The 57671-nt window shown below is 48.3% G+C and carries 58 protein-coding genes (1 of these 58 only partly in view); 36 read left to right on the forward strand and 22 right to left on the reverse strand.

Going from position 1 to position 57671, the window contains the following annotated elements; genetic code table 11:
• Positions 1–22: 22 nt before the first annotated feature.
• Positions 23–397 (forward strand): nuclear transport factor 2 family protein, encoded by a 375-nt coding sequence (locus H7B67_RS08435; protein WP_185119368.1) that lies wholly within the window; start codon positions 23–25, stop codon positions 395–397.
• Positions 398–425: 28 nt separating this feature from the next.
• Positions 426–716, forward strand: a complete 291-nt coding sequence (locus H7B67_RS08440; protein ID WP_185119369.1) for a Dabb family protein — start codon at positions 426–428, stop codon at positions 714–716.
• 276 nt (positions 717–992) lie between these two features.
• On the opposite strand, the gene H7B67_RS08445 is transcribed toward H7B67_RS08440, so the two are convergent.
• The gene (locus tag H7B67_RS08445) at positions 993–2465 is read right to left on the reverse strand and encodes an MFS transporter (protein WP_185119370.1); all 1473 of its coding nucleotides are present in this window, start codon (positions 2463–2465) and stop codon (positions 993–995) included.
• Positions 2466–2623: 158 nt separating this feature from the next.
• On the opposite strand from H7B67_RS08445, the gene H7B67_RS08450 reads away from it, so the two are divergent.
• The 5 genes from H7B67_RS08450 (at position 2624) to H7B67_RS30795 (ending at position 8762) form a co-directional block, all read left to right on the forward strand.
• Positions 2624–3208, forward strand: a complete 585-nt coding sequence (locus tag H7B67_RS08450; RefSeq protein ID WP_185119371.1) for a TetR/AcrR family transcriptional regulator — start codon at positions 2624–2626, stop codon at positions 3206–3208.
• A gap of 1606 nt (positions 3209–4814) precedes the next feature.
• Complete coding sequence (locus tag H7B67_RS08455) at positions 4815–5684, forward strand: sce7726 family protein (protein ID WP_185119372.1); 870 nt, start codon at positions 4815–4817, stop codon at positions 5682–5684.
• Positions 5666–6601, forward strand: a complete 936-nt coding sequence (locus tag H7B67_RS08460; RefSeq protein WP_185119373.1) for a sce7725 family protein — start codon at positions 5666–5668, stop codon at positions 6599–6601. Before H7B67_RS08455 ends, H7B67_RS08460 begins: the two co-directional genes overlap by 19 nt.
• Positions 6602–7696, forward strand: a complete 1095-nt coding sequence (locus H7B67_RS08465; protein ID WP_185119374.1) for an RES family NAD+ phosphorylase — start codon at positions 6602–6604, stop codon at positions 7694–7696.
• Positions 7697–8414: 718 nt separating this feature from the next.
• Positions 8415–8762 carry a restriction endonuclease gene (locus H7B67_RS30795; RefSeq protein ID WP_246476036.1) on the forward strand — a complete coding sequence of 116 codons (348 nt, stop codon included), beginning with the start codon at positions 8415–8417 and terminating at the stop codon, positions 8760–8762.
• Positions 8763–9127: 365 nt separating this feature from the next.
• On the opposite strand, the gene H7B67_RS08475 is transcribed toward H7B67_RS30795, so the two are convergent.
• A complete protein-coding gene (locus H7B67_RS08475; RefSeq protein WP_185119376.1) occupies positions 9128–10471 on the reverse strand; it encodes an MFS transporter in 1344 nt (447 codons plus the stop codon).
• Positions 10472–10611: 140 nt separating this feature from the next.
• Here H7B67_RS08475 and H7B67_RS08480 point away from each other — a divergent pair, with 140 nt between their 5' ends.
• Positions 10612–11223 carry a TetR/AcrR family transcriptional regulator gene (locus H7B67_RS08480; RefSeq protein ID WP_209649155.1) on the forward strand — a complete coding sequence of 204 codons (612 nt, stop codon included), beginning with the start codon at positions 10612–10614 and terminating at the stop codon, positions 11221–11223.
• A 79-nt stretch (positions 11224–11302) separates the two neighbouring features.
• Here H7B67_RS08480 and H7B67_RS08485 read toward each other — a convergent pair whose 3' ends face one another.
• Entirely contained in the window at positions 11303–12595 is a 1293-nt protein-coding gene (locus H7B67_RS08485; RefSeq protein ID WP_185119378.1) for an FAD-dependent oxidoreductase, read from the reverse strand.
• 150 nt (positions 12596–12745) lie between these two features.
• Here H7B67_RS08485 and H7B67_RS08490 point away from each other — a divergent pair, with 150 nt between their 5' ends.
• Positions 12746–13357, forward strand: coding sequence for a TetR/AcrR family transcriptional regulator (locus H7B67_RS08490; RefSeq protein ID WP_185119379.1), 612 nt, complete (start codon positions 12746–12748; stop codon positions 13355–13357).
• A 241-nt stretch (positions 13358–13598) separates the two neighbouring features.
• On the opposite strand, the gene H7B67_RS08495 is transcribed toward H7B67_RS08490, so the two are convergent.
• Positions 13599–15095, reverse strand: coding sequence for a monooxygenase (locus H7B67_RS08495; protein ID WP_185119380.1), 1497 nt, complete (start codon positions 15093–15095; stop codon positions 13599–13601).
• A gap of 496 nt (positions 15096–15591) precedes the next feature.
• Between H7B67_RS08495 and H7B67_RS08500 the strand changes: the two genes are divergently transcribed.
• Complete coding sequence (locus tag H7B67_RS08500) at positions 15592–16068, forward strand: MarR family transcriptional regulator (RefSeq protein WP_185119381.1); 477 nt, start codon at positions 15592–15594, stop codon at positions 16066–16068.
• Positions 16069–16173: 105 nt separating this feature from the next.
• Here the strand turns inward: H7B67_RS08500 and H7B67_RS30640 are convergent, their stop codons facing one another.
• Positions 16174–16683 carry an MmyB family transcriptional regulator gene (locus H7B67_RS30640; protein WP_209649161.1) on the reverse strand — a complete coding sequence of 170 codons (510 nt, stop codon included), beginning with the start codon at positions 16681–16683 and terminating at the stop codon, positions 16174–16176.
• Between the two features lie 3 nt (positions 16684–16686).
• Positions 16687–17001, reverse strand: a complete 315-nt coding sequence (locus tag H7B67_RS30645) for a helix-turn-helix domain-containing protein (protein WP_209649154.1) — start codon at positions 16999–17001, stop codon at positions 16687–16689.
• Between the two features lie 150 nt (positions 17002–17151).
• Between H7B67_RS30645 and H7B67_RS08510 the strand changes: the two genes are divergently transcribed.
• On the forward strand, positions 17152–17946 hold the full coding sequence (locus tag H7B67_RS08510; protein WP_185119382.1) for an SDR family NAD(P)-dependent oxidoreductase: 795 nt from the start codon (positions 17152–17154) through the stop codon (positions 17944–17946).
• Positions 17947–18021: 75 nt separating this feature from the next.
• Here the strand turns inward: H7B67_RS08510 and H7B67_RS08515 are convergent, their stop codons facing one another.
• A complete protein-coding gene (locus H7B67_RS08515) occupies positions 18022–19392 on the reverse strand; it encodes an MATE family efflux transporter (RefSeq protein WP_245363196.1) in 1371 nt (456 codons plus the stop codon).
• 172 nt (positions 19393–19564) lie between these two features.
• Between H7B67_RS08515 and H7B67_RS08520 the strand changes: the two genes are divergently transcribed.
• The 3 genes from H7B67_RS08520 to H7B67_RS08530 all read left to right on the forward strand — a co-directional run bounded on the left by H7B67_RS08520 (position 19565) and on the right by H7B67_RS08530 (position 22006).
• Complete coding sequence (locus tag H7B67_RS08520; protein WP_185119383.1) at positions 19565–20032, forward strand: MarR family winged helix-turn-helix transcriptional regulator; 468 nt, start codon at positions 19565–19567, stop codon at positions 20030–20032.
• A 204-nt stretch (positions 20033–20236) separates the two neighbouring features.
• Positions 20237–21028, forward strand: coding sequence for a helix-turn-helix transcriptional regulator (locus H7B67_RS08525; protein ID WP_185119384.1), 792 nt, complete (start codon positions 20237–20239; stop codon positions 21026–21028).
• An 87-nt stretch (positions 21029–21115) separates the two neighbouring features.
• Complete coding sequence (locus tag H7B67_RS08530) at positions 21116–22006, forward strand: DMT family transporter (protein WP_185119385.1); 891 nt, start codon at positions 21116–21118, stop codon at positions 22004–22006.
• 61 nt (positions 22007–22067) lie between these two features.
• Here H7B67_RS08530 and H7B67_RS08535 read toward each other — a convergent pair whose 3' ends face one another.
• The 3 genes from H7B67_RS08535 to H7B67_RS08545 all read right to left on the reverse strand — a co-directional run bounded on the left by H7B67_RS08535 (position 22068) and on the right by H7B67_RS08545 (position 24836).
• Positions 22068–23018, reverse strand: a complete 951-nt coding sequence (locus H7B67_RS08535) for an aldo/keto reductase (RefSeq protein WP_185119386.1) — start codon at positions 23016–23018, stop codon at positions 22068–22070.
• 109 nt (positions 23019–23127) lie between these two features.
• Positions 23128–24120 carry a helix-turn-helix domain-containing protein gene (locus tag H7B67_RS08540; protein WP_343069201.1) on the reverse strand — a complete coding sequence of 331 codons (993 nt, stop codon included), beginning with the start codon at positions 24118–24120 and terminating at the stop codon, positions 23128–23130.
• A 167-nt stretch (positions 24121–24287) separates the two neighbouring features.
• Positions 24288–24836 (reverse strand): TetR/AcrR family transcriptional regulator, encoded by a 549-nt coding sequence (locus H7B67_RS08545; RefSeq protein WP_245363192.1) that lies wholly within the window; start codon positions 24834–24836, stop codon positions 24288–24290.
• 233 nt (positions 24837–25069) lie between these two features.
• Between H7B67_RS08545 and H7B67_RS08550 the strand changes: the two genes are divergently transcribed.
• The 5 genes from H7B67_RS08550 (at position 25070) to H7B67_RS08570 (ending at position 29105) form a co-directional block, all read left to right on the forward strand.
• Complete coding sequence (locus H7B67_RS08550) at positions 25070–25927, forward strand: SDR family oxidoreductase (RefSeq protein ID WP_185119388.1); 858 nt, start codon at positions 25070–25072, stop codon at positions 25925–25927.
• Positions 25928–26097: 170 nt separating this feature from the next.
• Entirely contained in the window at positions 26098–26763 is a 666-nt protein-coding gene (locus tag H7B67_RS08555) for a TetR/AcrR family transcriptional regulator (protein WP_185119389.1), read from the forward strand.
• Between the two features lie 113 nt (positions 26764–26876).
• Positions 26877–27548 carry a pentapeptide repeat-containing protein gene (locus tag H7B67_RS08560; RefSeq protein WP_185119390.1) on the forward strand — a complete coding sequence of 224 codons (672 nt, stop codon included), beginning with the start codon at positions 26877–26879 and terminating at the stop codon, positions 27546–27548.
• A gap of 18 nt (positions 27549–27566) precedes the next feature.
• Positions 27567–28337: an ABC transporter ATP-binding protein gene (locus H7B67_RS08565; protein ID WP_185119391.1), complete on the forward strand. Its 771-nt coding sequence runs from the start codon at positions 27567–27569 to the stop codon at positions 28335–28337.
• Positions 28338–29105 carry an ABC transporter permease gene (locus tag H7B67_RS08570; RefSeq protein ID WP_185119392.1) on the forward strand — a complete coding sequence of 256 codons (768 nt, stop codon included), beginning with the start codon at positions 28338–28340 and terminating at the stop codon, positions 29103–29105.
• A gap of 201 nt (positions 29106–29306) precedes the next feature.
• On the opposite strand, the gene H7B67_RS08575 is transcribed toward H7B67_RS08570, so the two are convergent.
• The gene (locus tag H7B67_RS08575; RefSeq protein ID WP_185119393.1) at positions 29307–29924 is read right to left on the reverse strand and encodes a TetR/AcrR family transcriptional regulator; all 618 of its coding nucleotides are present in this window, start codon (positions 29922–29924) and stop codon (positions 29307–29309) included.
• Between the two features lie 443 nt (positions 29925–30367).
• Between H7B67_RS08575 and H7B67_RS08580 the strand changes: the two genes are divergently transcribed.
• The gene (locus H7B67_RS08580) at positions 30368–31150 is read left to right on the forward strand and encodes an SDR family NAD(P)-dependent oxidoreductase (protein WP_185119394.1); all 783 of its coding nucleotides are present in this window, start codon (positions 30368–30370) and stop codon (positions 31148–31150) included.
• Between the two features lie 150 nt (positions 31151–31300).
• On the opposite strand, the gene H7B67_RS08585 is transcribed toward H7B67_RS08580, so the two are convergent.
• Together H7B67_RS08585 and H7B67_RS08590 are read right to left on the reverse strand one after the other, a co-directional pair.
• Positions 31301–32491, reverse strand: a complete 1191-nt coding sequence (locus H7B67_RS08585; protein ID WP_185119395.1) for an MFS transporter — start codon at positions 32489–32491, stop codon at positions 31301–31303.
• A gap of 102 nt (positions 32492–32593) precedes the next feature.
• Positions 32594–32896, reverse strand: coding sequence for an ArsR/SmtB family transcription factor (locus tag H7B67_RS08590; protein WP_185119396.1), 303 nt, complete (start codon positions 32894–32896; stop codon positions 32594–32596).
• 391 nt (positions 32897–33287) lie between these two features.
• On the opposite strand from H7B67_RS08590, the gene H7B67_RS08595 reads away from it, so the two are divergent.
• Entirely contained in the window at positions 33288–34070 is a 783-nt protein-coding gene (locus tag H7B67_RS08595; RefSeq protein WP_185119397.1) for a GNAT family N-acetyltransferase, read from the forward strand.
• A 47-nt stretch (positions 34071–34117) separates the two neighbouring features.
• Here the strand turns inward: H7B67_RS08595 and H7B67_RS08600 are convergent, their stop codons facing one another.
• On the reverse strand, positions 34118–34594 hold the full coding sequence (locus H7B67_RS08600) for a GyrI-like domain-containing protein (RefSeq protein WP_185119398.1): 477 nt from the start codon (positions 34592–34594) through the stop codon (positions 34118–34120).
• Between the two features lie 22 nt (positions 34595–34616).
• The gene (locus H7B67_RS08605; protein ID WP_185119399.1) at positions 34617–35096 is read right to left on the reverse strand and encodes a hypothetical protein; all 480 of its coding nucleotides are present in this window, start codon (positions 35094–35096) and stop codon (positions 34617–34619) included.
• Between the two features lie 132 nt (positions 35097–35228).
• On the opposite strand from H7B67_RS08605, the gene H7B67_RS08610 reads away from it, so the two are divergent.
• The 3 genes from H7B67_RS08610 (at position 35229) to H7B67_RS08620 (ending at position 38426) form a co-directional block, all read left to right on the forward strand.
• A complete protein-coding gene (locus tag H7B67_RS08610; protein ID WP_343069202.1) occupies positions 35229–36200 on the forward strand; it encodes a helix-turn-helix transcriptional regulator in 972 nt (323 codons plus the stop codon).
• 83 nt (positions 36201–36283) lie between these two features.
• The gene (locus H7B67_RS08615) at positions 36284–37585 is read left to right on the forward strand and encodes a protoporphyrinogen/coproporphyrinogen oxidase (protein ID WP_185119400.1); all 1302 of its coding nucleotides are present in this window, start codon (positions 36284–36286) and stop codon (positions 37583–37585) included.
• On the forward strand, positions 37563–38426 hold the full coding sequence (locus tag H7B67_RS08620; protein WP_185119401.1) for an RNA polymerase sigma-70 factor: 864 nt from the start codon (positions 37563–37565) through the stop codon (positions 38424–38426). The genes H7B67_RS08615 and H7B67_RS08620 overlap by 23 nt, the downstream gene beginning before the upstream one ends.
• A gap of 92 nt (positions 38427–38518) precedes the next feature.
• Here the strand turns inward: H7B67_RS08620 and H7B67_RS08625 are convergent, their stop codons facing one another.
• From H7B67_RS08625 to H7B67_RS08635, 3 genes are read right to left on the reverse strand one after another with little or no spacing between them, the layout of a single operon-like run.
• Positions 38519–39262 (reverse strand): SDR family oxidoreductase, encoded by a 744-nt coding sequence (locus H7B67_RS08625; protein ID WP_185119402.1) that lies wholly within the window; start codon positions 39260–39262, stop codon positions 38519–38521.
• 22 nt (positions 39263–39284) lie between these two features.
• Positions 39285–39587: a Dabb family protein gene (locus H7B67_RS08630; RefSeq protein ID WP_185119403.1), complete on the reverse strand. Its 303-nt coding sequence runs from the start codon at positions 39585–39587 to the stop codon at positions 39285–39287.
• A 30-nt stretch (positions 39588–39617) separates the two neighbouring features.
• Entirely contained in the window at positions 39618–40181 is a 564-nt protein-coding gene (locus H7B67_RS08635; protein ID WP_185119404.1) for an NADPH-dependent FMN reductase, read from the reverse strand.
• Between the two features lie 159 nt (positions 40182–40340).
• Between H7B67_RS08635 and H7B67_RS08640 the strand changes: the two genes are divergently transcribed.
• Positions 40341–41219 carry a helix-turn-helix transcriptional regulator gene (locus H7B67_RS08640; protein ID WP_185119405.1) on the forward strand — a complete coding sequence of 293 codons (879 nt, stop codon included), beginning with the start codon at positions 40341–40343 and terminating at the stop codon, positions 41217–41219.
• A gap of 120 nt (positions 41220–41339) precedes the next feature.
• Positions 41340–41762, forward strand: a complete 423-nt coding sequence (locus H7B67_RS08645; protein ID WP_185119406.1) for a VOC family protein — start codon at positions 41340–41342, stop codon at positions 41760–41762.
• Between the two features lie 47 nt (positions 41763–41809).
• On the opposite strand, the gene H7B67_RS08650 is transcribed toward H7B67_RS08645, so the two are convergent.
• On the reverse strand, positions 41810–42181 hold the full coding sequence (locus H7B67_RS08650; protein WP_185119407.1) for a winged helix-turn-helix transcriptional regulator: 372 nt from the start codon (positions 42179–42181) through the stop codon (positions 41810–41812).
• A gap of 180 nt (positions 42182–42361) precedes the next feature.
• Here H7B67_RS08650 and H7B67_RS08655 point away from each other — a divergent pair, with 180 nt between their 5' ends.
• Positions 42362–42946: an NAD(P)H oxidoreductase gene (locus H7B67_RS08655; protein ID WP_185119408.1), complete on the forward strand. Its 585-nt coding sequence runs from the start codon at positions 42362–42364 to the stop codon at positions 42944–42946.
• 97 nt (positions 42947–43043) lie between these two features.
• Here the strand turns inward: H7B67_RS08655 and H7B67_RS08660 are convergent, their stop codons facing one another.
• Together H7B67_RS08660 and H7B67_RS08665 are read right to left on the reverse strand one after the other, a co-directional pair.
• Positions 43044–43982, reverse strand: coding sequence for an NADP-dependent oxidoreductase (locus H7B67_RS08660; RefSeq protein WP_185119409.1), 939 nt, complete (start codon positions 43980–43982; stop codon positions 43044–43046).
• A gap of 45 nt (positions 43983–44027) precedes the next feature.
• A complete protein-coding gene (locus tag H7B67_RS08665; RefSeq protein ID WP_185119410.1) occupies positions 44028–44495 on the reverse strand; it encodes a MarR family winged helix-turn-helix transcriptional regulator in 468 nt (155 codons plus the stop codon).
• 259 nt (positions 44496–44754) lie between these two features.
• Between H7B67_RS08665 and H7B67_RS08670 the strand changes: the two genes are divergently transcribed.
• From H7B67_RS08670 to H7B67_RS08705, 8 genes are all read left to right on the forward strand, one after another.
• Entirely contained in the window at positions 44755–45432 is a 678-nt protein-coding gene (locus H7B67_RS08670) for a response regulator transcription factor (protein WP_185119411.1), read from the forward strand.
• A complete protein-coding gene (locus tag H7B67_RS08675) occupies positions 45429–46796 on the forward strand; it encodes a HAMP domain-containing sensor histidine kinase (RefSeq protein WP_185119412.1) in 1368 nt (455 codons plus the stop codon). Before H7B67_RS08670 ends, H7B67_RS08675 begins: the two co-directional genes overlap by 4 nt.
• Before the next feature lie 424 nt (positions 46797–47220).
• A complete protein-coding gene (locus H7B67_RS31265) occupies positions 47221–48585 on the forward strand; it encodes a S41 family peptidase (protein WP_185119413.1) in 1365 nt (454 codons plus the stop codon).
• Positions 48586–48628: 43 nt separating this feature from the next.
• Positions 48629–49399, forward strand: a complete 771-nt coding sequence (locus tag H7B67_RS08685; protein WP_185119414.1) for a formylglycine-generating enzyme family protein — start codon at positions 48629–48631, stop codon at positions 49397–49399.
• Between the two features lie 119 nt (positions 49400–49518).
• Complete coding sequence (locus H7B67_RS08690; protein ID WP_185119415.1) at positions 49519–51477, forward strand: elongation factor G; 1959 nt, start codon at positions 49519–49521, stop codon at positions 51475–51477.
• Positions 51478–51763: 286 nt separating this feature from the next.
• Positions 51764–55345, forward strand: a complete 3582-nt coding sequence (locus H7B67_RS08695) for an AAA family ATPase (protein ID WP_245363187.1) — start codon at positions 51764–51766, stop codon at positions 55343–55345.
• A 17-nt stretch (positions 55346–55362) separates the two neighbouring features.
• Positions 55363–55794: a hypothetical protein gene (locus H7B67_RS08700; protein ID WP_185119417.1), complete on the forward strand. Its 432-nt coding sequence runs from the start codon at positions 55363–55365 to the stop codon at positions 55792–55794.
• A gap of 22 nt (positions 55795–55816) precedes the next feature.
• On the forward strand, positions 55817–56449 hold the full coding sequence (locus tag H7B67_RS08705) for a hypothetical protein (protein WP_185119418.1): 633 nt from the start codon (positions 55817–55819) through the stop codon (positions 56447–56449).
• A gap of 75 nt (positions 56450–56524) precedes the next feature.
• On the opposite strand, the gene H7B67_RS08710 is transcribed toward H7B67_RS08705, so the two are convergent.
• Positions 56525–57280, reverse strand: coding sequence for an SDR family oxidoreductase (locus H7B67_RS08710; RefSeq protein WP_185119419.1), 756 nt, complete (start codon positions 57278–57280; stop codon positions 56525–56527).
• A 141-nt stretch (positions 57281–57421) separates the two neighbouring features.
• Here H7B67_RS08710 and H7B67_RS08715 point away from each other — a divergent pair, with 141 nt between their 5' ends.
• Positions 57422–57671, forward strand: the 5' portion of a protein-coding gene (locus tag H7B67_RS08715; protein ID WP_246476034.1) for a TetR/AcrR family transcriptional regulator. The gene runs 272 nt beyond the window's last position; only the first 250 of its 522 coding nucleotides appear in the window; it begins with the start codon at positions 57422–57424; its stop codon lies off the right edge, out of view.

The following is a 57671-nucleotide window of genomic DNA, read 5'->3' on the forward strand; positions in this document are numbered from 1 at the left end:
AAATTACAAAGGAGTTGATTTTATGGAGCCTAGTCTGCTTCCGCAAGTTATACAAGATTTTATAGCCGCTGCCAATAAACCCGATCGGGAGGCTTATGTCGATTGCTTTTCGGAAGATGCTCTTGTCCATGACGAAGGCAAAGAATGGGCAGGCAAAGCTGCTATAAAAAAGTGGAGTGAAGAACATCACTTTGGTGCTAACATAACGCTTGAACTCAAACAGCATAAACAGCATGAGGAAGAAATCGTGGTGGTTTTTAAGGTTGACGGGGATTTCGATAAAACCGGCCTCCCGGATCCTCTTTATTTGGATTTTTATTTTCAGATCCGCAACCTTAAGATTAAGCGGCTGACGATACGGCTGTCCAAAGGATCGGAACAAGTAGAAGAACGCTAATCAGATAAGGGACGAGGCGAACCTAAAAATGATAGTAAATCATTTGCTATTAAAGCTGAAGGACCAAAGTCCGAAGCATATCGAGCAAGTTCAAACCGCTCTGCTGAGCATGAAAGGGAAAATAGACGTTCTTCTCGATGTCCAGGCTGAAGTTAACATTCGTCCTGGCCCTTCCGCATATGATTTGATTCTGATTACCAAGTTTGCATCCTTTGATGACATGGATGAATACCTTATCCATCCGGCCCATCAGGATGTCGCCAAGTTGATTGGTACGGTTCTGGAGACGCAGGCATATGTCTGCTGCTCTATCGGATGAAGTAAGCTTTAATAAGACCATAAGAGATTAGTCTACGACAAGTTGCAAAAGATGAGCAATGGCGGCCACATGGCCGCCATTTGTTTTCGCCGATGATCCGTTAAGGTGAACCTTATCACAAATGACGCTATTTTTTGGAAATAGTCTAGGTGGATCCTTGAGTCACAAGGGTTCTCCCCATTTTGCGTGGTTTCCTCTACTTGCGCCCTCATCCCTGAACGTTTGCATTTGTCCAAATACTAATGTTACGCCGATGCGCAGTGGACGTCTTTTCTTTCACGGTCGACGGGCTCCTTTTCGCCCCGCCAGCATCAATGCCAGCGGCAAGATGAGCGCACTGGCGGCAGCCAACACATATAGGCAAATGTTAAACGCGTCGGGATAGGCGGAGGCCGAGCCGGTATGAGCTTCAAGAGCGCTAAGCCAAACCATGCCTATCAGAGCGATTCCGATCGTAGAGGCGATCTGTATGCTGGTTGTCATGACACCGGATGCGGAGCCGATGTCCGTTGTGCGGATTTTCGCCAAAACGATATTAGTCAGTGGCGCGGCGACGAAGCCTTGACCGATGCCGAGCACAGCTAGAGCCGGAATCCAAACGCCGATATCGGATGAAACCCCGGTCGTTTCGACCGCCCAGCTAAGCAGCAGGTAACCAGCTGTCGTTAAGATGGAACCGACGGTCAGCACATGGGCTCCAAGCTTCGAAGCGACTTTGGAAGAAAACAGCGATGCGAGGAAATAGCCCATTCCCATCGACCCGATTACAAGACCTGCTTGCAGAGCTGAGAAATGAAGTCCAAGCTGAAGCATGTAGGCAGCGACAAGGAAGAAAGCGCCCTGCGACGACATCAACAGCAGCACGACGAGAATGCCGAACGTGAACACCTTATGTCTAAAGAGATCCACATTCATAAATGGGAGCCGGGCGCGGTACAACAGTCGCCGTTGGTACCAGGCGAACAAAACCAACACAGGGGCTGACAAGATCAAACTGACGACGAGACCGGCGGGCCATCCTTCACGCTGTCCCTGCACGAGCGGATAGACGAGCATCAGCAAGCCGACTGCGGCGAGTGCGGCCCCGATCCAATCCAATCCGGTGCGATCCGGCGAGCCGGATTCAGGAATAAACGGAATCAGGGCCAATATCAGAGCCCCGAGCAGGACGCTGATCAGGAACACTGCTCTCCAATCCAGATCCCACAAATCCATGCGGAGAAGCAGCCCGCCGATTATCTGCCCGACCGCTGCCGCGATTCCCTGGGTCGCTCCATACATGCCGAAGATCGCCCCTCGGCGTTCCGGAGCATAATTGGCTTGAATGAGGGATAAAATCTGCGGCATAAACAAAGCGGCGCCGACGCCTTGCAAGACGCGCGACGCAATGAGCATAGTGACTTGGACAGATAAGCCGCATAATAGAGAAGCAATCGTGAATAGGGCCACCCCGATGAACAGCATTCTCCGGCGTCCAAACCGATCGCCCAGCCGTGCACCAATAATCAGCAGAACGGCAAACGTAAGAGTATACCCGGTAAGCATGAATTGTACATCGGCGAAGCTGGCCCCAAGCCCTTTTTGGATCGAAGGCATGGCTACGTTCACGATGAACGCGTTCGACACGGCCATAAATACGGACAAAAGCAGAGCCGGCAGCATCAGACGCGATCTGCGTCCGTCTCCTTTGGAGACGAGGTCGCGATTCCGCACCAGCTGTGCGGAATCGTCCGAAAATGTCTTGGGCATAGAAAGATCCCCTTTCCCACTACTCGCTCAATTGACAGAAGGCGAGAGGGTTTCCTATAATGGAGGAGACAGGTCTGTCTCATCAAGCTGAAATGATACAGACAGATCTGTCTCATGTCAATGCCCTTTTTCCAAACCTATGCAAACGGGGGTCGAAGATGAATAAAGAGTCGGCTAGAGATCGTATACTGCGGGTCGCCTCCGAATTGTTTTACATGGAGGGAATACGGGCGGTCGGTATCGATCGGATTATCAAGCAATCCGGCGTTGCCAAGGCAAGCTTCTATCGAAGTTTCGCGACGAAAGATGATCTGACGGTTGCTTATCTCGAATCTAGGGATGAACTGAAAGTAGAAAAACTGGAAAAACTGAGGCGGTTGTATCCGGGCTCTCCTAAGGAACAGCTAAGCGCTCTTATTCGCGATGTGACCGAACAGATGGGGACGCCGAATTACCGGGGGTGTCCGTTCTTGAACGCGGCGGTCGAATTCCCGGATCCGGATCACCCCGCCCACGTCAAATTGCTGGACATTCAGAGGAGCTTCTGGTCTCGGGTTCTAGAACTTGCAAGGGAAGGGGGGGCGCGACAGCCTGAGGAGCTGACTGCGCAGTTGAGGATGTTGTATGACGGATTCGTCATGAAGCGCTACTTGGATAAGTCCGATCTTGATCCGGAGTATTTCCGGAAGGCTGCGGAATTGCTCTTGGAGAAGCAGCTCGTTCCGGACAACCATCAGGGGTAACGGACGATATTCATTTCGCTTCGGTACCGCTAAAGTTTTCGTGTGAAACATGCTGAGGAGAAAAATACCCCAAGTAATATTAAGGGGTACTGGGCACGGAGTACAAGATTTCGGATATACGTATAACCTAAAGAGGACCGGAGGAAGCGCCTCCGGTTTTTCTTAATTAAAATGATTTCGCCGATAGACCCGTTACGGTGAACCTTATAATAAATAGTGGTAAAGCGGAAAATCGAACTAAACGTTGATGCTATAACTGTACACTCGAGAGGATGCTAAGGGCATAGATATTTAGAAATCACCTTTACGGAAGCCGATAACTCGTCCGTTTTGGCCGACGCAGACAAATGACCGATCTGAACGGTTGAGACAGGCTATGGTTTCGATTTATCCTTTAGAATTGTTCTCTGTATAAGCTATCTAATATCCATACCGAAACGTATATCCAAAGGATCATGAGGATACTTATTGGTATGAACCAACCTTCTCGAAAGATTAACAAATGACATACATACCCTAAATATATAATAGCACCTACAACGGTAAAGACTGCTGCTTTCCATATCCAATGTTGCCGGAAGTAACCCCATACCATAATTGGATATGAGATGGTAAAAAAGACTAGATATAGACCGTACCGGCTTATTTTGGGGTTAGAAAGCAAAGTTGCCTTAAATCGCATAAGGCCGGACAAGTCGAGTACACCCCATAAAAAGAGTACAGTACAGACTGGGAACATTCCAAATATGATATAGCCATAGCAGTATATCGTTCGAAGCCCCTGGACTAAGCGGGAGTACATCCATTTCGTAATGACAAACATCAGGAGCAGTCCAATGAATGTCATCCAGGTTTTCCACCAATGTTGACTGTATATACCCAACGCCTTAAAGAATTCTTCCACTACACAGTAAAGGAAGGCAGCAACCACATTCCAAGAAAACGGCTTTTGGCGAACCGCCAATAACAACGCAGATGCTGCCACAGCGGTCTGCGAGAACAGGTTGCCCACTAACACATCATTAAAGGGATCAAGGCTTGGACTGCGGATAATCATTGGGTAATATACATATGCATCTAGGAAAATAAGGATAAATGTTTCGAAATATAGAGGAAGGCCGACAAGAGTCAAATAGAAAGCAAAGGTTCTGCAGCGGTTTTCCGAAAGGTACAAAGTATAGACTACTTGAATGACGGTTGTGACACCTAATAACAAATACCAGATGGTATTGAACCAGAAGTGACTCATAACAAGACTCTTTTCAATAATGGGAATGTTGTAACGTAAAATTATTATTACCATTTTTTATATATAAAACCGTACTGAAAGACGAAGGAAAAATAAATAGTCGAACTAACGAGGATATCCGGACAATGAGTACGCATCATATCCCCGCCAATTATCCCATGATTAAAACACTTCAATCGCCTTTTCGCCGATATGACCGTTAAGCTGAACCGTACCACAAGTAACGGCGAAAAATAATTGTTGTAATTCTTAAGTTGCTATACAATTGAAATATGTGAAAAGCTGGGATTTACCACTGAATAGGAGTAAATAAGCTACATTGATGCTTAAAATTTTTTCGAAAGAAGGTGTAAATACATGGGTGCAGACAACTCCATACTTTTAAACCGTGTGTTTACACGAAATACATTGCGTGAAATTGTAGAAAGTAATTACAGTGATGCATACGCTTCAGCAATACGTAGATATATTTCTGATCCCTCAGGTAAAGATAACAAGCAACTCATAAGTGAAATATATTGCGTGCTTAAAAAAGAATATCGCAATGAGTATTTTTATAAAAATACTATTTTAAACAAATTGCTGCTCGGCATACACAAGCCCACAACAACGACGGCTTTATCGGAGGTTTCAATAGGAAAGTCTAAAGCTGATTTTGTTTTGATTAATGGACGTGCAGTTGTTTATGAAATTAAGACTGAGCTCGATAATCTTGATCGCCTTGAGTCACAGATTGCTAATTATTTCAAAGCGTTTACTCGTGTATCTGTACTTGCATCTGAGGACCATGTCGATGCACTACTGAAGCTGTTAGGTGACTCTCCAGTAGGAATATGTGTTTTAACTAAGAAGGGCACGATTCAGGAGAAGAAAAAGCCTCAAGAATACCTCAATCAGTTAAACAAAGATATTATGTTTAAAATCCTTCGGAAGCATGAGTATGAAAGTTTGATTGTGAAGCATTTTGGGACTCTTCCTGAAACATCCCAATTTGAGTATTACAGGGCTTGCAAGCAACTATTTTGCCAAATTGATACGGGTGCTGCATATTTGGATTTTGTAGCGACACTAAAAAGACGTAGGCAAATTGATGTGGAATCATATAAACAAATTCCATATGAATTAAAATTTCTCGTTTATTTTTCCGAGTTTAAAACAAATGATTACAGAAGACTTAACTCATTTTTGCAACAAAAGGAGGTTAGTCCGTGTACTTCCCTTATCTGAGAGGTAGACAGTTTGAACTAATAGCTATAAGAGAACTGCTTGAGAAATCGTTACTGAGTAAAAATGTGATGCCGGTTGTTGAACCAGTAAAATTATCTTCTGCCCTAATAAAAACAATGTCATTTTTTCAAGATAAAGATCGTTCTTTGGGGCTAGTTCGAAACCCTCAAGTCGGAAGTATGATTAAAGATTTAGCTGATGAGAAATATGAAAAAGATAAGGGTCGGTTTTATGAAATACTTAAGATGTCGGATGTTATATCTTTTCTTTATGTTGATGGAAAATTATCAGCACATCTTTCTGCCCTTGAGCGTCAAGGAATAAACAAACGGGATATTGCTACCATATGCATTAATCAGGATTCGATTCCCCATTTTGAATCTGCTTATGCTCCCGACTATCCACGATTTAACTTCATACGGGACGAAAGCGGATTTCGTAGAAGAATGCCAAAACAGAGAGTAATGTTTGAAGACCGCTACCCCAAGAAAAGCCGTAACGTAGAGTATCTAGATTCAGAGGATGAACACTTTTCTTCGGATCACCTTTACTACGAGCAGGAAGGATACTTGGGCTTTTCAGATTATTCGGTTGTTGGCAATGAATATTCAGAGTCTGGATTTGCTCCGTATGCGATTGCTATCCATATCGTATATTTCGCGGCTGATCAGACCCTGCGAGTTCGACATTTCGTATCCGATACAAATGATGATATCACAGACCCAGCAGGTAAATTTGCTGAGGCTTTGGAAAAGTTGATCATTTGGAACCAAACTCAGCAACTTGATACATTTGGAGTTCGGGTTTTTGAAAATATGTATAAAAATCGTTCGTACCCCGGACTAGGCACAGTAAAGAAACTATCCATAATGCATCACTTGGAACTTATGAGTAGATATCTGGATGGGGTAAAGTAAATGAAATTTTGTAACCAATGTATTGTTGACGGAGAGTTAAAGCCCATTATCGAAGGTTTGGGACAATTGGAAAACTCTTGTCCGATTTGTGGAAAAAGAAGAGTATTCATTTATGATACCGATATACATTCAGAACTCACAGAATACTTTGAGCAATTACTGGAGATATATACACCTGAATCAATGCTTCCTTCCGAATTTCCGGATGAAGAGAAGAGGTTGTTAGTCAACGAACTGACCGACCGTTGGCATATCTTTAGTAATAAGTTAACTTCAACAGAAGTATATAGAATAATTCGGGCGCTTTGTGCTGAGAAATATACAAGTATGCCGAGTCTCTTCGATGCACGGGTAGGTATAGCAGAGCTAAATGATAAAGAATACCTCCAAGATCACTCATTACTTCGTTCGAATTCCTGGGATGATTTTGTAAAGAATGTAAAGAACCACAATAGATTTCACTCAAATCATATTGAGCTAACTGTTCTAAATCGTTATTGTTCTTTCATTAGGAAAGTGTATAAGAAAGGAACTATACTTTACAGAGGGCGCATATCTTCAGAAGATGGCTTCCCTATAGACCAAATGGGTGCCCCTCCTTCGGATAAGGTAACTGCTGGAAGAGCAAATTCAGCGGGTATACGATGTTTATACTTAGCAAATGATCTTGATACTACAGTTCATGAAATAAGGGCGGGCATCTTTGATTACGTTTCGATAGGGAAGTTTGAATTAATGCAAGATATTGTAGTTGTTGATCTCAAGGCGATTGATCATATAAGCCCGTTTATTGAGGGCTTCGACAAATTGGAACATGCGATCAATAAGGAGCATTTGAATCGCATTAACATGGAAATTGGACGTGCCTTGAGAAGAAGCGACAGCGTTTTGGATTACATACCAACACAGTACATAGCCGATTTTATTAAAAGTATCTTACATGAAGGAAAACCGGAGTATGCCGGGATTGAGTACAATAGTACAATTAATCTGACGGGGCAAAACCTAGCTATTTTTTACCCAGAGCTCTTTGTATGTACTGATGTCGAAGTGTACCACATTAAAGAATTGGAATATAAAAAAGAAATAATATAGACAGGCAGTTACGCTACACCCCCTCTCAATCACCACGCTAGCCCCACAAGCCAAACCAAGCTAAACCAAAGGAGAACGTCCATCACACTCGTTCTTCTTTTCGTCACGCATGATCTTCCAGTGCCACCCTTGCCACTTGCTGCGGTTACGCCCCGCCCAAGCCGATGGGTTCGTAATACTCCCGCGTCACCGTCTCCATACTCTGGATCACAGCATCATGCTGCTTCACCGGGATAAACTGTAGAATCATCGCTGTGACTGCTGGTTCCCTCGCGGCTTCGCGTAGCCTGATTTCTTCTATGCCATATACCGTAGCTGCCATTGGTGAGATTGTGCTTCATCTCAATAGCCTAAATGGACATAACAGGGCTAACCATTTCCATCTTGCTTAACGTTTCGAAGCCCGTACGGTCACTGAAGGAATAGACTTTTGTAGGAAATTATAACCAATTGTAGTAAGATGGGACAAAGAACATCTTGAGTGGGGTATGGAATGTTTCTTCTTGCAGTTATAGGGCTTGGTGTTATTGCTGGATTGCTACAGCCAAAGAAGAAGAGAAGAAGCGGAAAGAAGCGTCCTGCTAGCGAAGGGGAAAGGCGAGTTGAACCGTCACGGAAGAAGACGAATCGAAGCGCGAAGACATGCAGGCAGGACGAGGCCCTTCTATCTAGTTCATTAGACGATCTGAACGGGGTCGAGTTTGAACGCCTGTTAGCCATGTACTTCCGGGATCAGGGATACGTTGTTCATGAGGTTGGAGTCGGCGGGAATGATGGAGGAGTCGATCTCGTCATAGTGGACAAGCGTGGTGAAAGGACGGCTGTGCAGGCCAAATGCTATGCGGATCATAATCTAGTTCCTGTGCAGACAGTTCGAGAACTTGTCGCAGCTAAGCGAAACCACAACTGTATGCTGACTTTACTCGTCACAACGTCCGACTTGACGAGACCAGCGAAGAAGGAAGCGGAGCAGTTTCGCGTAGAGTATTGGCATGGTGGGCTTGTTGGAGAGAAGTTACGAAAGTGGGGAAAATGGCAGTCTAAGGGCAAGCAGAAGGCACGATGAACACAAGAAGGCACCCATCGGGTGCCTTTCGATTTCGCTCTAATATAGATGATACGGTGAACCCTATCACAAGTAGGGCGAAGTTTTTGCTGTGTACCCATATACTTATTAATATTGTTTGCATGGTGTGACTTTGATGATCTGTACAGTACGGTGCGAGTCAGCCAGAGTATGACATTGTCATAGTTGCAGGGTGACAGAATGCTCAAAGTGTCGGTCAAAGGTAGTCAGGACGCGAGCTCGACGCTGCAGATGTGCTTCCTGTCGTCCAGCGTGATCCTCTTCACGATCAGGTGCATTAGGGTCTTGTGCTGCGGGAAGGCCTTTTTGATAGCGTTCCTACGTACACTGGGATACCCTTAAATTCACTTTAAGCCATTGGCCGGATGCCTGTTCAGATCATCTTGGGAATGATCTGCTCGTGTTGCGAGTATTAGAAAAATGCCGATAACCGACATAACGATGACAATGATAAAGGAGACTGTAAAGTTAATATTGAAGGATAAAAATCGACTTAGAATAGAAGGACCAAATGCACCTCCTAAAATACTTAAAAGAGTGAAGAGTCCCATCCCGATACCAATCTCCGCTTTTTTTAAGGTCGATGGCACAACATTGGCAGCGGATGATACTAATGTGGTATAGCCGAGCGCAAAGATGAACATGACGATCCCAATGCCGATGGGCATGTCTTGCAAAACCGCCATAAGCAGTGCTCCCAGAATCATAAAACCATGACCAGCTAGGATAATGATCCTGCCATTGTACTTGCGAGAAAGTGCTCCCATGTAAGGGCCGAACAACGAACCAATCAGTGCGCCTGGGAACATGACGATGCCGATCAAGCTTGCTTGCAAGTTACCGCCCTGTTTTAGAACCAAGGGCAATAAAAATAAAGCGGCCGGATATGCAGATGTGCCTGCAAATACAGAGAGCAAGGAATTTCTGTAGCCTTTGTTAGCGAGTAAAGAGATGGTGATAAAAGGTGCGTTCTTCCCGCGTATGTGGAATGAAAACGCAATAAGCATCAGAACAGCAATTATTAATAGATAAGGATTTAGGCTGATTCCTAGTACCAGAATGCCTACTGACAAGGAGAATAAAATAGCTCCTAAGACATCGAATTTCTCCCCTTGTGCAACATTAGTAGGGAAGTGTTTCACAACAAATGGGATAATAAATACGATCAAGAGAGAAACAACAAAAAGACCGTGCCAACCAAACAGTTGAATAATAAATCCGCTGAGGACTGGGGCTACTCCGCCCATCAGCGCGAAAGTAGTAGACACAAGGCTTAATGCTTTGCCTCTGTTCTCGGGTTTGAAATATTTAGGCGGAACTACATACGCTAGGGAGGGAATAGCCGCAGCACCAGCTGCTTGAATAATTCTTGCGGCTACAACGGCCGGAAAAGAGCTCGAAAAAAACCCCATTAGCGAACCAAGAGTGAATAGGGCAATCCCTATTAGTATTAATGACCGTGCAGAGAAACGATCGGTAAGCTTTCCATACGTACCCGAACCTGCTGCTAATACAACAGCATACAGCGTCGTTATCAGACTGCTTTCGGAAGTGGACAGATGCAAGTCTTTAATAATAAATGGAACAGCAATGTTGAACATATAGACATTCATCGTGGCCAATGATGAGGCAATTAATAATAGGGCTAGCAATGCTTTTTCGTTTATAGGTTTTGCGATAGAATCCATCCTCAATCTCCTTCGGCCATAGTTCTGTTGAATTTGCACTAAATTTAGATTAACATTAAACGGAGAGCTCTCCTCTTTATATTAAGCGGAGAGCTCTCCGGATGTCAATATGAACCAAGTTTAGCATGAGGGGTGTTAATATGTCGGAGGAAATCAAGGCAATTCAGTCGCGAATGGAACGACGTGATGCCGCCGAGAATCGTCAACGAATATTGGTCGCAGCCCATAAACTTTTTGAGCAGCACGGCGTGGATCAGGTAAGTATGAATCAGATAGCGGCGGAAGCCCAGATAGGTCCGGGTACCCTATATCGTCGTTATGCCAATAAAGGCGAATTGTGTTTGGATTTAATAAAAGACAGTGTCGTTCGGTTCTTCGAAGATATAGAGCAATATCTATTGCAGAATCAGCAAGAGCCGCCGGACCACCGGTTAAAGGGAATTCTCAAAATTTACATGCCTTTCATTGAGAAGAAGGCACAACTACTAACAGGAGGCAAGGGGTCCGCGTCAGCTCAGCGACTTCCGTATCAATCACAGAATCCGCTCTATAACAAAATGCATCAAATCGCAGTCGAGTTATTCGATGAGATGGCAGCAGCGGATCATCCAAGCCCAAATAGTATATTTAAAGCAGATATGCTGCTGATCGCCATAAGTATTGATTCATATTTTTATCAAAGAGATGTTCGTGGCTATTCACCCGATGAAATTTTGGAACACCTTTGCTCTACATTCATTAAAGGGGTTTAATGCAGTCGTGGGTTTCAGGGCTCTTCCTGACGCAGGAAAAGCCCTTTCTACATCCTCGTTGATGCGAAGTGAAAGTCTGTTACATTAAATTCTCTTGAAGTAATGCTTTTAATCCTGCCGTATTCATTACGTTCCATGGCGTGTTTAATCCTGGCTGAAAGAAGAAGTCGGCATAGGCCAATTGTTCTAATGTGCATCCGGTTTGAATCGCAAGGGAGACCGTATTGATATTAGCAGTCAAATCAACTTTAGACATGATTTGTCCCCCTAAAATCTTTAAAGTTGTTGGATCGTAAACCAGTTTGAACATAACGGTCGTCTCCGGAGAAAACAGGGCCGTCTCTTGTTCCAAGTAAACGGATTTTATTTCAATGCCAAGCTTTTTTGCCGTTTTATCATTCAAACCAGTTGTAGCGAAATAATAATCGAAAATCTGCGCACCTGAAGAGCCTTGTACACCAGGAAGCGGATGAGTTGCATCGTATAAGTTTTTTACTGCAAAATGGGCTTGACGACGCGCGTTGGTTCCTAATGAAACATTCATCCGCATTTTACCGGGATGGTACCAAACCGTTGTTGCATCCCCAATGGCGAAAATATCGGGATCACTTGTACGCATGTATTCATCTGTTTTAATTCTGCCATCCGGCAATAATTCCACTGCGCCTCGCAACCATTCCGTGTTGGGACGATTGCCGGCAGACAAGATAACCAGGTCAACTGAATAGGTGTCTTTTTTAGTTACAACCTTGACGACTCTATCCTTTTCATCACCGACAAATTCGATAATCGAGTTGCCCAGTGCCAATTCCACATTTCGATCTTTCATTTCTTTTTCAAGTACATCCGTAAATTCTTTATCTAAATAGGAGCTTAAAGGACGATCGTTGATGTCCATTAACGTAACCTTTTTCCCTGATTCGGCGAATAATGAAGCTGCTCCAGTCCCAATGTATCCTGCGCCAACAATAACAACGTTTTTAATATCTGGATCTGCAGCATGTTTTCTCATATTGAATATATCCTGTCGACTGCTCATCGTACCGATGTTTTTTAAATGATGTCCAGGGACAGGAGGAATAAATGGCTTTGCACCAGGACTTAAAATGATTTTGTCATAACCCTCCTTTCGCGTTTCCCCTGTCATATGATTGAATATTTCCACTTGGTGTTTGCCAGGTTCTACTTTAGTTATTTCAGTGTTGCCGAAAATGGATACTCCTTGTTGTTGTATGGTTTCAAGATCCTTGGCCGGAATGGAGGAGAAGTCTCCTTTGTCATACCATTGAACGTTCGCTTCCGGACACATCAATCGTAACGCTCCAACCGCTTCAAAACCTCCGTGTGATGCTCCTAAAACAATAGTTTTCATTATTCCCTCTCCTTTAAATACATTGATGTATCTTATTTTATAATTAGGATACACCTTTGTATCTTAAGGAGTCAATTAGATACACCGTTGGACCTTATTCATTTAAGATACAGTTTGCTGTATAATGAACGTACAAGGAGATAGAGAGCGATGACCGAGTCAAATAAAAGCCGCCGCCGCGGCGACCAATTACAACATGATATTTATGCAGTAACGTATCGTCTGCTGGAGACGGAAGGGTACAGCGCGATTAATTTTGCGCGTATTGCTCGTGAGGCGAATACCAGTCGTTCGGTGGTTTATCGTTATTGGGATACCCCGTTTGATTTAGTGTTTGCAGCTGTCCAACAACGGATGCAACAATCGGAAGGGGTATTCAAGAGTCTGGATTTTGACAGGGGCAGTCTCCGTGATCATTTAATATATGTTGGTCAGCAATTTATTTTGGAGTCCAACAATGGACCGTTTAAACTTTTTAAAATGCTGTTTTCCGAGATGATTAACCAGCAGGAGCGAGAACGGACAAGCCAGATGTTGGCCGAAGCAACGGCTTCCAATATTAAGATTATGGATAACGTTCTTCAGCGGGCCGTACAACGGGGAGAAATCACAAAATTCCCACCTAAAGCGACCAAACTAATTCTTTTTGAGCAAATTCGCTATACGTTTATGCTTGAAAATGGATGGGTGTCGCATCAGAAATTGGAAGAGATTGTTGATCATGTGGTGTTGCCGGCAATTTTATATTTTTCTAAACAGTGAAATTGGCAGAAGCCACCCGATTGGTGCCTTTTGATTTCGCTCTAGGAACTGGACGAGGAACGTTGGATATTCAGATGGTTCATAGATAGCCATAACGTAGAGGGATTTAAGGAATCAAGTTTTATCCCCTCCTGAGGACAAGAACTTGATTCCATTGACGTAAAGGACAGTGCTTGTTCAATCATCTACAGACCTTGCCTTAGCTGGGTAAGGAAGAGGCAGACTTACCTCAAACGAATTACTAATCCGTAATGTTTCCGCACCAGCGAGTGATTCCTTCATTTATTGTTTGCATTGGATTCGGATCTGCTAGAGAAATCGCCCAGGCAATATGTCCATCAGGCCGAATAAGCGCCGTGTGGACGTCGTTCCAATCCGCGTCTGCCTCAAGCAAAGATGCATGTACGACTTGAAGGTTGCTATACGTTTCCCATTGACCGCTATCCTGTTCATTATAATGGAAGCGCAACAGAAGAAAAGCACCTTTGTGCAGGAGCGGATAGGAGTTCGTCAATTGCCCGTCTCTCAGCTTTAAGCTGAGATCCTTGAAACGTTTCCCGTTTAAAGGATGGGGAGGCGCTTCGGCGTCTGGAGCATAATGTACATCCATTGCGGCGATTTGTGCGGCGATTTGATAATTAGCCTCCGGTATTTGAATCAGATTAGCCAGCATGCTTCGCAGTTCCATGATAGGAGGAGTCACGTCCAGAAGCAGGGTTTGGACCTCGGTATTCCGGAGCAAGGCCGTATTCCATGGGAAACGTTCGGTATGATAGCTGTCCAATAGCCAGTCCGGAGCCCAACCTTTGATTGCTCCTGCAAGCTTCCAGCCTAAGTTCATCGCTTCTTGCAAGCCGACGTTCATTCCCTGTCCGCCAGCCGGAAAATGAATGTGCGCCGAATCTCCCGCCAGGAACAATCGACCATTCCGATAGCGTCCCGCTTGCCGCGTCGCATTTCCGAAACGGGACATCCATTTCACCTCGTTCAATCCCAGGTCGCTTCCGGTCGTACGGATGATCGATGAACGAAACTCTTCCAACGTAACGGGCTCATCCTTAGAGACGTTACGTCTCTCCATATCGATCATTAAGACCCGATAGATTTGATCATTGATCGGCATGATGCTGACCAAACCTTTTTCTGTAATCCGGGATATGACGCTCATAGGAGCCAAATCAGATAGAACAGCATCTCCGAGAATAGCCGTGAAGGTCGCGTCCGTACCTTCAAAGGAGATATTTGCCTGTTTGCGAACCAAGCTTCTGGCTCCGTCCGTACCTACCACATAAGCAGCTCTTAATGTTGTTTCTCCATTGGGTCCGGCGATCTTAACGTCGACCCCATCCTCATCCTGATGCACAGATAGAGCCTCAACCTCTCTCCAGACCTCTGCGCCAAGGCTAAGAGCCCATTCCTCCAGCACCTTCTCCGTCTCACTCTGCGGTAAAAAGAGAGTGTGATTGGAAGTAGAATCCAACGCCGAGAAATCCAAGGGAGTTGCTAATCCGGCAAAATGCCCTCTCGGAAGTAAGCGGCCTGTATTGATTAATTGTGATTTCACTCCACGCATATCTAATATTTCAAGGGTTCGTGGATGTACGGTAAGCGCGCGTGAATAGGGAGTTGTCTCTTTTAATCGCTCAATGACGCAGACCTTTACACCGGCTAATGCCAATTCTCCAGCCAACATCATGCCGACAGGTCCGCCACCGATAAGGATGACATCATAGTTCATATAAATAACCTCTTTTCTTAAATATTATGGGAAGATAACGATAGCGTCTATTTCGATAAGCCATTCAGGATCGGCTAGTGCTTGAACGCCTATATATGTACTTGCTGTCTTCGGCCAATTAGGGCCAAACACATGAAATCCGGCGTCAAAAATAATCGAAATCAATTCCGGGTTGTGGTTTACCACAGTTTAGAGGCGGAAGTTACCACGACATGAGAAATTACAGATGTAACCTTATCCGTCAATGTCTTTGGATTCATTATTTCCATAGGCAAGTCTCCTTCATTGGTTATTGTTTCACATGAAATTTTTTTAATGCTGATTAATAAAGGGATGATAAAAAAATAGCATATAATATAGTTTCATATGAAACTATATCATTGTACGGTGTCACTCCTTATTCTGTCAACCCCACCCAATATGAGCACACCCGTTTGTTTCTCATGAAATATTCTATGATATAATGAAACAAATGAGTCGAGGAGCCAGCAAAATCATGGATACTGCCAATAAAAACAAAGCCGCAATTCATGAATTTTTCGTTCAGTTTCTTCAGCAAAAAGAGCAATATGAAACCCGAATAACTGCAGCATACCTCGAGGATATCCGGAAGCATATCGAACCGGAATTCAGCTTGAACATGACGGAACTGCACACCATTGCGTGTATCGGAGAGCGGGAGCCGATCAATGTCACTTCCATCGCGGAAAGGTTAAATCTAAGCAAAGGGAATACCTCCAAGATCGCAAATAAATTATTAAAGGCAGGTTGGGTGCGAAAAGCCCAACTCAACGATAACAAAAAGGAAGTGTATTTTCGGCTAACGCCTGTCGGCAAAAAGCTATTTGCTGCTCATGATGAGCTCCATACGAAGGAAAAGCAAAGAATGTACGGATTTTTGGAAAAATTCAACGAACGCGATCTTGAATTTATCAAACGGCTGTTTGAAGATATGGTTGACTTCTATCGCTAACGTACCTCAACAACTGCACCTATGTTAGACATCAATAACATGGGAATTTCATGCACGACGAATCGTAGGAATCAAGGCACCCAAGCGGGTGCCTTTTGATTTGTTCTATCCGTGTGTAAAATGCTTTTCCAGCTTTGACCTTGTTGCTGGGAGAGGCGTGTAAATCATCACTCTCATATCAGGATCATTGGGGATTTGCAGGGTAATATGATCAAACTCCAAATGCCCCATGTCAGGATGCTCCACTTCTTTAAATCCTTCAAGAGAGCTTGGCGTTTCATGCTGCAGCCATAGACGGTCAAATTCGGGGCATACACGTTTAAGGTCTTCAATTAATCCGGCAAACGATGAATCTTCAACGTAGCGGGCAGATGCCGTGTGGAATTCCGCAATCATTCCCGCAGCCTTTTGGTCGAAATCCTTGAAGCGCCCCCTCCATACTGGGTCTGTGAAATACCGCCAGATTAAATTGAATTCATGAGGCGGGGATGCTGAGGAAATGGAGAAAGCCTCATTCGCAGCATCATTCCAGGCCACAAAATCCGAGCGTCTTCCCAAAACATATGCGGGATTCGGAGTAAGGTCATCCAGTATCCTTTGAAATGCGGATCCGATGCTTTATCCATGAGGAGACAAGTAGGGAGGAAGCGATTCTCCTGCGAGAAAAAAGAGATGGCGTCGTTCGTTGGGGCCGAGCCTTAAAGCCGCAGCTAGACTTTCCAACACTTGTATGGATGGACGCACATCACGTCCCTGCTTCAGCCACACGTACCAGGATGTGCCGATATTCGTCAGTTGGGCAACCTCTTCCCGACGCAATCCGGCTGTCCGGCGGCGCGTCCCCGTCGGCAATCCCACATCTTCAGGAGAAAGGCTAGACCTCCGTTTGCGCAAAAATTCACCGAGAGCCGAACGGCGCTCGCTATCGTTCATATCAACCCCTCCTTGCCTATTATTCGGAAACCTATGATCAAGCAACCTCTCGTCAGTAGTGTATTAGCAAATTATACTCGGTCGTAGAATAAGGCTTCAATTCAGTTTGAAGCCTTTCAGAACCATTGCCGAATCCAAAGGAGACAGACCATGCAAACAACAACTCAGCACAAAAATAACAATTCTGAAGGAATGCTTAGCAATAAGGTAGCTTTGATTACAGGGGCCAGCCGGGGCATCGGAGCGGCGGCAGCCAAACTCTTCGCCGAAGAAGGAGCGGCGGTTACGCTCGTCGCAAGAACAGAAGCGGCTCTGCGTTCCGGAGTAGAGGAAATTATCGCGAAAGGCGGCAAAGCCGATTACATTGTGGCCGATCTGGCCGATTCCGCCAGCATCGAACGGGCGGTTCAAACGACCGTTGAACGTCACGGCCGCTTGGATATCGCCTTCAATAATGCTGGAATTGGGGCCCCCCTTTCGCCCATAACAGAGGTCACGGAAGAGGAATTCGACCTTCTTCAGGCTGTAAATTACAAAGGAATCTGGGTGGCAATGAAAGCGGAAATCAAGGCTATGCTCAATACCGCAGGTGCCGGTGCCATTGTCAACAACAGCAGCGTGGGCAGCTTCCGAGGTAATCCGGGGTTATCTGTCTACGGAGCCGCCAAACGGGCTGTTAATAGTCTGACCGAAACGGCTGCAGTTGAATTCGGACCTTCGGGCATCCGGGTAAACGCTATTGCGCCTGGTACCACCATGACCGAGATGATCGAGGGATTAGTTGCTCAAGTTCCAGATATAATTGAAAAAAGCAACTCATTGACGCCTCTTAGACGTCCTGCCAATCCGCATGAGATCGCGCAAGCGGCAGCCTGGCTATTAAGCGATCGCGCCTCATTCGTGACAGGCGTCGTTCTGCCGGTGGATGGCGGTGCAAGAGCGTAATTCCAAACAAAGGGAGTATCTGAAGGGTCCATTGATCCGGGATACTCCTTCCGTATGCTCCGCTTGCATTACTTTCTATTGTGGCAAACTCTCCAAATCCGTCTGCAATTTATTGCGCAATACATAAAGCATGATAGCACCCACAAAGAACGAGACGGCATCCGCAATGACGAGGGACCAAACAACCCCATGGAATCCGTTTATTTGATTGGCGATATAAAGCACAGGAATGAGAGTAATGCCCTGAATAATCGACATAATAAACGCGGCGGTTCCTTGCGCTGTCGCTTGGAAGATTCCTGTAAACAACGTAGTCATTCCCGTAATGAACAAGGATAGGAACGTTACATGCAGAATGTAGCTGCCCATCTCGATTAATAACGGGTCATTGGTGAAAATGCCAATCAAGTGATCCGAAATCACGTAGACGACAACACCGAACACAACTGCTAACGTCAAAATCACTTTGATCGTGAATTGAATGGTATGCTTCATACGTACTTTATTTGCTGTAAAAGTGAAAGCAATTAATGGCACAACTCCCTCGCATAAACCCATTAGAATAACCTCAGGCATTTGCAATAAGCGGGATGAAATTCCGAATGCCGCTATTGCCTGTTCCCCATACTCGACCAGATAACGGTTAAATAGGAGTGACATTGCACCCAAAAAGACACTCATGATAAAGACGGGAACACCGACTTTAAATACATTACCTAGAATTTCTTTAGAAGCTTTAAACCATTTTATCGAAAATGTTAAGAATCGGCTCCTTTTCCCTATGTGGAATGTAAAAAATAGGCTCGCAACCAAAGTGGAAATGACAGTAGCCGCCGCCACACCTTTCACATCCCAATTGAAGACGAAGATAACTAATGCATCGAGAATAATATTCACGACTACACTAAGAATCATACCGATCATCGATTTCATTGCCGAACCCTCTGCACGCACGATATTCTCCAGCGTGTTGAATAATATGATGATCGGTGAACCAATAATCATAAATGTGACATAATCCTTCGTAAAACCAAAGGAATCAGGAGTTGCTCCCAGTTTATTAACAATGAAATCAACCAGTGGGAGTGCGACGGCAATCACGACAATGCCAAGCGCTAAACTGCTGTAAAAGGCGAAGGCGGACGCATGCCTAACATCATCATATCTTTTTTCGCCTAATAAGCGGGAAATGAATGCACTACTCCCGACGCCAATTAAGTTTCCTAGCGCCATAATGATTGAAAATAATGGCAAAGTTAGTGCAAGTGCAGTTAGCATGGGCGTACTGTTGAGCGTACCCAGGAAGTAGGCGTTCAGGAGCGAATAGATGACGCTCATCGACGTACCAAGCATCATCGGTATGGCGAAGTGCGCTACGGCTTTGGCAATTGGTGCTTTTTCAAAGTAGTGGAGATTGTTTGAGTTTTCCATCTTTCCTGTTTCCATGTAGGTCACCGCTTTCTTATTTAATAGTCATTAAAATTTGCAAATGGAAAAGAAAGTTGTAATATAAGGGTGACTACCTTTATATTGTGGTCCGTAATAATGAGGTACCTCATCAATTGCGATTATTAATGTATTACATACTTCTTTCTTTGTCAAGGGAGCGACTTTATTTATGTCAAGTAAAGCAACTAGCCATAATCCAGCTGCTGATGTAGTGCAGCTCCTATTGCATGCAGCCCGTCAAGTACGTCAGGAATTTGAAGTAGAGCTTGCCTCGTCAAATCAGCCGGTTCAACTTTCAGGACCACGAGGTTTTCTTCTTCTAACAGTATGGGAAGCAGAGAAGATTCGAATGAACGAATTAGCCATTAAATTAGGATTAAAGGCAAGAACTATTACGGAACAAGTGGATTCCCTCGAACGTGATGGCTTTATCAAACGAACTGCCGATCCGAATGACCGTCGTGCCACGTTGTTGATGCTTACCGAGGAAGCGCTTCGCCATATGCACCATCTAAAAGTTGTTCAAGAGCAAATATCGGAGAAATTGCTTAGAGAGTTTTCTGCAAAACAACGAATCGAATTAGTTGAATTACTATCCAAATTCATTAATGGAAAAGAAAATGAGTCTAATCGATAACTGCTTCATTTGGTAAGCGGGTGTGTATGTCTAGGCTTTCCGAAGACGACTGCCATCTAAATGATGAACACGACGTGTCACAGTCATTCGAAGGGCTGAACTAACGGGGGTTGAATCGTCAACATCAGTCCGCCGACTACTTCGGTAGCCTGATGTACATATACCACCGCCTGAATGACGTGCTTTTGAAGGGGGATAGAGTTCATGAATCCGAACGTCAGCTCTTCCACATTGACTTACCATAAAAGTATCTTGCATGGTGTGGAAATCAAACGGTGCCGGCAAACCTATCAAAGCTACAAGCCGCACGTGCACAACGAATTGTCCATCGGCTATATTGAGGAAGGCTCCACGCAGGTGGATTTTGAGAGAGAGACCATTCCTTTTAGGCAAGGCGACGGGATTGTCATTCCTCCGCTTGTGAGTCATTGCTGCTCCCCGACAGACATTCGTCAGTGGCGGTTTGTGATGCTCTATATTGACCCCCGCTATTACGAGAGCAGCTTGAGATTTGATCAAGTCATGAAGCTATACGGCGATCCCCTTCGGCAAGTAACGGATTTCATTCGGCTGCTGGAAACGGAAGAGGATAAAGATATTCTGGAAAGTCGATTGATTGAACTGTTGGCGGAGCTTGGGGAGCCCTTAACGGAGGACACCCATCCAAGCGATGAAGGCTATCAAGCGGAGCGGATCATGGAAATACGGAATTGGCTGGTTAATCGGTTTCAAGAGAATTGGACGCTGGAGACGCTGGAGGATACCTTCGGTCTCAGCCGGTTTACCATTATCCGCCAGTTTAAACGGAGATTTCATACCACGCCAAGGGCGTTCCAACTGCAGCTAAAAGTCGCTGCCTCCAAAAAGCTGCTCGCTGAAGGAGTCGAACCATTCGAGATCATAGAGCAGGTCGGATTTTATGACCAGGCCCATTTCATCAGGGAATTCAAGAAGATGACCGGGGTCACACCCAAGGGTTATCTGCAAAGCCTGTAGAAAGGGCATGTTCCGTCAATTTCATACAATACGGCCTCTTATGGTTCGGATACGATGGGAGTATTCTGGGTATAAGGGGTCTTTGAATTGGATCGGTTGAGATTGACGCTTGTCATGGTCGTATGGGGAAGCATTGGGGTTTTTACGCGGCATATTGAGCTATCCCCTTTTGTGCTGGCTTTCTTAAGGGCAGTAATCGCCCTGCCGGTATTATTGGTATTTATAAGAAGGAGGCCGGCAGTCCAACGGATCTCGTTCCGCCAAACAAAGCCCTACCTGGTTTCTGGCGCACTGATCGGATTAGCTTGGGCCGCCCTCTTCTACGGGTATCGAAATACGAATATCTCTACAGCGGTCATCATCTATAACATGTGCCCGGTGTATGTCATGCTGGCGGCCCCACTCGTCCTTAAAGAACGACTGACCCGACTGCGGGTGGGCATCGTTGGTATCTCGTTTATCGGATTATGCCTGGTTGTAGGTACGGGGGGGTTCGGCCCAGCCGGGTTTTCGTCTCAGGGGATGTGGGGCATGATTCTCAGTGGTGTGTCCGGCATGTTGTACGCGGCCATCGTGATCATCAATCGCAAGGCGGCCAATCAAGCGGATCATGCTATGGCTACATTCCTCCAAATGGGTGCGGCTAGCATGGTGCTATTGCCGTTCGTGCTGGCTGAAGGGGAATGGGGGCAGGTTCTGGCCGCGGATGGAACGGAGATCCTGTTGACATGCATTCTTGGAGTTGTCCATACGGGCCTGGCCTATAACCTATATTTCTCAACCTATCACCGTGTGTCGTCCATCGAGATTGCTTCTTACAGCTATTTGGAGCCGGTGTTTGGCATCATGTTCAGTGTCCTCTTGCTGGGAGAGACCTTAGCTGTGACGCAGCTGATCGGTGGTTTGATGATCCTGGGATCTACTTATTTGGGGGAGTGGATGCATTCGGTAAATCCTAACACAAGGGCGAGGGATTGAATGGATGAGGCCCGATCAGCTTGTTTTAAGAGCTGATACGGGCCGATACGGATTATAGCGATTAAAGCATCGGCTGTTCCCATTCACCTTTGATTACTATTCCTGTCTCTTTCGCCGCTGCTTCAAGATCATGGATTTCCTGTGCTGTCAGCGTGATTTCAGCGGCTTTAGCAGCATCGGAAATTTGGGAAGTTCTCGTAACGCCGATGATCGGAACGGTTCCTTTCGCAATGGCCCAAGCGATGGCAACTTGTGCAGAAGTCGCCTTGTGCTTATTGCCGATTTCCTTCATAACATGGATCAAGCCTTCCAGTTGCGCAAGCACGTCTCCATTAAACGCCTCCCCTCTTCGGGTGCCGCTTGGGAGAGGATTTTGCGCATTGTATTTGTCGGTTAATGCGCCTTGTTCCAACACCATATAGGAGAAGAACACCATGTTGTTTTCGTTGCAGTAATCCATAATTCCGGCTTCTTCGGACGAACGGTACAGTAAGCTGTAATGATTCTGTACAGCAGAGATTTTCAGCCCTTCTTCAGCCAGAATGCTTTGCGCTAGCTTGATTTCCTCCAGATTGTGGTTGGAGACGCCCGCATATTTTACTTTCCCGCTTTTCATGAGCGGAATCAGCTCGGGAGTCCATCTTCTGACATCAAGAGGATTATGGATCCAATAGATATCCATATGGTCCGCGCCGAGCCGATTCAGGCTGCTGTTCAAGCTGTCTTCGACAGGCCCGCCCATTCGCGGATTGAATTTCGTTGACAGCAGCACATCGTCGCGGCCTTTTGCAAACTCGCCAAGAATGCTTTCGGAGGCTCCCATTCCGTACACGGTCGCAGTGTCCCATAAGTTGAGTCCGGCTTTCAACGCCGAATCGAAAACCGGTCTTAAGTCTTCCGCGGTAAGATGATTCCCGAAAACAGCATCCCCGCCGCCTTGACCGGTCCCCCATGACCAGGTACCAAGAGCGATCGAAGGAATCATTTCATTTTGCAATTTTACCTTTTTCATTTGTTCCAACACCTTTTCATTTTTAATAATGCTGCGTTTACCGCATGAGCTAAGAATATCAAGGAGACGAATGAATTTCTTTGCCTACAAGCTCATTCTATTTGTTTATTTAGCTCATTTTGTTTCTAAACTCCGACGGCGGAAGTCCGAATCTTTCCTTGAATACTTTGGAGAAGTGAGCGATATTTTCGAATCCGGTCGAATAACAGACATCCGTAACCGATAACGCTGTTGCCGCTAACAGTTCCTTGGCTTTATCCAGCCTCCGATTGCGAACCCATTTGAGCGGGGGGGTGTTGTATATGGCTTGAAAATCCCTTTTGAACGTAGCCAGGCTTCTGCCGGACAAATAGGCCAGGTCGTTAAGGGAAACGGGATTCAAGAAGTTCTCCTCCATGATCATTGCGATGCTGCCTCTGTCCTTGCTCATGGGTTGCATCATTTGATGCAACAAACGATCGTTCGAATCGGCTAGGTGAAACAGCAATTCCATCAGCTTCACGCGAACCAGACCGTCTTTGACTTCGTCAGGGTTCTCGAAATAGGGCTTTAACGACTCGATATAGCTTCCAATACGGGCATTGATCGGAAAGACGGTAACCGGAACAACATCATTCACAGGATAAATCGGTTTTAAGCCGGCGAATTTGAGGAATTCCTCTACGATCTTCTCGTTCAGGAAAAACATCATATAGTCGAGGATGTAATCGGAATCGGGCTCGCCCGCTTTCTCGTATTCGACTCCGATCGATTTATGAATAAACATCATTTCGTTGCTCCGCATCGTATATTGTTGATCACCGAAGCGAACGGTATAGACACCCGACTTGATGAATAGCAGAAGATGATCCTGCAAAAAAAAAGCTCCTTTTCTGCCTTGCGTGTAAAAAGAGAATTCGATAACGGACATTCCATCCAGCTTCAAGCTCCCATTATGATTCGGAGACTTTACCAGTTCATATGGCGCCTTGACCATTTTGCTTGATCTCATCGTCATAGACGTTCCCGCCTTACTCGTTCCTGCGATTGCGCTAGTTTCCATTTCAGTATCACCCCTTCGGTTATGCCAGCCTGAGCTTCCCTTTAATAAACGTTTCAACACATATACTTTCAGTATAACTGGAAACCGGCGAGCATACTTTGCTGAGAAGCTCAAACGACTTGTTCATTTAGCTCTTACAAGTTTTTACCGGAAGGTGCTTAAGCGGATTAGGCTTTTTAGGTGTGACTCTGCAGTTAGCAGGAGATTGCGGCCATTCACGTTCAAGCTCATCCGGTGGCTTGCTCCCCAAAAGAGCCTAAATTAACCGTTACAACCTCGACAACCTCTTCCACCATCGACTCCAGCGTGCGGGCTTGAATCTCCCTGCTCCACTGCAGGGCTGACCCGAATATGCCCCAACTGACCACAAGAGCCTTAGCTTCCAGCTTTTCTTGCGGGCCGCTCTGTTTAGGCTCCGATTTAAGCCATTGGAGCAGGAGACGATACAATTCCTTTTGCATGGCGTTCTCCAGCAGCGGCTCAAATTGCTTGTCTCCCGGCGAGAGGTACTGTCGAAATCGTACTAGAAATTGAAAGACGGTCTGAACAAGGACATACAGATTGTCCGGACTGAAGGCAGCATCTTCCGGCAGTCTTTTTCGGAGAATGAGTTGGAACTTCTCTGTCATCCAATAAGCGAGAAAAGCGAATTTGTCTTCAAAATGGGCATAGAAGGTTGCGCGGTTGACGACCGCTCGATTCGCAATGTCATGAACAGAAATGGAATAGATGTTCCTCTTTTCGTCGAGCAGATCGTTAAAGGCTTGAATAAACAACTGGCGGGTTCTCTTTACACGGGGGTCGCTGGGATTTACCGGCATGCTAAAACCACGCTTTCTTCGGATCTTAAAAACAAACAAAACGGCGATTGTGTCGGGAACTCAACGAAACCGGCCTTTTGTTGATTGTTGACCGGGCTCCAACCCTTTATCTTTTGCTTATGCGATATATGGTTACACAAATCCGTATAGTAAGCAAACTTTTACAAAGAAGAAAGGGTGAGAGTAACATGATTATCGTTACTGGAGCGAATGGGAAGTTAGGCAGGGGCGTGGTCGAGCAGCTGCTTAAGCTCATCCCGGCTGAGCAGATTGGCGTCAGTGTTCGGGATGTGAGCCAGGCGCAGGACTTAAAGGAGCGCGGCGTACGTGTTCGACATGGCGATTTCATTGAGCCGGAGAGCTTGCTGCATGCTTTTGAAGGCGCGTCGCAGGTTCTCCTTGTTTCAACCGGCATTTTGGGAGATGCGGGGATCCGCCAGCACCAAACCGCGATTGACACGGCAAGGAAATCCGGCGCCGGACGGGTGCTGTACACGAGTCATATGGGCTCATCTTCGACGTCGTATTTTCCGCCTATGGTTCACCATGCAGCGACAGAGGATTTGCTTAAAGAGTCGGGTATGCGCCACACGTCTCTTCGCAACGGTTTTTACGCCTCCTCATTGGTTGGATTAATCGGCGATGCCGTCAAAACGGGTGAATTGATCGTTCCCGAGGACGGTCCGATTGCCTGGACAACGCACTCGGATTTGGCCGAAGCTACTGCAGTGATTTTAACCGAGAAGAACTGGGATGGACCATCCCCGAATCTAACGGCCTCTGAAGCGATTGACATGGAGGGGGTTGCGGCGATGGTATCGGATATCGTCGGCCGGCCTATCTACCGGAAAGTCGTAACGGACGAAGCGTATCGGGCGTATCTGACTACACAAGGGTTTCCGGAAGTGCGCATTGCAATCACCTTGGGTATATTCCGTGCCAGCCGCAACGGGGACTTCGCGCAAACGAATAACGCTTTAGCTGACCTGATCGGCCGACCTCCGATGAAGCTAAGAGACTTTCTAAAAGAATCTTTACCTGTATAGGCGCGCTGTGAATGCTGTTTTAGGTTAATACTTGTCAAGAAAGGGCCATCCCGCAAAGGATGGCCCAAAAACTTACGGCGAAAAATTTATAAGAAATTCGGGTGTTGACATTAAATGGTTGATCGGATATATTTGTTACATACCAACCGTATGTATGAAAGGAGAAGCAAATGGCAAGAAATAAATATCCTGAAGAAACAATCAACCAAATCCTAACCGTAGCTCTTAACCTGTTCATTCAAAAAGGATACGAGCAGACTTCCATTCAGGATATCATCAACGAGTTGGGCGGGCTGACGAAAGGGGCCATTTACCATCACTTCAAGTCGAAAGAGGAGATCATGCTGGCCGTCACCGACCAGTTGTTCAAAGGCGTTGACGAGATGCTGTCCGGTGTCCGGGACGACAACGGGCTGAACGGCCTGGAAAAACTTCGCAAGATTTCCCGCGTCGCTCTCGACAATCCCGCCCAGAACGAAATGGCATCGGCGGCGCCGAACCTCTTACGCAATCCGAAGCTGTTGGCGGCACAGATTGAGAACATCATCGAGAAGGCCGTACCCATCTACATCCAACCCATCATCGAACAGGGGGTGCGAGACGGCTCGATCCGAACCGACTATCCAAGGGAGCTAAGCGAAGTGTTGATGGTTCTCACCAACATTTGGCTAAACCCTGGGGTCATCCCAGCTTCGCCCGAGGTCGTGTTGCGCAAGTTAAGGCTATTCGATGAAATATTGAAAGGCCTGGGGCTTGACCTGTTCGATGAACAAATGTTTCAACGCTACGAGGGATGGCTTCGCTTGTCAACTAGAGAAGTCCGTATAGAAAACTAAACTGCCGAAAGGCAGCTTATTTTTAAGCCTATACATACCATCGGTTGGTATGAATAGGTGATCCGAGTTCAAAGTGCACGTTAAAAAACTTATTTTGAGGAGATGTGAAGGTTATGAATCAGAAAATGAACTCCCGCTCGCTGGAGCGGCAAGCCGTGACCAACTTAAGCGCAAGCAACCTGGCGGGCAGCGACCTTGGGGGCGTTACGGCCCATAAAGGACAGTTTAACGGCAGCGCGCTGCATGGTTCCGACTTTACCGGCGCGGATTTGACCGGCAGTTCGTTTAAGAACAGCGATGTACGCGATGCCGTTTTTGACGGCGCGAATCTAACGGATTGCAGCTTCTTGGCGCTTGACCTTTCGAATGCAAGCTTCAACAAGTCGATCCTTGTCCGCACCAACTTCAGCAGCGCGAATCTTAACGGAGCCAAATTCACGGGCGTAAGGCTGACCGACGTCACGTTAACGGCGACCGATCTGAAATCAACGAGATTTGAAGGCTGTTTATTCGACGGGGTCGACTTCAAGTACTCCGATCTGAGCGGGCAGCGTTTCGACGGACAGACGTTTATCGGCGTTAGGTTTGACCGAGCGGCATTGAGCAATGCTTCGTTCAAGGGAGCTACGTTAAAAAATGTTTCTTTCCACCCGGGGTTTACTTTGACTAAGAAGTACTATCGCTTGATCAAGACCATCCGCTTTGACGGCGCGACGATGGATAAACTGACCTATGCCGCGCTCAAAGGCATGGAAGCCGATTTGTCTAAAGTTACCGTCATTTAATATAAGGGAGGTAATCCAATGCAAACCGCTCAACCCAAGTCCATTCAAGTAAAAGGACTGCAAAAAACCTACAAGCAGCTTCATGTCCTAAAGGGCGTAGATTTCGAGGTGGAAAAGGGCAGTATTTTCGCCCTGCTCGGCTCCAACGGGGCGGGCAAGACAACGACGGTCAAGATCCTCACCACGCTGCTCAAACCGGACGGCGGAACCGTTACCGTGGGCGGCTTTGATGTAGCATCCAAGCCGGACCATGTGCGGCAGTCGATCAGCTTGACCGGGCAATTCGCCGCGGTTGACGAGATTTTGACCGGACGGGAAAATCTGATCATGCTTGCCAAGCTGCGTCATCTCCAAAATCCGCGTCAGATCGCGGACGATATGCTTAAACGCTTCGGCCTGACAGACGCTGCCGACCGCAGGGCGTCGACTTATTCGGGCGGCATGCGCCGCAGGCTCGACATCGCCTTGAGCCTTGTGGGTCAACCGCAGATCGTTTTCCTTGACGAGCCGACTACGGGGCTTGACCCGGAGGCCCGAATCGAGGTTTGGAAAATCGTCAAGGAGCTGGCAGGCAGCGGCACGACGGTATTCCTCACCACGCAATATCTAGAGGAGGCCGAGCAGCTTGCCGACCGGATTGCCATTCTGCACGAAGGCAGGATTATCGCCAGCGGCACGCTCTCGGAGCTGAAGAAGCTGTTCCCGTCCGCAAAGGTGGAGTATGTGGAAAAACAGCCGACATTGGAGGAAATCTTCCTCGCCATCATCGGCAAAAAGGAGGCCATGTAAATGGAAACGGTAAAGAAGCACTTTTTCAGCGACATGGGGGTTATGCTCGGACGTTCCATGCGCCATATTTTCCGCAGCATGGACACGATCGTCACGGTCTGCATCACTCCGATTGCGATGATGCTGCTGTTCGTCTATGTGTTCGGCGGCGCCATTCAAGCCGGCACGGATAACTACGTGAACTACCTTCTGCCCGGTATCCTGCTGATTGCGATTGCAAGCGGAATAGCCTATACGGCTTACCGTCTGTTTCTGGATAAGCAACGGGGCATTATCGAGCGGTTCCACTCCATGCCGATTGCGCGTTCCGCCGTACTGTGGGGGCATGTGTTAACCTCGGTGGTATCCAACGCCATTTCTCTTGTCGTCATTATTCTCGTAGCGCTCGTGATGGGCTTTCGCTCGTCGGCTGGCGTGCTGCCGTGGCTTGCCGTAGCCGGTATACTCGTGTTGTTTACGCTTGCTCTAACTTGGGTCGCTGCGATTGCTGGCCTGTCCGCCAAATCGGTAGAAGGCGCGAGCGCGTTCTCCTATCCGCTAATCTTCCTTCCGTTTATCAGCTCGGCCTTTGTGCCGACCGATTCGATGCCGAGGGTCGTTCGCGCTTTTGCCGATAACCAGCCGGTAACCTCGATCGTGGAAGCCATTCGCGCACTGCTGTCGGGTCAGCCGGTGGGCAATGAGATATGGATCGCGCTTGCGTGGTGCGTCGGGATTACGCTCGTGGCTTATATCTTTGCAATGAGGGCGTATAAAAAGCGGGTGTAAGGGGCGACAGCGTCAGAAATATAAACCACGAGGGAGCTGCTCCGGCAGCTCCCTCGCCTTTTTCGCCGTTATGCCCGTTAATCTGAACCATATCACAAGTAACGGCGAAAATTTTTGGCCTTCATAGGTAACGGAAGACGAACAGCAGGGCACGGAAGTGTTTCTGTAACACCTGTTCTTGATTGGGTCAGTTCCTCTGCACTATGGTTTAGGATGACTTCTGGAAAGGGTGGAATTGCCGGTAGGCCAGGTGGAGAGCGCTTGCTCAGCAACAGCCTCTAGCATGTCGCGACTGAAGCCGGCCTTGGCCTGAACAGCCATACCGTGGGTCACCGCCATCACGAATGCAGCTAGCGCAGCACAGTTAGCGGTTTCCGGCAGATCTCCCTCCTGCTTAGCCCGTTCGAAGCGATTACGCAACGACGCCTCTCCCTCTGCACGCGCATCGATCAGGGCAAGCCGAATCGGTTCGGCATCGTCCGAGCAAGCCAAGGCGCCGTGGATTCCTAGACATCCCCTGTGATCCGGGTAACGAGTCTGCAATTCGGCCGCGCTGAAGAGGATATGCGAGACTACCTCCCGAGAGGTTGGAAGCTCCATCGCCGCCGGGATGAAATCCAGATAGTGCTCGTAGTAGCGAGCCAGCGCTCGGCGGAACAACGATTCCTTATTGCCAAATGCCGAATAGAGCGCGGGTCGTTCGACACCCGTGGCCTGCGTCAGATCGGTGTATGACACACCCTCGTAGCCTTTGCGCCAAAACGCGCAAAGTGCTGCGTCCAGTGCCTGATCCACATCGAATTCGCGGTTACGTCCCATTCGTTAATCACCTAGCCCTTTTTGTAAATGCCAAATTTCATATAGCTTCACGTTCAATTAAATATTCGTTATCATAACACACGTTACAGAATGCTGCCAATCCATCGGATAGGACCTGCGTCAGTGCGCACCAAAATGCATAACACCATTTAACATAATGTCCGTTATGATATTGACAATGCGCATAGAGGAGTATAATATAACTTAACGTAATGATCGTTACGAAACCCCGTCGATCACCGGATCGAGGACATCCAGCGACGTACATAGAGATTTTTCTTCATACGGAAAACGTAAAGGAGGTTCCTTTCATGTAGAAATCATTGATGGGCTAAGCGATGCTCTTACAATATGGGGGTACCGCCAGCTAAATAATCTTAAACCTGTGCTGGGGGAATTTTTGCCAAAATATCATTTATATTCTCTTATAAGGAGTAGATCATATGTCGACAAATGAAGGAAGATTCAACGGTAAAATTGCCTTAATTACAGGGGCTAGTCGTGGGATAGGGGCTGAAATAGCCAAAAAATTAGCTGCGGGTGGAGCAGAATTTATAGGCGTTCATTACGCCAGTAATAGGGATGCTGCTTTGAAAGTTGTAGAGGATATTAAGGCGTTGGGCTCAAAGGCTGTAGCTCTGGAAGCAGAATTAACCACTGGTATTTCCGGTGTGAAAAAGCTTTGGAGCGCATTTGAAGATGCTGTACGCTTGGAGATTGGAACTGTGCAATTGGACATCTTAATCAATAACGCAGGTATTGCACCGGCCGTTCCTTTTGAAGAAACGTCAATTGATACGTTTGAAGATGTAATTAATGTTAACCTTAAAGCTCCATACTTTATTACTCAAGCAGCTAGTCCGTTTATACGGAACGGTGGACGAATCATTAACATTTCTACTGGCTTTACTCGTGTTGCCGGGCCAACGCATACCATTTATTCGGCTTCCAAGGGAGCTATTGAGACACTTACTTTGGCTTTAGCTCCACTTTTTGCATCAAAAGGTATTACTGTTAATGCAGTAAGGCCTGGAACTACGGATACTGATATGAACAAGGATTGGCTTGCCAACCCAGAAGCTCATGCTGCAGCAGCATCAGTCTCTGCTTTCGGAAGAGTAGGTACCACTGAAGAAGTTGCTGATGTAGTTGTGTTTGTAGCATCTGAGGAAGCGCGATGGATTACGGGGCAATTTATTGATGCCACCGGAGGAAGCAGGCTTTAAGAAAAACAACGGAAATTATAGTAGAACGACGGCAGCCGATCATCTAGGGCGGCTACCGTCGTTTTTGCGAGTAAATGTTAATCTAAATCGAGCTCAAGCGGAGAGTAGTTCAGCAATTTTCCCGATAACTTCCTTAACGCTTTACTCGCATTAATTTCCGCTTAACGCTCCGGCGCCTTGCCTGCCGGCACTCATCCGCATCTTCAAGAACGCCACCATCACGATCGCAATCGCGACTCCAACCATTCCAACCCATGTAACCGATGACAGGGACACCCGGTCGACCATGACCCCTCCGATTCCAGCACCCGCTGCCATCGACAATTGCATAGTGGATTGGTTCAGACTCAGCATAATTCCGGAATAATTCGGCTCAATCCGTACCAGATTGTATTGTTGCGTCGGACCGGAGGACCAAGCCGCAAACGACCACAAGATCAGGAGGGCGGCAATCGGCAGCCACGAGTGCGTATAGGTAACGGATAGGGAGAGAAGAAGCAGCGCTGTGACGTGCAAGAGCATTCCCCCGGATAAGGTCGGGAATACCCCCCATCTATCCGTGCTGAAACCGCCGAATTTGGATCCGATCAGGCTAGCGATGCCGAACGCCAACAGCATTCCGCTCAGCATTCCTTCTTTCAAGCCTGCAACATCAAGCAGATACGGCGAAATGTAGGTGTAGGCGATTGAGTATCCGCCGAGCCAGAAAAAGGTAATGGCAAGCCCTAGAGCTACGTTTCCGTTCTTCAGGAAGGCAAGTTGCTTGGACAACGGAATCGGTTGATCCCCTTGAACCCGAGGGATGACGGCGTACAGAACGAACATAGCCGCCAGACCTGCCAGTGCCAATAGACCGAAAACGGATTTCCACCCGAATTGCGCTGCAACGATACGTCCAAGCGGTACGCCGATAATCAAGGAAGCCGTAAAGCCCATAACCACGGTAGCAATCGCGCTCGCTTGCTTGCCTGTTGCGGCGATTTTCGCGGCAACGTCCAAGGCGGTTACCACGACCATTCCCGCGCCCAAGGCCATGACGACGCGAGAAGCGACAAACAGGGAATAGCCAGGCAGAACGAACGACAGTACATTCCCAATTACGAAGATACCTAGCGCCCAAACAAGCAATTTTTGTCTTTCTACCTTTGCCGTCAACGCCATGAGAATTGGGGTGCCGATGGCGTACACGAAGGAAAAAATCGTGACCAGCTGCCCCGCGGAAGTAACGGAAATGCCCATTGAATCCGAGAGCTTATCCAGGATGCCGGAAATAACGTACTCGGATGTGCCCACCAAAAAAGTAACCAAAGCCAAGAAATAAACTTTCCACGTATTAGACAATGCATTCACTTCTCCTTCATTGCATATTTAATTTACATATCGCGAAATATAGATATGAAGTGCCAAATAAAAACTGAATACGTATGAGGTATTCAGTTCAGATTAAAGCTTCTGATTCAAATATGCAGCCAACTCGCTTATCTTCTCTTCATCTCGTTTGTAGTACGTATATTTGCCGATCCGCTCGGTTCGAATCAGTCCGGCTTTTTGCAGAATAGACAAATATTGCGAAGCCGTTGACTGCGTCATTTTCAACTTGTCCGTCACTTGACTGACACATACCCCGATCGTCCTCATATCCACTCCTTCATGGGGCACAAAATGGTTTTCGGGCTCCTTGAGCCACTGTAGAATCTGCAACCTCGACTCATTAGACAATGCCTTGAACACTTCAATTGGATCCATAGCTCATATTATATCTACATTTTCCGATATGTCAATTTAGTCCTCCCTCGTCCTTAAAAAACGACTGACCTGACGGCCGATAAGGATCATAGCGATTAATGCATCGGCTGTTCCCATTGAGAGAATCCTTATGCCTCTCCATTTCTGGCACCCGATCCGTAAGTGCTCTGAGGAGGGCTTTTTATGAAAATGACTGATTACCGTGTTGTAGCTTCATTCAGTTTGATGTTCAGGGAGGGCTTGTTTTGAAAATCAACAAGAAATATGAGCTAGTTGTATTTACTTTTTTTATGGCTTTAGGGATGTCTTGTCTAATATCTTTTATTATGATGATAGCCAAAGAATCACCTTTGTTGAATCCGAATAAACTCCAGAAGGAGGATACATCCCTTTGAAACCCTTGCAATATTTAAATCAAATTGAAAAGATAGAAGTTGAACTCACCAAACTGAATGCGAACCGTTCGTTGGTTCCAGTTAGAAGAAAACTCGAAGTCTTCCAAATCGGTGACACTACCCTGCTTCGAGACCAGACGGATCCCGCATCGGATTATTATAATCGGATCAAAGGATTCGGCCCTCAAGACCTTCAGGGTCTAGATAATATGCTAAGTTATTACTATAATGGTGCGCCTAGCTTTGATATGTCCCCTAACCATATGACGGAAGAAGTAACGCGTGCACTAAGCGAAAGAGGGTTTCTTCCAGTCGGGCAACTCGTCTTTATGTTTATTAATCCTTCGGATGAGATAAATAGGACTTCGGCGTTTGCTATTGAACGAGTGACCGAGAAGAGCGCAGAAGAATTTATTCGATGGATAGGGCTCTCCAAGGAAGGTATGGAGATTAATGATGAAATGATTGCCCGGTCAAAAGCGTTTTTTTACAATCCTAATTTCATAAACTACATGCTTCGCATAGAGGATAACCCTGCTGCGATGGGGTCACTTTTTCTTAATGGGCAAGAGGGATATATTGCAAATGATTATACGTTCAGCAATTATCGAGGCAGAGGATGTCAATTGGCGTTACTGAGGCAAAGACTTTCCGATGCAGCAAGGCTCGGCATAAAGACCGTCTATACGGACGTGGAATTCGGTTCGATCAGCCACGGGAATATGGCAAAGGTAGGTTTTAAGACGGCATTTCTGAATACTATCTGGATGAAAAGATAAAGGATTTGCCGAGCCCCTGAGATCTTGAATCCCAGGGGCTTTCCCTACTATTTTTTAACCACGGGAACCCAAAATTCGCCGTAGAAAGTGCCGTCGCCATTTTCTTTACGATAAGTCGCATTCGGACCGCCGATGTAAGCATAGTCGGTGATTCGTGACAAGACTTCGCCGAAAGCCCGGTAAGTCAACTGATCGAACAAAGTTTCCTTGTCGCCGGTTCCTGCCAACACGATATACTCGCTCTCCGGAAACTCGATGATGCGTGTTGCGTCAGGCACCGATCTGCCGGCTTCTACCGCGAAATAATTCCACGGTCTGCCTTGATAAACCTCGTTGACCGACCATTCACGATCATCTTTTGCGGCTGCCTTAAGCTTGTTAAAACGTCCGTCGGCCTTGAGCCTTCCCCAAAACTCCGCTTTTTCTTTTTGCAAAGCCGGCGCGTCTTGGAAGCTGGATTGAATGGAAAAACCATATGCGGTCAAGGTAAACGATTTTTTCTGTTCAACGGTGTAACTTTCCATGAGAGTGCTCCTTTGCCCGAGATTAGCCAACTACTTTCTTAGCACGAAGCCACATTTCGCCGTAGAATTCACCGTCTTCAGCTGGTTTGACGAATGTCGAGTTGCCGGGACCGACGTATTTGTAGTCTGTGATTTCTTGGAGCAGGCCACCGAAAACTTTGCCTGTTATTTCGTCGGCAAGGCGGTCCTTGTCCGCGCCTGTGCCAGGCACCACGAGGTAGTCCCCGGCGAGGAAGTCAAGGACGACCGCGCCTTCCACGTCGTATGCGCCCATCACGCCGAAGCCGCGCCAAGCCTTGCCGTCGATGACGTAGTTGATTTGATATTCCTGCCCGTCAGCGAGCGCGAGAAGCTCGGCAAGCTTGCCGTTTTCCGTAATTTCGGCTTTTTTCGCTGCCGTTTTTGCCGCATTGCCCGCCCAGTCGTTGTAGTCTTCAAGCAAAACGCCGTAAGCAGTCATTTTGTAGTTCTCCGAGATTGTTTTGATGGAATAGGTAGCCATTTTTATTCTCTCCTTTTGGATGATTCTTTACAAGATTGATCCTATTCGCTAAATGTATCAAAAAACGATACTTTTTATTAAAAGGTGATGCTGCATTTCTGATACAATAAAATCATGAAAAAGACGGAACGAGTGAACCTGATCATGCGCTTCATCAATAACCGAGCGCGTTTTACGATTGCGGAGATTCAGCGGGAGTTCAAGATTTCCCGCGCGACCGCGATCCGCGACATTAACGAGATTCAGGCGATGGGTTTCCCGCTGACGACCGAGCTTGGGCGCGGGGGCGGCTACAATGTCCTGCAAAATCAGTATCTGTCCGCCGTCCGTTTCACGCCGGAAGAACTCAAAGCGATATTTATCAGCTTTATCGCCTCGAAAAATTCGCAGCTGCCTTATTTGCAAAATCGCCGCTCCATCACGGAGAAACTCATCGGCATCGCGTCGCAAGCCCAGCACGACGAGCTGATCGAGCTGAATAACATCCTGCTTTTCGAGAATACGAATCCTGCCAATCCGAACCTGTTGGAACTCGATGATGCGGCGCCTGCGGAGTTGAACCAGTTGATTTCGCTTGCTGCGCGGGATAAGCACTTGCGCTTGACGTATGAGCCGAATCCTGGATGGCCTCAGCTGATGGACGTTTTTTTGATTCATATTTTCAACTCGAACGCTCATTGGCTGGTCGAGGTTTATGATCTTGATATGGATGAGTTTCGTTATTTGCCTGTCGAGATGCTGCGGGATTCGGCCATTTCCGTGCAGGAGATGAAGCGGTCCGAGCAAGAGATTTTAAGCAAAAAACGGCTTGGCGCACGCGAGTCGAATCTGGTTGTAAAGCTTGATGCGACTGGGATTCAGCGCTTTAAGCGCATGCATCCGCCGGGGATCATCTTGTCCTTTACAGGGATGTTCCAGTCGAGCGGGATTTTTAATGTTCAACTGGATGTGACCGACGTTGAAACGCTGGAGTATTATGCGGATTGGCTTTTGTTCTTGGGGAGAGGGGTCGAGTTTGAACGAATTCCCGATGAGCTGCGTTTGATTTTGGAAGAGCGGTTAAGAGGAAGCGCCGACGCGTTAAGTACAGAATCAACGAAATGATGATGAATAATTTTTTTGCTTCTCTGTCACACTTCACATCCCTTGCCCGTCATATTGGCAAAATCGGAAAGGGATGATGAGCGATGCAAAAGGCGGATGTGGTCGTAGTCGGCGGAGGTATCGCGGGTTTAACTGCCGCAATTTACGCAGCCAAAGCCGGGAAGCAAGCATTGGTCATTGAAAAACAAAATCGCTTAGGCGGCCGGGCCATCTCCAACAAGAAGAAAGGAGCTTACTTCAATTTGGGCGCGCATTCCTTGTATCAGGGGGATGCTTACGCGACTTTCCGGGAATTGGGGTTGACCTTGCATGGAAAGCGGCCCTCATCGTTTGCTTATGGCGTTTGGAAAGGGAAATTGAACGCCTTGCCTTCGGATATGAAATCCTTGTTTACGACCCCTCTTTTGTCTTGGCAAGGAAAGATGGAGTTTGCTTCCTGTCTTATGAAAGTTAAAAAGGCGGATACTCGCCCATTTGACCGGATGAGCATCCGCGAATGGGTGGAAGGGAATTTGCGAGATCCCATGGTGCGCAATATCTTCTATTCGTTACTTCGCGCCGTATGTTATGTGGTCGGGCCGGATTTGCCGGCCGCGGGACCTGTATTGAAACAGCTGCAGAATGCCCTTAAAGGCGCGTTGTACCTGGATCGCGGCTGGGGCGAGTTGGTAGAGGAATTGCGGAGCAAGGCATCCGACCTGGGAGTACGGTTGGTAACGAACGCCAAGGTCTCGTCCATCGATACCCGTGGAGGGATCGTGCGGCAGGTTATCTGCGAAGACGGAACGAGAATCGATTCGCACCATGTTATCCTTGCCACATCGCCTTCTGTTGCCCATGAGTTGGTGCCCTTTGCAGAAAAAACCGCCCTTCATACCTGGAAAGAACAGGCGATCGAGGTCACCGCGGCTTGCCTGGATGTGGCTTTGAAACGACTTCCCGAGCCTAAACGACAATTCGCTTACGGGATTGATCAGACCGTGCTTCTTAGCAATTATTCGCGTGCAGCTAATCTAAGCGACGATGGCGCGCAAGTCATATCGCTCATTAAGTACCAAGGGAAAGAACCGAACCCGGATAAGGATTTGCAAGAACTGGAAGGCATGCTGGATTTGATGCAGCCGGGATGGCGGGAAGAATTGATTGTCAAGCAGTACCTTCCTAAAATGACGGTTTGTCACGACTTTATGCATATGAAACGTCATGAGAATCCCGGACCCGCCGTCCCGGAAATACAAGGATTATACGTAGCAGGAGAATGGGCGTCGCACGGTGAAGTATTGGTTGATGCCGCGACGGCAAGCGCCAAAAGAGCCGTACAACACATGCTCTCCCTTGAGAGTCAGGAGAGGAACGCCTTTCATGAGCACAGAGGAATTATATAAACGTTACAGAACGGAGCTGTTCTCATTAGCCTATCGAATGCTCGGGAGCGTCATGGATGCGGAGGATATCGTACAAGATGCTTACTTGAGCTATGACGGACTGTCCGACGTCGGGAGCATTCGAAACGAAAGGGCGTTTCTATATAAAATCGTAACGAACCGATGCCTTGATCTCTTGCGTTCGTCGGCCAAGAAACGGGAAATGTATGTCGGTCCATGGCTTCCGGAGCCGTTGATGGATAAAGGAGCTTCGGATGACGATCCATCCAACAGGTATTTGCGGTCGGAGTCGATCTCCACGGCTTATTTACTGCTTCTGCAGCAACTGAGCGCAACGGAAAGGGCGGTTTTTCTTCTTCGGGAGATCTTTCATTATTCGTTCGAAGAAATTGCCGATATCGTCGGGAAAAGCAGCACGAATTGCCGGCAAATTTTCCACCGCGCCAAAAAAAGCATCCACTTCGACCCGGACCAGCAGCCGTCGGTTTCCATTGCGGAAGAGAAGGTTAAAGAGTTCGTGAAATCGCTCTTGCAAGGAAATACGACGAAGCTTCTTGAACTGGTTAGCGAGAATGTCGTGCTCTACTCGGACGGCGGAGGCAAAGTAAGCGCGGCGAAAGTGCCTGTTGTCGGGTTTGAGCAAGTGCTGAAGCTGCATCAAAGTGTGATCGAATTGCATGCGGGTAAAATGACGTTCTCGTTCCGCAAGGTGAATGGGCTCCCCGGAATTCTCATTCGATTGGAGGAAGGGATTCAATATGTTTATTCTTTCGCCTATCGGGATCATAAAATCGAAGCGATCTATAATGTTGCAAATCCGGAAAAGTTAAGACACCTATAGGATCGCTGCGTAAAAGCTCGAAAGGAGTTGCCGAGGCACTCCTTTCGAGCTTTTTTTGACCCGATATTTTTGCGGATTCCTTGTGGTGCAGTTTAAATAAAACCGCCATTAACGCGGAGCGTTTGCCCCGTTACCCACTGCGATTCTTCGCTCGCAAGAAAGAGGATCACGCCCGCAATGTCCTCGGTTTCCCCGAGTCGTCCGAATGCGTTCATGTTGGCAAGCCCCTGGATTTGTTCCGGCGTTTTGCCAACCGTGAAGAGCTCGGTATTAATAGGGCCGGGCGCTACGGCATTAATCGTGATGTTTCTCCTTCCAAGCTCCTTAGCCAATTGACGCGTGAATTGTTCGACGGCTCCTTTAGAGCCGGCATACAGGCTATAGGCCGGGAACATTTGACCCGTCACCGAAGTGGAGAAGTTGATGATGCGGCCATTTGATTCCAGATGCTTCGCCGCAAGCTGGCATGAAAAGTAGGTCCCTTTGACATTAATCGCAAAAAGCCGATCGTAATCCGCTTCCGTAACATCGCCAATAGGTTTCGTAATGATGATCCCCGCGTTGTTCACCACAATATCAAGCTTTCCGAACGTATTAAGGGTTTCTTGATAGAGTTTTTCCAACTCGCTCAAACGGCCGATATCGGCCTGAATCGCCGTCGCTTCTCCGCCGTTCCTTTTTATAGCCTGTACGACCTCTGCCGCCTGCTCCGAACGGTTCGCATAATTGATGACCACCTTCGCGCCATTCTGTGCTAAATTTTCGGCTATTGTCCTGCCGATTCCTCTGGACGCTCCGGTGATTAAAGCCGCTTTACCGGCAAGCTTCTTATCCATTGTTTACCTCCCTTCTGAGGCGTTAAGCAAACGGGTAATCCATAACGACGATCCCTTCGACATATGGGCCGATGGATTGCAATAATTGTTGATGCAGGGGGTGCTGAATATAATCCCGGCAAGCCTGTTGATCCTCGAAGGTAACTCGGATCCCCAGCGTAAAACCTTGCATATGCTCTACTTCCTCCGTAACGTTAATTCCGGCGCTAAGATCCACGATCCCCGGAATGTTCCCCTTAAAGTCATGCGCGCGCTTTATCGCGCCATCTTTCACTTCATTAGGAACATCAGGCTTAAACTTCAATAGCACAATATGCTCGAACATCTGTTTTCCCTCCAAGGTTCCTGATTTTCGTTAGCTCTGCAGCTGCTTCAATCGGGATTGTTCCTTCATCCATGTCACGAAGTTCTCGGCTACGAGATCAAGGAACTTTATTGTCGGTTCGTCCGTCAGTTCGCCCTTCTCATTAAGTTTCTCATGCACCAGGCCGATGTAAACTTCATTCCCCGGCAACAGCGGCGAGGAGATGCCGGACGAGAACAGAATGTCGCGCAGATGGCCCTGCGCTTTGACCGACCCCAACAATCCCATGGAAGATCCTACGATCCAAGAGGGCTTCCCGTTCATGACCCGGTCGACGCGGGATAACCAGTCAATCGCATTGGCCATAACGCCGGGAATGGTCGAATTATACTCCGGAGTGACCCATAACACCGCATCGGCAGCAGCGACTTTGGCCTTGAAATCGATCACCGACTGCGGCGGAGCCGACTCGATATCCTGATCGTAAAAGGGGAGATCCCGAATGTTCAGCACATCCAACTGAAAAAGATGCTGATAACGATTCTGAATATAACGGGCTAACTTCAAGTTGTACGATTCTTTGCGAATGCTTCCGACAATGGCAGCTACTTTCATTCACATCACCTCATCCGATAATCGTTGTCCATCCATTCTTGCAATTCTTCCTAAGGAGGACATAGACTAGTGTATATGGACTTGGCGAGGCTAGGGAGAGATCCGGTTATCGTAGGATTGGAAATCCTACGTTCATGAATAGTTAGGAGGCTGGAGATCATGGCGAACAGATTGGACCGTTACGAGGAACTGTCCCGTTTCCTGCGCACGCGCCGGGAACGAATGACCCCTCAGGAAGCAGGGTTGCCGGAGTCCGGACGCAGAAGGACGCCCGGACTTCGCCGAAGCGAGGTCGCTATGCTGGCGGACGTGGGGCTGGATTGGTATACCTACTTGGAACAAGGGCGCCATATCAACGTCTCCGCCGAGGTTCTTGATCGCATAGCGGAAGTGCTTCGGCTAGAGGAATCGGAACGCAGGCATCTCTACCATCTTGCCCGGAAGCAATTCCCCTTGATCGATACGAAGCAGCCCTCTAAGGTAACGCCGGAGCTTCAACGATTTCTGGATAGCCAGAACCTGTCCCCGGCGAATGTCATGGATGGGCGTATGAACATCATTGCCTGGAATGAAGCCTACTGCGCGTTGAACGGGGATCTCGCGGCTATGACGGATAGGGAGCGCAATTTTGTATGGATGACGTTTACTTCTCCTCGTTTCCGCTACGTTAAGGGAGACCAATGGGAACTGCATGCGCGACGGATCGTCGCTAATTTCCATGCGGGGTATGCGCGTCACGGCGACGATCCTTGGTGGTCGGAACAATTCGAGGCGCTGTCGCAGGCCAGCAGGGAGTTTCGGGAATTTTGGGATTCCCAGGAGGTTCTCGATGCCATCGATGCTCCCAAGACGCTGCATTGTCCGAATCTCGGGAAGTTAAACTTCGATCTTGTATCTTTTCAGTATGTGAACGATGCAAACTTGACCGTGACCATCCATGTTCCCCATCAAGACGGCACGATGGAAAAGATGCAGCGTCTGTTGAGCGATTATCGGAGCCAACATTCGGAACCTTCTGACTCTGTCCAAAGAGTTTAGAGTGGCTGGATTGGATGCGAATCCGGATTTGAAGACATACCGATGATTTTACGGTTGCGAGAACGTCTATCCTTATGAATCGCAAATCCGATTCAATCCAATCTCGAGGAGGAACACTCCATGAAGGTAAAACTTACCCCCTATATTACTTTGGAGGGGCGCGCAAAAGAAGCTATTCGGTTTTATGAACAAGTCATCGGTGCAGAAGTCCTCTCCATCACTACTTACGGTGAAATGCCGGACATGCCTAATACGTTCACGGACGAGCTGAAGGGTCTTGTGGCACACGCCAAGTTAAAAGTCGGCGAAACGGAGCTCATGTTCTCGGATGCTCCAGGCGGTACGCCTATTAAGGACGGGAAACGGGTAACCATTTGTATTACCACAAACGAAGTGGAAAAATCTAAAAGTATTTATGAAGCATTGCGACAAGAAGGTCAAGTCAATTTGCCCTTTAAAGAGGAAACTTTTAGTCCTGGGTTTGGCGATGTAACGGACAAATTCGGCGTGACATTTCAAATATATACGGAAATTGAAGACTAGACTCCGGATAAGAGTTGCACAAGATGACGGTGCGACTCTTTTTCTTTTTAAAACTTTTCCAAAACCTTGGATTTATCGCCATAAACCTTCTCCAAGTGATCCTCTCCCCAATAGCATAAATGGTCTAGCGCGGGCTTTAATCCCCATCCGTAGGAAGTTAACGTATACTCCATTTTAGGCGGGATTTCGTTATAAACCTTTCGTGCAACAATCTCATCCTTTTCCAGGCCTCTTAGTTGAGCAGTCAGCATTTTATGGGAAATGTCAGGCATTAAGCGGCGAAGCTCAGAAGTCCGTTTCGGCCCTGCCATCAGATGATAGATGATTAAAGGCTTCCATTTGCCCCCCATTACTTCCAATGCCGCCTCCACTCCGACTTTATACTTCTTTGGAACGTTATTCTCCCTCTGTTCAGTCATCTTCCGGTTCCTCCTTCTAGGACATCTATCTAGGGCACTTCCAAGTTCCTATGGCACCCGCGCGATCCTATAGAACTAGAAAGTGCGTTCTTCCCGGTTATTGCAGTCCTGTTTATAATAGCATCAGCAATTGACCAAGACTACAAATCAGCTATTGAGAAAAGGGAGTGAGGATCAAGTATGCGAGTATTATGTGTAGTTTCGCACCCGAGAAAAGATTCCCTGACCTTTCAGGTTGCCGATCGTTTCGTCCGAGGTCTTGCCGAGGCCGGCCATAACTATGAGATATTGGATTTGCACGGGATTGGCTTTGATCCGGTTCTACAAGGCGCAGACGAACCTGATTTCTCAGCAGCGGAACAGTCCTTTTCCCCTGAGGTCGAAGTGGAAATAAAGCGAATGAAGGAGCATGATGCCTTGGCATTCCTGTTTCCGATCTGGTGGTGGAATTTGCCGGCCATGCTAAAGGGTTATATTGACCGTGTATGGAACAATGGGTTTGCGTACGGTTCGAACCGGCTTCCCCATCGGCATGTCTTGTGGATTGGTTTGGCGGGAGTTTCCGAAGCACAGATGAAAAAACGCAACTATGATGAGATGATTACTCATCTGCTCAATGTGGGGATTGCCGATTATTGCGGCGTTTCCCATTCCAAAGTTGAATTTTTATACGAGACCTTGGATTCGGATCCCAAGCATTATGAGAGGCTGCTTAATCATGCTCATCACTTAGGGTTGAATTATGCCAAGGAACCGCAGCATTAAGTTAAGCCTGAACGAAGAAAACAACACGTAGGGCGGTATTCGCTCGTGTTGTTTTCTTCGTGTTTTTATCCATGCGTCAATTTCATACATGTTGCGTTTAGTTCGAGTTAATGCTTAGCAGAATTCTTCCGCGGCCATGTCTTGCTTCGCTTTTCTCCAGCGCATTATCTGCTTGGTTTAGCGGGAAGATGGAATCAATCTCCGCTTTAATCGTGCCTTCGGCCATTAATTCCGTTAAGCTCTGCAGGTCCTCGCGGGTTGGGAATTTGGTATTGAATTTAGCCGTTACGCCATGCTTCCGAGCGTTCTCTTGGGATGGATCCTGGGTCAGAGAAACGAGGATTCCGCCCTTCTTCAGAACGGACCAGGACCTGGTCTCCGTCTCGCCTCCAACGGAATCGACGACCAGATCCACTTCCTTGGCGACGTCTTCGAAATTAGCCGTTGTATAATCGATAACTTGATCCGCCCCCAACGACTTGACGAAGTCGAGGTTGGAGGTCGAAGCCGTGGCGATCACGGTTGCTCCCTTCCACTTGGCTAGCTGGACGGCAAACTGGCCAACGCCGCCTGCTGCCGCATGAATGAGAACGGTTTGGCCGGACTGGAGTTCGCCTTCGGTGAACAACGCTTTCCAGGCCGCTTCGGCTCCGGCTTTAATGGCGGCGGCATCCTCAAACGTGAGATTGTCGGGCAGTTTAACCAATTCCTGAGCGGTTGCAACGCCATATTCCGCGTAGGCTCCTCTGATGCTGCCGAAAACGCGATCGCCGGGCTTGAGCTCCGTTACGCGTTGCCCGATTTCTTCGACAATTCCGGAAGCGTAAAATCCAGGGACGTAGGGGAACGTTACGGGAAAAACTTCTTGAAGCCAACCGTTGCGGATTTTAAAGTCCAGCGGAATAACCGTAGCATACACGATGCGAACGAGCACTTCATCCGGTTGCGGTTGAGGTCGTTCAACGGTTGCCACCCTCAAAACGTTCGGCCCCCCATATTCGTTGACCAGAACAGCTTGCATCGACTTATTAGACATTCTTATCTCTCCTCCTATATCACTCAATGTTTGTTTAACTTCCATTTACTTTTCTAATGTAGCGGCTATTTTTTTGGCCAAGGCTACAAACCGTGCTTTCTCTTCATCATTAAGATGTTCGGTTGTGATCTCTTCCACCTTGCTCCAGGCCTGATTGACTCTGGATTCAATCTCGCGCCCTGCTTGGGTGAGCGAAACGAGGGTTACTCGTTTATCCTCCTCAGAGCGGCTGCAGGTGACAAGCCCCGCATCTTCCAAACGACGAACGGATTTAGCGATCGTCGAGTGATCGAGACGCAGCGATCGCGACAAACTATTCTGCGATTGGCTGTCGCGGTGCCACAACTGCATCAGGACGAGCTCCTGCCCGGGATATAAGCCTGCTTCCCTAAGCAGCTGTCCTGCAACTCTATGATGCGAACGGGCCATGCTGAATATAGAGAAGCTTACGGGAAATTGCGTTACCGCACTGATTTCATTATCGATGGTTTCGCGATCGTTGTTTGTCATCATTAGTGACCTCTCTCCTTTCATTTATGTGGTCGTCAACATATTCGACTAAACCTAAGATATCACTTAAATGTGTGGTCGTCAACATAAATATTTGTTTTAAATCCCATTCCCCTTTAGCATGAACAATCAAGCGTGTCAAAAGAAGTCGATTCGTTACTATTCCGGGCAAGACGACTGTGGTAGAATTTAGAAAATAAGCTTGCGCAGCCGGAGGGATTATAGGAAGCATGGGGACCATGAGGGAAGGAGAACGAGGGTCATGGCCAGGATACTTATCGCGGACGACGATGCGCATATTCGCAAGCTCATAGCCTTGTATTTGCGGAACGAAGGGTTCGATCCTGTCGAGGCGACAGACGGGATCGAGGCGCTTGCCGTCATGGAAAATTCGGTCGTCGATATCGTCATCCTCGATATCATGATGCCCCATATGGACGGATGGGAGCTATGCAGAGAGATCCGCAGGCTGTACCCGGAAATTCCGCTGCTAATGGTGACGGCCAAAGGGGAAGCGAACCAGAAGGTGAGAGGCTTTCAGCTTGGTACGGACGATTATGTGACTAAGCCCTTCGATCCCGTTGAACTTGTGATGAGGGTAAAAGCGCTGTTGAAGAGGTACCGAATCGCTTCCTCCCAGGTCGTTCAATTAGGCGATATCGTACTGGACCGGCGAGCCCTCAAGGTCATCCGCAAAGGCGAAGAGCTTATATTGCCGTTAAAAGAGTTTGAGCTTCTGTTCAAGCTGGCCAGTCATCCGGGACAAATACTGACCAGAGAGCAGCTTATCGTGCAAATATGGGGGATGGATTACGAAGGCGACGACCGAACCGTCGATGTCCACATCAAGAGAATAAGAGAGCGTTTCGCCGAGGATGCCGACCATTTCCGTATCGAAACCGTTCGCAGTCTCGGATACCGGCTAGAGGCAAGAAAATGACGAGGTCTTTATACGTCCGCGTCGTATTGACGTTTTTGGCTGCCATGGCCGTAGGTCTGGTTGTCTCCGTTTTTGCCGCGCTCGCCCTGTTCGAGGAGAAAATAGACCGAATTGGGCATAACGATATGGTAGCGGCCGGAGAAGAGATCGTCCGGGTCTACGAACAGACGAGCCCGGCCAATCTGGATCGGTTCATGCAAAGCATGGTGCAGCTGACCTCCTACTCCGTTCAACTATACTCCAACTCCGGAACGATGAAATCGTTCAAGTTCCGCCCCGACACGGACGAGCTTGCAATCTCGCGGGAAGCCGTTCGCAAAGTCGTCGAGGGGGCGATTTACCGTTCGACTTCCAAGGACAAGAGGACGTTCGTCGGGCTGCCCTTCCCAGTCGGCGGCGAGCGTCAAGCTTTGTTTTTGCTGCCCTCGTCCCGAAACGAATCGACCCTCACCCGCTTAATGTTGACCATTCTTCTACTTGTTCTGGTTACGGGAAGCATCTGCATTCTCATCGCCGCCATCTATGTTGTAAATCCAATCAAGAGGCTTACCGCCGCGACCAAACGACTGGCGAAGGGCGATTTCGACGTGGAATTGGGCGTCAAGCGCAAGGACGAGTTGGGAACTTTGGCTCGGAGCTTTAATGAGATGGCGGTTGATCTTAAACAATTGGAGCAGATGCGTCAGGACTTTGTCTCGAATGTGTCGCACGAGATCCAGTCTCCGCTAACGTCCATCTCCGGGTTTGCGAAAGCGCTGAAGGATATCCATCCGATTGCCGAGGACGAGCGCGTTCAGTATCTCGATATCATCTTGGCGGAGAGCGGCAGATTATCCAGACTCAGCGATAATTTACTTAAGCTTGCTTCCCTTGATTCCAATCACCATCCCTTGGAGTACGCCGCGTTTCATCTTGACGAGCAAATAAGACAGGTTGTCGTGAACTGCGAACCGCAATGGTCGGGGAAGAACATTCGCCTTGATCTGGACTTGCCTCAGGCAGCTGAAATAACGGCCGATCGGGATCAACTGAATCAAGTATGGACGAACCTGCTTGGCAACAGCATCAAGTTTACGCCCGAAGGCGGATCCATTCATATTCAACTAAGGACTCTCATGGACGGATATACCGTGACTGTCTCCGACTCCGGAATCGGCATTGCGCCTGAACAACTCGGCCGCGTCTTCGAGCGTTTCTACAAGACGGATCAGTCCCGGAGTCGCAGCGGCGGCAACGGACTCGGGCTCGCCATCGTCAATAAAATTGTCGCTCTTCACCAAGGCAGCATTCGTATGGAGAGCGAGGTCGGACAAGGCACGAAAGTCATTGTTCATCTGCCCGCCATTCCACCTGTCGAAACTTAATCCGTTCACGCTCCGTTCATATTTCCCCCATACTCTCCGTATGTATCGCATCGAACACGGGGGAAATGGATGGAGGAGAATGCAGATGAGCGTTATCGGCACGATTGATTCGGTAAAGTGGTTGACGGTTTATGAGCTGGTTATGTGCATCATCAACTTATTCGTATTGACGATTTATGCGGTTCCTCTCAAGAAACATTACAGATGGTTCGATTTTATGCCTGGCGCGGGCATGCTTGCAGCCCTTGCAAGCGTGGCATCCGGAAATACGACGATTCCGGCTTTAATCCTCGATACCCTGACGCTGCTCTTGTTTCTATGCACGATCAAGAGGCTGTTTAAGCCTGGCATCCGGAATGCCCCGAAGAGGAAAGGACTCCGAATCGTTAGGAGCGTAATTTGCTTATGCGGAGTTGTTCCCATTGTGTTAGCGCTAATGTACGCGGGAGTATTGCGGTACAACCCGGTTAGCGATTTAAGCGGGATGAGCTACTCCAAAGCTTTCGTGACAATGAACGAGAGACTATCGCGGGAGTATCCGTTCGGGGAATGGAAGAAAATCGACTGGAATGAGCGTCGAAGCAAGTATGAGCCGATATTCAAACAGGCGGAGAAAGACCATAACTTCGACTTGTATTATAAAACATTAAGAGAATATCTGTTTTCTCTGCGGGACGGACATATCAAGATCGTTAACGACAACGTGTACGACGGGAATAAGGTGTTTAAGAAAGAAGTCGGCGGCGGCTTCGGACTAAGCGCCGTACAATTGGATAACGGCAAAGTTCTGGTTAGCCTTGTATTGGAGAACAGTCCCGCCGACCAGAACGGAATCAAGCCGGGCGCGGAAATCATCATGTGGGACGGGAAAACGGGAAAGGAAGCCTTCGACCGGACGACATGGAGCGAGACCAACATGGCTACGAACGAGGTGCGAAGATTCAATCAGGGGCGTTTTATGGTTCGGGCGCCCATCGGCAAGGAAGTGCAAGCGGAATTTCGCAACTGGGGAGAGACGGAGTCCGTCCGAACGAATCTAACGGCTTATGACGATCAATTCGAAACGCTAAAGAAGACGAAGCCCAAGTTCACCCAAGCAGATTTGGATGCTTCCCCAATTGAAGGGGAAATTCTGGACAACGAGTACGGTTATGTGAAAATCAAACATTTTCTCCGTAAATCCAACGTCACCGCACCCGAAAAAAGCTTGGCGGACTTACTAAAGACGTTTCAGGAAAAGCACGTTAAAGGCTTGATTATCGATCTGCGGAACAATCCGGGCGGGGAAGATCAGCTTGCCGCCAATCTGGCCGGTTTCTTCGTTAAAGAGGAGAAGCTCTACGAATATGTCAGTTATTACAACCGATACACGGGGAGATTTGAACGGAATCGGAATGAAGTCGTCAAGATCAAGCCTGCAACGCCCTATTTCGACGGGAAAGTGGCCATCTTGATCAATTGCCTAACCGGAAGCTCGGGAGAAGGGATGCCTCTTGCATTAAAAGGATTGCCCAACGTTCAAATCGTAGGGTTTACCTCTTCATCCGGTTCGTTTGGGCTTGTAAGCAGCCCGATTGAAATCAAAATGCCTGAGGGGTACACCCTACGATTTCCCGACGGGAGGTCGCTCGATCAAGACCAGGAGGTTCAGGGCGACGCCGACCAATCCGGGGTGGGCGGTGCGGTTCCCGACATTAAAATCCCTCTAGACGAAGAAACGTTCAAAGAAAGCATAATGGATGGGCAAGACGTCGAGTTACGGTATGCAATCGAAGCGTTGGAGAGATAAAACCATTCTTCCAGAGTTGGAGCGGAGATAGGTGGAGGTCAGTATGACAATCCAAAAATACGGAAGTGACAGAGAGCGTTTTATAAAAGACTTAATGAATTTAATGGTGCCAGTAAAGGGAGGAACCATTGAATTACGTGATTATGTTAATACGGATAAATGGCTTAGTTCGGATTACACGTTATCAGACCCTGGAAGGGGAAGCAATAGAAAGGTTATTACATGGACGGAAACGATCGAACCTTTCCATGTAATGAAGTATCCGGTTACACAGCATTTGTATCATTATGTATTGAACGAAGAAGAAGTAGAACCGAATGTGCGTAACCTCCCAGTTACGGAGGTTTCATGGTTAGATTCGCTTGCCTTTTGTAATGAATTGTCCAGAATGCTCGGCAGGACGGAATGCTACACAATTACTAGTGAAAGTGAGAACACGATATATAACAAGACAGCGAATGGCTTTCGATTACTATCAGACGCTGAATGGCAATATGCATGCAAAGCGGGAACTACGGGATATCGGTATGCAGGAATTGATCAAATTGCATGGTATCAAGAAAACTCAAACGGAGCAGCTCAACAAGTCGGAAAACTGCTTCCTAATCCATGGGGACTTTTTGATATGATTGGGAACGTATGGGAATGGTGCTGGGATCTATACGATGCTGAACGATATGGGAACTATAGAGTCTTCCGGGGAGGCAGTTGGGCTGAGGTTGAGAACAATTGTGGTTCTACGAGTAGAAGGAAAAGCATGCCCGATTTCAAGATAGATGATCTTGGTTTTAGAATAGCCCTTACAAAACCTTGAGAACACGGCATCGAGCATGATGAAATCCCCGCATCACAAATAGCGGTAAAGCGGTGAGTGAGGCGAAAAGCATTATGACAGATGTGCACGTTAAAATAAGCGAGAGAAAGAGGCATAGGATGAAGCGGTTAACGATCGGCCTGTTTGCCCATGTGGATGCGGGCAAGACGACTTTTGCGGAACAGCTGCTGTACCATACGAACAGCATCCGGTCGCGAGGACGGGTGGATCATCAAGACGCGTTCCTGGACAGCCACGATATCGAGCGGGCAAGGGGCATTACGGTGTTCGCCGATCAAGCGGTGATGGATGATAAAGGCGATGTTTATTATTTGATCGATACGCCCGGACACGTCGATTTCTCCCCGGAGATGGAGCGTGCCCTGCAGGTCATTGATTATGCCGTCGTGATCGTCAGCGCGGTCGAAGGAGTACAAGGCCACACGGAGACGGTCTGGCAGCTCTTGAGCAAACATCGGATTCCGACGTTCTTCTTCATCAACAAGGTCGATCGCGTCGGGGCGGATGCCGATCGAACGGAAGAGGACATCCGTCGGAATCTGACCGGAGACGTCTGCTCCATCACGGAAAGCTTCGCTCGCGGCGTCGTCGGCGAGGCGCTGCGGGAAGCGATGGCGGAGCGGGACGAGGCTCTGCTGGAGGCGTTCCTGGAAGGGAGAGAGGACCCGTCTTTCTGGCTGGAGGCTCTGCGGGAGATGGTACGCGCGGGTCGCGTCTTCCCTAGCGCTCATGGCTCCGCGCTGCAGGACACGGGCGTTATCGAGTTCTTGGAGCAACTCCGCTTGCTGACGACATCGTCTTATGACGAGAACGCTCCGTTCGGGGGACGCGTTTATAAGATCCGGCACGACGCGAACGGGGCGAGGCTCACGTTCATCAAAGCGCTGAGCGGCAAGCTGAAGGTTCGGGAGCAGCTCGGCTACGAGAGCGGCGGTCTTCGATACGACGAGAAGATTACGCGAATCTTCTTGGTTAATGGCAACAAACCGCAGCCAGTGGAACAAGTGGCCGCCGGCGATCTGTTCGCGGTCGCCGGCTTGTCCGCGGCCGAGGCCGGTCAAGGCTTGGGGCTGCTCACCGATAAGCTGGCCTACGAGTCGGAGCCGACGCTGCAATCGAAGGTCCTATTCGACGATTCGATTCCGATCCAGCAGATTCTCGGAGCGTTTCGCCTTCTGAACGCGGAGGATCCGTCCCTGAACGTGGTCTGGGAGGAGAGCCTGCAGGAGATTCACATTCGCGTCATGGGCCTGATCCAGCTGGAAGTGTTGGAGCAGCTAGTGAAGGAACGATTCGGGTATACGGTTTCTTTCGGTCAACCGGAAATCTTATATAAAGAGACGATCCAATCCGCCGTGACGGGGTACGGACACTTCGAACCGCTCCGGCATTACGCGGAGGTACATCTCCTGCTCGAACCGGGAGAGCGGGGCGGCGGGATCGTATTTGCCAGCGCTTGTCATCCGGATGTCCTGAATATAAATTATCAGAATCTGATTCGGACTCATCTCTATGAACGGGAGCATCACGGGCTGCTGACGGGCATGCCGATCACGGACCTGAAGATTACCTTGCTAAGAGGCGGCGCGCATAATGAGCATACGCATGGCGGCGACTTCCGCGAAGCCGCCTTCCGCGCGCTGCGGCAAGGGCTGGAGAAAGCGGACAACTTGCTGCTGGAACCTTATTACGACTTTAAAATCAAAGCGGGCATCGACGAGATGGGGCGGGTGCTATCCGATATTCAGCGCGCCTCAGGGACGTTCGAGCCGCCGCAGACGATGGATACCCATGTCGTCGTGACAGGCAGGGTGCCCGTGTCGACTTTTATGAACTATAGTACGGAGCTCGCTTCCTTCACGCATGGACGAGGCAGCATCCGCTGCTCGTTCGGCGGCTACGATCGGTGTCATAATGCTGAGGAAGTCATCGAACGAATAGGCTACCGCAAGGAAGCCGATCCGATCTACACTTCCTCCTCCATCTTCTGCGCCAAGGGGGCCGGCTACTCGGTTCCGTGGGACGAATCGGAAGCCAAGATGCATCTGATTCGTTGAAGTAGTGGCCTCTGCGGAGGCCATTACTTGTTTCCTAACCCATTTTTAGATAGGACGGGCCGGAGCGACGGTGGAATAAGATAAAAGTCCGACGAAGGCACCCAGGCGGGTGCTTTTTATCTTGTCGTTACAGACTGCGTGCTCTTCCCTCAGAATGAATACTAAAAGTGTCAAAAGAAGTCGATTCATTACTATTCCGGTCGAGACCGCTGTGGTAGAATTTAGAAAATAAGCTTGCGCAGCCGGAGGGATTATAGGAAGCATGGGGATCATGAGGAATAGAGTTATGGCCGCGATCAGATTTCTTTTTCCTGAATACCAGCTCGTTGAATTGGTCAGAGAGAAAGGATTCATCGCAAAGAAGAAAGCCCCTCCTGCACGCGCATTCAATAAAATGCCAGTGCAGCAGCCTCTTTATGAGGAACCGAGACCGGAAAGTAATTCTGTTATGTATACAGAGAAGAATTACCAGCGAGTGGAAAACGGCTATAAGGTACAGGAACGGAAATCTCTGTCTCCCGAGGAGTTGGATCATCAGTTCCGGGAAGTGGAGAGAAGCCTGAAACAGAAAGTGATCGGGCAACAAGCGTTTATCGAAGATTTGGTTGCGGGATATAAAGAAGGATATATGAACGAACAGCCCAATAAAGCAAGAAATGTCATTCTGCTCGCGGGAGCACCGGGGACAGGCAAGAAAACGGCTTTGGAATGGTTAGTCAGAGAGATGTATACATACGGGCTGGCCGACTGGCCGCAAATAACGGAGATTGATCTAAAGCGCTACGAGGCGGATGAGATATCGGGGAATTTTATCAACGATATGGCTGCGGCTTTCCAGGACCCGGAAGGAACCGTGCTGTTTCGGGGAATCAAGGAAGCGGACCCGGCAATCGTCAACCTGGTCTCCCGTCTTGCCGCGGAAGGCAGCTTCCGAACCAAAGAAGGGGTTCGCATTAGTGCGGCGGACTATTTCCTTCTATTCTATATCGATGAACCTGTGGAAAGAGGGAACGATTACGGGCAGCTTTCTCCAGAGCTGGAAAGACATTTACCCGTTTCTATTCTGCAGACGGCTCGAACGGCCGCAATCTCTTCTTTGCTAGATCGGGAGACGATGAGGCGGATCGCCGAAGAATTGCTGGGACAAGCGGTAGAAGAGCTGACCAGGGGGATGAAGACAAAGCTTGTCATTCATCCTTCTGTTTATGAGGCTTTAGCCGAGATGGCGGAAACGAACAAAACATTCGGCGAGGCCGTTCAGCATTGGATCGAAACGGAGCTTACGCTCGCATTATCCGGTTTGCGGGCCCGGAACGAGATCGGGGCACACGAAACGGTACGTATCCGGTTTAAAGACGATTCCTTTTTCATCGAATCCAATACGCTTGAAGTTCCTATTAAAGCGCGGTCGTTCGCTCGTCAGGAGACGATTGACGATGTTTTGAACGAGCTAAACGGGTTAACGGGCCTGGAGTCCGTAAAAACGTTTGTCCATGAGCTAATCGAGACGGTTCAGGTCAACAAGTTAAGGGGCAGGGAAGGCGAAAATGCGATGGCGATGTCTCTCCATATGGTGTTCACGGGCAATCCCGGAACGGGGAAAACGACAGTCGCCCGCCTTATCGGCCGGATCCTGAAAGCATTGGGGCTGCTCCCGCAAGGCCAACTGATCGAAGTGACAAGGCAGGAGCTCGTAGGGCAATATGTCGGCTCAACGGCTCCGAAAACGATGGCCAAGGTTACCGAGGCATTGGGAGGCGTATTGTTCATCGACGAAGCTTATACGCTCGCTCGCCATGATCACGATACGTTCGGCGTCGAAGCGATCGACACCATTGTTAAAGCAATGGAGGATCATCGGGACAATCTGGTAGTTGTTCTGGCAGGATACACGCAAGAGATGGAAACCTTCCTGCGGTCGAATCCCGGCTTGCGGTCTAGGTTCCCGTTCATCGTGGAATTCCCGGACTATAAAGCGGCGGATATGCTGGATATCATGATCGCGATGGCGAATAAGAACGGTTTTCAAATCGAGGCAGCAGCCAATGAAGGTTTACTGGAGCTGTTCGAGCAAAAGCAAATACCGGGCCGAAATGACAGCGGCAACGGCCGGCTTGTCCGTAATTTATTCGAAGAGGCGGTACGCAAGCAGGCGACTCGGATAAGAGGAAAGAAGTCCGAGAGACCAAGCGAAGGCGACTTGCAGTTATTAATCCGAGCGGACTTTGGAATCGGAGAAAAAGAAGCATTCAATATCGAGAATGAGCTTGCCGGTATCGTGGGGCTGGAGAAAGTCAAAGTATTCGTCCGAACCTTGGAGAAGCAACTGATCGTGGACCGAAGGCGTAAAGAAGCCGGCATTCAGGTCGATACGGGGCAGACGCTCAATATGATTTTTTCGGGAAATCCCGGTACGGGCAAGACAATGATGGCGCGGCTGCTGGCCGGAATGCTCCGTTCAATGGGATATTTGAAAAAAGGACATTTGATTGAGGTGGATCGATCCGATCTTGTGGCGGAGTACGTAGGCCAGACGGCTAATAAGACCAAGCTGGTTGTCGAATCGGCTCTTGGCGGCGTGCTCTTTATCGATGAAGCCTATGCCCTTGCTCAGGATGGCGTGCAGGGTGGAGGCTTCGGCAAAGAGGCGATCGACACGCTCGTACGCCTCATTGAGCTTCACAAAGATAATTTGGTCGTCATTTTGGCTGGTTACACGGAAGATATGATCCGGTTCGCCCAAGTCAATCCGGGTATATCCTCGAGATTTCCGCTTCAGATCGAATTTCCCGATTACACGCCTACGGAGATGCAGCAAATCGCCTCTGTTATGGTGAAGGCGCGCGGATTTGTTCTGGCTTCAGAGGTTTCGGATTCGCTCGTTCCTTATTTTAACGAGAAACAAATACCCGGGAAAAAGGACGGAGGCAATGCCCGGCTTGTCCGGAATACGCTGGAGCAAGCGATTCGCAAGCAGGCCGAACGGTTGGCGGATCGCCCCGATATTGCGGCGGAGAAGTTAAATGAGCTCATTGCGGAGGACTTTGGACTGTCGGCGGATGCAGCGTCTTCCGGCAATTCGGCGAACGCTCTGGAAGCGCTGGATTCCGTAGTCGGTCTATCCTCGGTCAAGGAATTTGTAAGGAGCCTTTCCGCACAAATCGAGGTGGCAAAGCGACGTGAAGAGATGGGACTCCCGAAGGCTTCCGCGCAGGCGCTTCATTTGGTGTTTAAAGGAAACCCGGGAACCGGCAAAACGACGATTGCCCGCATACTGGCCAAACGTTTCAATGAACTGGGCGTGATCAAGGCCGACACCTTGGTAGAAACCGATCGTTCCGGTCTGGTTGCCGGTTATGTAGGACAAACCGCACTGAAGACCAAAGAGGTTGTCGATCGCGCGCTCGGCGGGGTTTTGTTTGTGGACGAGGCCTATTCATTGGCGGAAGGCGATCAGTTCGGACAAGAAGCGATCGACACCCTCGTCAAAGCCATGGACGATTACCGCGACAGGCTCATCGTGATATTAGCCGGCTACGACGAAGATATGGAGCGGTTTCTGAACAGCAATGCCGGACTCCGTTCTCGGTTCCCCAATATCATTGCTTTCCCCGATTATACGGCGGAAGAAATGCTGCAAATATCGCATTTGATAGCAAAGGGACAAGGCTATGCGATCACCCGAGAGGCCGAAATCGCATTGCGCTCCATTCTGGAGACCTATGCGGGGGATATTACGGCAGGCAATGGACGACTGGTCCGAAATTTGGTCGAGAAGGCGATTAGAAGCCATGCTTTGCGCATAAGCGGCAAGGCCAACGCTACGGCAGAAGAGCTCTCTACCTTAAACGCTGAAGACTTTGAATGATAGATGGAGGTGATGTCATGAACGTCCTGAAGTGGTTTTTCATTATTCTGTTGTATCCGATCATGTTCGTAATGATGGTTTTAACGCTTATTATGCCCTTCATGGCGTACGACGATCTCAAGAATGTTCTCACGTACGAGGTTCCGTCCAGTGGCAGCACCCTTACTATGGTAGGCTTTTGCAGCTTCTTCATTTATCTGGCCATGAAAAGCAAATGGCTGGGAATGCCTTATCGTAAAATTACGATCCTGCTTCCGATGCTGCAAATGATTATCTACACCAGCCTGGCTCTGGCGATAGGCGGCACGATTCTTAATAAGTGGGCCGACCAGGCAATGTTTTCCAAGGGTACAGCCATTGCGCTTGCCCTGCTTGCTTTTGTGGCCATCCGATTGTTCTTGTCGTTCCTGTATTGGAAGAACCCGATTGCTCAGCGGAAAAGCCAATAGATGAAAAGGGAGGAGAAGCAGAGTGGATTCTTACCGACAAAACAAAAAAAAGCCGCGGTCCTACGCTCGAAACGAAGTGGAGTCCCGACCAACCGAGACCGAAGACGCTTCCTTGGAATATTCCGAGGAAGCCGCCAGCCAGCCATCATCCGCTGTCAAGATAAAAGACAAACATCGATTCTGGATCGGATTTACGGCGCTGATTACAATAGGATTAGCCTTTTTTACGCACACTTCCACCGGCCGCGTTGATGATGTCAAGTCAAATGGGATCGGCAAAGGAATGGAAGCGGGCATCCGGCTGGCCGCTTCGGATGATTCGGCGAATCTTATGGCCAGAGACTTCGAAATCGAGATGAAGACAAATGGGAAAACCAAGACCAGCCGCATGCTGATTTGGGATTTCGCCGCGGAAGACGGCGATGTCGTGACGATAAAAGTTGACGGAAATATCCTGCAATCGAACATAGGCATTATGAACAAGCCGGTGGCGATTGACGTTCCGATTCCCAGCGTGGTCGAAATTGTCGGGATCAAGGATGGCGGCGGCGGGATTACATACGGGGTTAAGTTCCCGGGAGCCGTTAAAAACAGCGCTTATTTCAATGCGGCGCCGGTAAATTCCTCTAACGCCTATAAGCTAACCGGCCAGTAGGAGGGGCTAGCACCTGCTTGGAATTATACATATATGTGCTAAAGGCACCTGAGAGGGTGCCTTTCAATTTACCTCTTACCCCCGGGCCATCGCATTCGCGAGGGCATCCGGAAAGTATTTCCCCGCAAAGCGCAAAAATTTGGAGAAGCCCGGAACGATCCTCTTCTTGTTGTGCTCCATTCCCTGGATCCCATGCTTCACGAGCGTATTCAGGCTCATGCTGGGAATGCCGCCGCCGCCATGCACGTCCGATTGAAGATTGGTTTCCGCAACGAGGGGCGGAACAAGCTCCATAACATGAATGTTTTTGCCCGATTTCTTGAGTTGGATTCGCAGCGCGTCGGTAAACATATGCACTCCTGCTTTTGTAGCCGAATAAACGGGATGAAGGGGCGAAGTGACGTAGGAGAGACCGGAGCTTACGGTTACGATCATGGCCTCGTCTTGTCGGGCCAATTGCGGGAGCAGCGCTTCCGTCATCCAGATGGTCCCGTTTAAGTTCGTTGCAACCTCTGCGGTCGTTCGCTCCAAGTCGAGAGTATCGTCCATCAATTCGAATGCTCGCATAATACCTGCCGAGTTGAACAAGATCGAGGTTTCCGGGTAGCGGTCACGAATGATTGCGGCCATTTCACGAACGGAGTTCGCATCGGAGACGTCGCCTTGCAGCCCGATGAGTCCCTTATGTTTGGTTGTCGCTTGATCGAGGGTTGCTTGATTCCGACCGATGACGATGACATTATTGCCGCGGTTCAATAAGTTCAAGGCGAATGCAAGGCCGATGCCCGAAGTGCCGCCCGTAACGACGATTGTGCGATTTGAAAGCTTCATGAAAAAATCACTCCCTTTAAGTTACGTTTTTTTAATTTTGTAACTTGAGCTTACAAGGAGAAGTTACAAAAGTCAACAGTTGTAACCGAGGGTTGCAAAACGTATAATAAATCCATGAAAAATCTAAGCAGAGAACTCATTTTGGAAACCGCGCATCGAATGGTCGTCGAACAAGGGATGGAGAAAGTGAATCTGTCTAAAGTCGGCTCTGAGCTGGGGACGACTCACGCTGCGATCTACAAGTATTTTTCGGGTAAAGAAGAGCTGTGGACCGAGCTTGCGTTGTCGTGGCTGGACCGCGAACTGTCGAGCATTTTTCCATTTGATACGGACAAATACTCGTCAACGAAGGACAGCGTGCACGACTGGCTATGGATATTAAGTCGATCGA

Source organism: Cohnella thailandensis (genome assembly GCF_014212135.1).
In the GTDB taxonomy this organism is placed as follows: domain Bacteria; phylum Bacillota; class Bacilli; order Paenibacillales; family Paenibacillaceae; genus Cohnella; species Cohnella thailandensis.

What these genes read in the sequence shown, in the direction of transcription:
- H7B67_RS08630 (WP_185119403.1), bottom strand. Translation starts at nt 39,587, where the DNA reads ATGTTCGAGCATATTGTGCTATTGAAGTTTAAGCCTGATGTTCCTAAT.
- H7B67_RS08445 (WP_185119370.1), bottom strand. Translation starts at nt 2,465, where the DNA reads ATGCCCAAGACATTTTCGGACGATTCCGCACAGCTGGTGCGGAATCGC.
- H7B67_RS08490 (WP_185119379.1), top strand. Translation starts at nt 12,746, where the DNA reads ATGACCGAGTCAAATAAAAGCCGCCGCCGCGGCGACCAATTACAACAT.
- H7B67_RS08565 (WP_185119391.1), top strand. Translation starts at nt 27,567, where the DNA reads ATGCAAACCGCTCAACCCAAGTCCATTCAAGTAAAAGGACTGCAAAAA.
- H7B67_RS08670 (WP_185119411.1), top strand. Translation starts at nt 44,755, where the DNA reads ATGGCCAGGATACTTATCGCGGACGACGATGCGCATATTCGCAAGCTC.
- H7B67_RS08550 (WP_185119388.1), top strand. Translation starts at nt 25,070, where the DNA reads ATGATTATCGTTACTGGAGCGAATGGGAAGTTAGGCAGGGGCGTGGTC.
- H7B67_RS08620 (WP_185119401.1), top strand. Translation starts at nt 37,563, where the DNA reads ATGAGCACAGAGGAATTATATAAACGTTACAGAACGGAGCTGTTCTCA.
- H7B67_RS08520 (WP_185119383.1), top strand. Translation starts at nt 19,565, where the DNA reads ATGTCAAGTAAAGCAACTAGCCATAATCCAGCTGCTGATGTAGTGCAG.
- H7B67_RS08495 (WP_185119380.1), bottom strand. Translation starts at nt 15,095, where the DNA reads ATGAACTATGATGTCATCCTTATCGGTGGCGGACCTGTCGGCATGATG.
- H7B67_RS08675 (WP_185119412.1), top strand. Translation starts at nt 45,429, where the DNA reads ATGACGAGGTCTTTATACGTCCGCGTCGTATTGACGTTTTTGGCTGCC.
- H7B67_RS08625 (WP_185119402.1), bottom strand. Translation starts at nt 39,262, where the DNA reads ATGGATAAGAAGCTTGCCGGTAAAGCGGCTTTAATCACCGGAGCGTCC.
- H7B67_RS08695 (WP_245363187.1), top strand. Translation starts at nt 51,764, where the DNA reads ATGGCCGCGATCAGATTTCTTTTTCCTGAATACCAGCTCGTTGAATTG.
- H7B67_RS08635 (WP_185119404.1), bottom strand. Translation starts at nt 40,181, where the DNA reads ATGAAAGTAGCTGCCATTGTCGGAAGCATTCGCAAAGAATCGTACAAC.
- H7B67_RS08450 (WP_185119371.1), top strand. Translation starts at nt 2,624, where the DNA reads ATGAATAAAGAGTCGGCTAGAGATCGTATACTGCGGGTCGCCTCCGAA.
- H7B67_RS08500 (WP_185119381.1), top strand. Translation starts at nt 15,592, where the DNA reads ATGGATACTGCCAATAAAAACAAAGCCGCAATTCATGAATTTTTCGTT.
- H7B67_RS08465 (WP_185119374.1), top strand. Translation starts at nt 6,602, where the DNA reads ATGAAATTTTGTAACCAATGTATTGTTGACGGAGAGTTAAAGCCCATT.
- H7B67_RS08535 (WP_185119386.1), bottom strand. Translation starts at nt 23,018, where the DNA reads ATGAAAAAGGTAAAATTGCAAAATGAAATGATTCCTTCGATCGCTCTT.
- H7B67_RS08645 (WP_185119406.1), top strand. Translation starts at nt 41,340, where the DNA reads ATGAAGGTAAAACTTACCCCCTATATTACTTTGGAGGGGCGCGCAAAA.
- H7B67_RS08650 (WP_185119407.1), bottom strand. Translation starts at nt 42,181, where the DNA reads ATGACTGAACAGAGGGAGAATAACGTTCCAAAGAAGTATAAAGTCGGA.
- H7B67_RS08485 (WP_185119378.1), bottom strand. Translation starts at nt 12,595, where the DNA reads ATGAAAACTATTGTTTTAGGAGCATCACACGGAGGTTTTGAAGCGGTT.
- H7B67_RS08575 (WP_185119393.1), bottom strand. Translation starts at nt 29,924, where the DNA reads ATGGGACGTAACCGCGAATTCGATGTGGATCAGGCACTGGACGCAGCA.
- H7B67_RS08560 (WP_185119390.1), top strand. Translation starts at nt 26,877, where the DNA reads ATGAATCAGAAAATGAACTCCCGCTCGCTGGAGCGGCAAGCCGTGACC.
- H7B67_RS08615 (WP_185119400.1), top strand. Translation starts at nt 36,284, where the DNA reads ATGCAAAAGGCGGATGTGGTCGTAGTCGGCGGAGGTATCGCGGGTTTA.
- H7B67_RS08435 (WP_185119368.1), top strand. Translation starts at nt 23, where the DNA reads ATGGAGCCTAGTCTGCTTCCGCAAGTTATACAAGATTTTATAGCCGCT.
- H7B67_RS08685 (WP_185119414.1), top strand. Translation starts at nt 48,629, where the DNA reads ATGACAATCCAAAAATACGGAAGTGACAGAGAGCGTTTTATAAAAGAC.
- H7B67_RS08605 (WP_185119399.1), bottom strand. Translation starts at nt 35,096, where the DNA reads ATGGCTACCTATTCCATCAAAACAATCTCGGAGAACTACAAAATGACT.
- H7B67_RS08525 (WP_185119384.1), top strand. Translation starts at nt 20,237, where the DNA reads ATGAATCCGAACGTCAGCTCTTCCACATTGACTTACCATAAAAGTATC.
- H7B67_RS08640 (WP_185119405.1), top strand. Translation starts at nt 40,341, where the DNA reads ATGGCGAACAGATTGGACCGTTACGAGGAACTGTCCCGTTTCCTGCGC.
- H7B67_RS08660 (WP_185119409.1), bottom strand. Translation starts at nt 43,982, where the DNA reads ATGTCTAATAAGTCGATGCAAGCTGTTCTGGTCAACGAATATGGGGGG.
- H7B67_RS08555 (WP_185119389.1), top strand. Translation starts at nt 26,098, where the DNA reads ATGGCAAGAAATAAATATCCTGAAGAAACAATCAACCAAATCCTAACC.
- H7B67_RS08665 (WP_185119410.1), bottom strand. Translation starts at nt 44,495, where the DNA reads ATGATGACAAACAACGATCGCGAAACCATCGATAATGAAATCAGTGCG.
- H7B67_RS08515 (WP_245363196.1), bottom strand. Translation starts at nt 19,392, where the DNA reads ATGGAAACAGGAAAGATGGAAAACTCAAACAATCTCCACTACTTTGAA.
- H7B67_RS08510 (WP_185119382.1), top strand. Translation starts at nt 17,152, where the DNA reads ATGCAAACAACAACTCAGCACAAAAATAACAATTCTGAAGGAATGCTT.
- H7B67_RS08475 (WP_185119376.1), bottom strand. Translation starts at nt 10,471, where the DNA reads ATGGATTCTATCGCAAAACCTATAAACGAAAAAGCATTGCTAGCCCTA.
- H7B67_RS08480 (WP_209649155.1), top strand. Translation starts at nt 10,612, where the DNA reads ATGTCGGAGGAAATCAAGGCAATTCAGTCGCGAATGGAACGACGTGAT.
- H7B67_RS08590 (WP_185119396.1), bottom strand. Translation starts at nt 32,896, where the DNA reads ATGGATCCAATTGAAGTGTTCAAGGCATTGTCTAATGAGTCGAGGTTG.
- H7B67_RS08655 (WP_185119408.1), top strand. Translation starts at nt 42,362, where the DNA reads ATGCGAGTATTATGTGTAGTTTCGCACCCGAGAAAAGATTCCCTGACC.
- H7B67_RS08570 (WP_185119392.1), top strand. Translation starts at nt 28,338, where the DNA reads ATGGAAACGGTAAAGAAGCACTTTTTCAGCGACATGGGGGTTATGCTC.
- H7B67_RS08455 (WP_185119372.1), top strand. Translation starts at nt 4,815, where the DNA reads ATGGGTGCAGACAACTCCATACTTTTAAACCGTGTGTTTACACGAAAT.
- H7B67_RS08580 (WP_185119394.1), top strand. Translation starts at nt 30,368, where the DNA reads ATGTCGACAAATGAAGGAAGATTCAACGGTAAAATTGCCTTAATTACA.
- H7B67_RS08600 (WP_185119398.1), bottom strand. Translation starts at nt 34,594, where the DNA reads ATGGAAAGTTACACCGTTGAACAGAAAAAATCGTTTACCTTGACCGCA.
- H7B67_RS08710 (WP_185119419.1), bottom strand. Translation starts at nt 57,280, where the DNA reads ATGAAGCTTTCAAATCGCACAATCGTCGTTACGGGCGGCACTTCGGGC.
- H7B67_RS30795 (WP_246476036.1), top strand. Translation starts at nt 8,415, where the DNA reads ATGTACTTCCGGGATCAGGGATACGTTGTTCATGAGGTTGGAGTCGGC.
- H7B67_RS08700 (WP_185119417.1), top strand. Translation starts at nt 55,363, where the DNA reads ATGAACGTCCTGAAGTGGTTTTTCATTATTCTGTTGTATCCGATCATG.
- H7B67_RS30645 (WP_209649154.1), bottom strand. Translation starts at nt 17,001, where the DNA reads ATGAACGATAGCGAGCGCCGTTCGGCTCTCGGTGAATTTTTGCGCAAA.
- H7B67_RS08690 (WP_185119415.1), top strand. Translation starts at nt 49,519, where the DNA reads ATGAAGCGGTTAACGATCGGCCTGTTTGCCCATGTGGATGCGGGCAAG.
- H7B67_RS08440 (WP_185119369.1), top strand. Translation starts at nt 426, where the DNA reads ATGATAGTAAATCATTTGCTATTAAAGCTGAAGGACCAAAGTCCGAAG.